Source organism: Pseudochelatococcus sp. B33 (assembly GCF_053570585.1).
Genome location: NZ_JBSEFH010000022.1, coordinates 1 through 56,283 on the forward strand (window position 1 = coordinate 1; position 56,283 = coordinate 56,283).

The following is a 56,283-nucleotide window of genomic DNA, read 5'->3' on the forward strand; positions in this document are numbered from 1 at the left end:
GATAATCGGCGATTTCCGCGACACACCTCAAGGCGCAGCGTGGAACGCGGCGGTGCCTTGATCGGATCGCCGGTCATGCCGCAACTCTCCCCCACGAAGGCGCGATATTCACCCTGTGCCAACCTATCTCGCCATCGTCGTGGTGCGAGGTGAGGGCGTCAAGGACTGTGCCATCGCCGCTGTCGTGGCGCTGCATGGCATCGATTGTGGCGGTGATCTGTTCTGGGGTGATGTCATTCGGGTTAGGCATCGCCGGCGCCTCCCTGCTTCTCGATAACGCGATCGAAGCGCTCTCCCCGCCGATCGATGGCGCGCTTGATGTCGCCGGGATTGCCGGTTATGCGCGCCTCGATGCCGGTCAGCGCGTCGTTCGTAACATGATTGCACGCGATGAATTCCTTCACCCCCGCCTGCAATGACGCCACCGACGTGCGGGAGCGGTTTAAACATGACAGGTGGCCTGTTGCTCCGGTTGACGACGCGACACTTTGCCCTGGAGCGGCAGGCCGAATCGCTATATATAGTGTCTTAAAATCATAGAAGCGCGATATATAGCATATCCGAGTGGCGCTTCCGGGCTTATGCGTGATAGCGGAGAATCTCGATGCACACTGCCCACATACCGCTCCCCCCTGATCCTCTTCCTGGAAAGGCGTTGGACCGCGATATCGTGGAGGATGCGCTGCTGCGGGCTCCGGCGGGGGCAAGCGTGACCATCGATCCTGTTTCGACCATCAACGAATATCTCGAATGCACCGACTGGCGGGTCAACGCCAACGCCAACCAGGGTTATTCGCTCGGCGGGCTGATCCTCAACGCCTCGGGCAAAATGGTGGCCAACTACTGGCTCTCGCACGTCTATCCCGAGCGTATCGGCGACGCCCACCGCAACGGCGACCTGCATATCCACGATCTCGACATGCTGGCCGGCTATTGCGCCGGCTGGTCCCTGCGCATGCTGCTGACGGAAGGGCTGAACGGCGTGCCGAATAAGGTCGAGGCCGGCCCGCCCCGGCACCTGTGGAGCGCGGTCGGGCAGATCGTCAATTTCCTCGGCACGCTCCAGAACGAATGGGCCGGCGCGCAGGCCTTCAGCTCCTTCGACACCTACATGGCGCCCTATGTCCGCATCGACCGGCTCGGCTATGAAGACGTGCGCCAGTCCATGCAGGAGCTGATCTACAACCTCAACGTCCCCTCGCGCTGGGGCACGCAGACGCCGTTCACGAACCTCACCTTCGACTGGACATGCCCCGAGGACCTGCGCGACGAGGTGCCGGTGATCGGCGGCCGGGAGGCGGATTTCACCTACGGCGAGCTGCAGACCGAAATGGACATGATCAACCGTGCCTATATGGAGGTCATGGCGGCCGGTGATTACAGGGGGCGGGTCTTCACCTTCCCCATTCCGACCTACAACATCACGCCCGACTTTCCCTGGGAGAGCGAGAATGCCGAGCGCCTCTTCGCCCTGACGGCAAAATACGGGCTGCCCTATTTCCAGAACTTCGTGAATTCGGACATGAAGCCGAACATGGTGCGCTCCATGTGCTGCCGGCTCCAGCTCGACCTCGGCGAACTGCTCAAGCGTGGCAACGGCCTGTTCGGCAGCGCGGAGCAGACCGGCTCGCTCGGTGTCGTCACCGTCAACTGCGCCCGGCTCGGCTATCTCCACAAGGGCAATGAAGCGGCGCTGTTCGACCGGCTCGACGAACTGCTCGCCATCGGCCGCGACAGCCTCGAAATCAAGCGCCGCCTCGTGCAGCGGCTCATCGACGGCGGCCTGCTGCCCTATACGCGCCGCTATCTCGGCACGTTGCGGAATCATTTCTCGACGCTCGGTGTCAACGGCATCAACGAGATGATCCGCAACTTCACCGACGACACACACGACATCACGACCGACGAGGGGCATGCCTTCGCCTTGCGTGTCCTCGACCATACGCGGGCGCGGATCGTCGGCTTCCAGGAGGAAACCGGGCATCTCTACAATCTGGAGGCAAGCCCCGCCGAGGGCGCGACCTACCGCTTCGCCCGCGAGGACCGCAAGCGCTATGCGGGCATCCTGCAGGCGGGGACGGAGCACGAGCCCTATTACACCAACTCCAGCCAACTGCCGGTCGGCTTCACCGACGATCCGTTCGAGGCGTTGATGCGGCAGGATGCGTTGCAGTGCAAATATACCGGCGGCACGGTGCTCCATCTCTACATGGGCACGCGGTTATCCTCGGCCGAGGCCTGTGGCAAACTGGTGCGGCGCGCGCTTGAAAATTTCCGCCTGCCCTACATCACCGTCACCCCGACGTTCTCGATATGCCCGAAGCACGGCTACATCGAGGGCGAGCATGAGTTCTGCCCGAAATGCGACGCGGAAATCCTCGAAAGGCGGCGGCTCGCGTCCGCCTGAAACCGAAAGGATAGGATCATGAACAAGATGATAGACGCCCATGCCCTGCGGGACGCCGTTCAGCCCGCCGCTCTTGCGCTGTGCGACGAGGAGCGCCAGCGCTGCGAGATCTGGACCCGCGTGATGGGCTACCATCGCCCGGTTTCCTCGTTCAACCGCGGCAAGAAGGGCGAATTCCATGAACGCCGCTACTTCACGGAAGAGCGCGCGCGCCTTGGCTGAGGGGGACACGAAGTCCATCCGGGTCGGCGGTCTTGAGCGCCTGTCGCTGTGTGACTGGCCCGGAAAGCTCGTCGCGACGGTCTTCTGCCAGGGCTGCCCGTGGGACTGTCCCTATTGCCACAACCCGCATCTGCTGCCTGCGCACGGCGGGCAGATGATCCCCTGGCCCGATGTGCTCGCCTTCCTCGAAACCCGGCGGGGTCTTCTGGACGGCGTCGTGTTCTCAGGCGGCGAGCCCACGATGCAGAGCGGACTTCCCGGCGCGATCCGGGACGTGCGCGCTTTTGGGTTCGGCATCGGCCTGCATTCCGCCGGCCCCTATCCGGAGCGGCTGGCGGCGGTGCTCCCGCTCGTCGACTGGGTGGGGTTCGACATCAAGGCCGCCTTCAGCGAGTACGACCGCGTCACGCGCGCACCGCGCAGCGGGGAGCGGGCGAAGAAGAGCCTGGAGCATCTGCTGAAAAGCGGGGTCGCCTGTGAGCTGCGCACCACGGTCGATCCCCACCTGCTGGATGACGCAGCGGTCGACCGCCTGCGGGCGGACCTTGCCCGGTTCGGCACATTGCCCCTCAAGCTTCAGGCATTCCGTGCGATCGGCACCCGTTATCATGCCGGCGCCAACGAGCGCCACAGTGACAGCGACAAGGATATTCGTGAGAGCGATAGCGCGCTGATTTGATGGCAGCGTAACCGTCAGCTGGGCAGACATATATGACTCCGCTTCCCGGATCACTTCGCGTAAGGTGTCGCCGGCCGCTGTCGCGAGCTTCTTGTGGAGATCTCTCATGCACCAATCCTTTCATGAGGCCCTGCCGGGCAAGCCACCGACAGTGAAAAAGGGCCTCAGGACGGCACGGGAGACGGTGACAACGGCAAAGGAAGGGAGACCGCCGAGCGGCCGCGCCCATCCCCTCCACCGAAGCCGTGGCCCGATACTACACCGAAGCCGCCCAGGCAGTGACCCGCGCCGTCAGGCTCTCCGCCCCCACCGAGGAAGAAGCCGGCTTCTACCTCACCCGGGATGATTTTATTGAGGTTATGGACCTTCTAAAGCGTCGGGCCGCCCAACGCGCCGCTCACAAAAGGGCGAGGGCTGAGCCAACAAAAGCGCCGAAGAAACTTGTGCAGGCAGTATGAAAAGGGCCGAAGGTTGCAAACGCTCAAAGCTGTTCCCCTGATTGTTGCTTCGTCCCTCATCATGCAGCAGATCGACTCGACCGCTATCACCACGGCTTTACCTTCGATGGCAGTGGATCTTGAGGTGCCGCTGATCGGGCTGCATTCGGCCGTCACGACTTATCTGTTGTCCCTTACCGTTTTCCTGCCGATCAGCGGCTGGCTCGCGGACCGCTTCGGCGCCCGACGGACTTTCTGCGCCGCCATTGGACTGTTTACTCTGGCCTCGCTGGCCTGTGCTGCCTCCGTCAATCTGCCGATGCTCTTGCTGTCGCGCTTCGTGCAGGGTTTTGGCGCCGCGATGATGCTGCCGACGGCCCGTCTCATCCTCGTTCGCTCCGTACCGCGCTCGGAACTCGTCTCGGCCATGGTTCTGATGAGCATGCCGACGGTGATAGGCCCCGCGGTCGGACCTCTGTTGGGAGGCTTCATCACTGGCATCAGCTCGTGGCGCTGGATCTTCTGGATCAATCTGCCCTTCGGCGTGCTTGCAATCGCATTGACGCTCCTGCTGATTAAGGAGATCCCACAAGAGGAAAGGTCGCCATTCGATTTCACCGGCTTTATCCTGGCCGGGTTTGGCATCGGGGCCGTTGTCTTTTGTCTTGATTCCCTTCCTCGGGGGCTGAGCTGGGAACTGCTTGTTCTGGCGCTTGCCGGTTTTGCCAGCATCGGGCTTTATATCCGGCATTCCAGCGTGCACCCCGGTCCGATCCTCGACCTTGATCTCTTCCGGTATCCAACTTTCCGCGCCAGCCTGCTCGGCGGCTCGTTCTTCCGCATCGGCTTCGGCGCCTTGCCCTTCATGCTGCCCTTGCTGATGCAGGAGGTGCTCGGCTACACGCCGCTCCAGTCGGGCGCAATGACGTTCATTTCGGCGATCGGAGCCTTGGGGATGCGCACGGTCACCCAGCGCATCCTGCGCCGGTTCGGCTTCCGCTCCGTACTGTTTTGGAACGCCCTGATCGCGAGTTCTTCGGTGGGGATGTGCGCCGCCTTCACGCCGGGCACCGCCCCGGCACTGATGATGTCGGTGATCTTCGCCGGCGGCTTCTTCCGCGCCCTGCAGTTCACCGGCGCTAATACACTGGCCTTCGCCGACGTTCCGGATGCCAAAATGAGCCATGCGACATCGCTTGCGCAAATGGGTCAGCGTATCTCGCAGGGGGTGGGGGTGGCAACCGCCGCCGGTTTGCTGCACTTCTTCTCAGGCGGATCCAGCCATCTTACCAGCGCGGCTTTTTCGATGTCTTTTCTCGTCATCGCCGCAGTTTCAGCAGCATCCTGCTTGTCGTTTTTCATGCTGCCGAAAACTGCTGGCGACGTTCTTGCCGGACGTGAAAAGGATCACATCGAGGAAGCGGGAGCCTGAATGCCGCCGCAGCCGCCCTCGACGGTTGCGGGTGGTATAGGGTTGAACCCGGCTTGTGAGCGAGGATCCCTCATGGAACGCCGAGGAGCCGGCGCAGCACCTCCCTGTCCGCCTCCAGCTTTTCGAGCCTACCCACTATCTCTCCGCGATCACACGATGATAATTGCAGGCCAACATGCTCGTCTTGACCCTGACGATAAAATCGTCCGGTAGCCTCGTCCGCGAACTCAGCTATGATCTGAAGACCCTCGATTCTCTCGTCCTGTCGGCCATCGCTCATGGTCAAAACCCTGTCGTTCGTCACTGAAATTGAATGCCCGTACTGCTCCAGGATTGTCGACTTCAAAGTCAGGGATGTGCTCCTATGGATGCCATCGCCTGAGCATAACGAATAGCGGAGTGGCATCCGCCGAGGGAGAGAGCCGGGTTTTCCGCCACAATCACGGGCGACAGTAAGTGCCGATACATTTCCGGAGAGGAGGCATTGAGCAATGATCTTACGTCATTCGCTTTCCGCCACGCTGCTGAGTGTGATCGCATTACCGTTGACGACGTCGGAGGACAGCACGGCCAATGCCGGCTTCAATGAGCGGCTCATCCGAGCATCGCGTTAAGCGCCTCGGTGAGGGTCCATATCCGGCATGCGATTGAATTATATACTCATCTATTCGGCCTTGCTCTGCGTCGGATGCGTGCATCGCTCTGCAGAACAGGCGCTGGAGGGTAAGTCGGCATTGCTCGGCATGAGCAAAACCCAGGTGCGAATGTGCGCTGGTCTGCCGAACAAGACCGTGACTGACGACGGCGACGAGATCTGGAGTTATGAGCGCGTCGTGTCTGGAGGAACGGCCATAAGCCTTCCGACGTTACCCACCAATTTCGCGATTCCCATGTCGATTCCGGGACCGCATTTTTCGCAGAGCAATATATCATACTGTCATGCTCAGGTCCGGTTCGTACAGGGGCGTGTGGTGGAGGTTGCTTATGCAGGCGCGACCGACATACTCAACGCGCGCGACGCGGCCTGCGGACAGGTTGTCAGAGGCTGTATCGGTTATCGGCCACCGAATGTTGGCGGCGCCGACTGAATGAGATCGCCTTCCATGACGTGACCAATCTGGTGCGCTCTCTCGCCCGCGTCCCGCTAGGTGGAGCACACCCCGAACATCGCATCAAACGCCGTTGGCGAGGAGGGCGAGCTATGGGCAGTGTCTTTTTCGCCACAATTTTCAGCAACAAACAGCTTCCCAACACGGGAGGCATTGAACAATGATCACTCGTCGCCTGCTGTTCGCGCCGCTTCTTGGTGCCCTGCTCGCACCGCTGGTTGTCACGCCCCAGGACGTGGCTGGCGCGCAGCCGTTTCCGCTGCCACCGGGCCCCGGCCCCCGTCCACAGAGGCGTCGTCGCAGACGTCCTCCACCTCCGCCACGTGGCCGGCGGTCACGGCGTAGACGCCCTCCGGTACAGAGAAGGCGTCGTAGAGGAGACGCGCCTGGGAGGAGGAACCGGTACAGACGCCCGCGCCCGTAGGGCGCCGCCGCTCCAACAGTAGGGCGCCGCTCGGTTCGAATTACCCGAACATCGCGTCAAACGCCTCGGGGGCGTCCGCCTCGTGCTGCTTCGCTGTTTTCTCGCTGTAACCGGCCGGGATCGCCGCCTGCGTCGCACTCAGGTCTATGAGGTACTCATCGACGAAACGGCGCTGCCTTCATCCGCAGGAAAGCGAAGGGCGGCGATCTCCTGCTTATGGACACGCATTCTGGCCTGCTTATTGCAGCGCAATAAACGCTGGACTCTCGGCTGGTTTCGCTTACGCTGCCGCTGGCAACCAACAAGGAGCCCCCGAATGAGTGAGCAAGACCAGAAGATTTCCAATCTGTTCACCGAACTCACTGCGCTTCGCATTGTACTCCAAGAACTTGTAGCGAGACGTGCGCTCGATACGAATAACCCTCAGCTCTTCATTGAGAACTTGAAGACCGCATCTATAAACGATCTCTCACACGTTGAAACTTTCGGACAATCACCACATCACGACGATGCCATCAGAAACGATATTCGCAGTGCAGTCGTCCGCCTGCTTGATGAGTTGAGAATACCGAGGAAGTCGGAAGCGGCACCGGTGCGAAACGAAGCGTAGGGACAGTGCGTGGATAGACTCCGGCCCATGCCGGATTACATGCCACAGTCCAAACGCACCAGCTGATAGAAAGCCCGGACTTAAAGAGGGGCAAAAGCCCGGGCCGCGTTATCAGCCATGTCGGAGCCACGATATTGGCCATTTCTGCCCTGGTCGGACCCTTTCGGATGGGGCTCTACAGGGACTTTACGCGCTCATTAACCGACTGCGCGTTTCAATCGCTCGCGGTATGGCGGCCTGCTGAAGCAGGACTTGAGGACGGCACCGGTAGACAGCCGGCTTCGTCCTCATCATCGCCGCGGATGACCCAGCATTAGCATTCGCACGCCAAAGCGGGCCGGGATCTCAACCGCTCTTAGCGCCGCGCCACGCAGCGATAAGCACCGTTGCCAAGCCTGCCACGATTGCTGTCCCAAGTGCATAACGCCAGCGTTCGTTTTCGGTCTCTTTGAGCCGTTGATCGACGATCTTGTGGGCGAGATCGGGGCTCTGCTCGGCAATCTTGCGAAGTTCGGCCAATTCGGTGTCGAGGTGGACGTGGCCGATGGCGACGGGGTTGAAAATACGCGTCTTCCCATGCCGTGTAGCGTCATCATTGCCGGCTGCTTGTGCCATGTCGGCCCCCGTTCTGAGGTAGATACAGTTTCTGAGGTAGATACAGTCTCAAAACGATACACCCAGACCTCCAGCGATTGCCAGCGGGGGCCTGACCATATGACCGGCCATGGGGAGATGCCGAGAACACAATTCTATGAACCGCGAGCAGCAGATACCGTTGACAGGGCGTCGATGAAAGCGACCGCCTCGCCGGCGGTTTTGGGGCGCACGCGTATCAAGGCGCCCCGCCTGAAGCCGGTAAGCTTAAGCAAGTTGCTGTTGCGACCCCGCCCGGTGTAGTAAAATTCCGGCTCGATGCCAGTAGCGGCGACCACGCCACGCGCCGCCGGAGTATCAATTATCCAGATTGACTGGACAGTTTCAGCCGACTTGTCGACGGCAAAGGCCGTCCCTGTCGCCGTGACGAACGCGGATATGAATTTCGTCCCGTCCTGGGATTTTTGGTCAGGGTGAACCCTGATATCCGCTCGTATCGCTATTGCGGAAAGGATCTCGTCTGTTGTGGGATTCTTGATGAGCTTGGACATACCGGGCGCCATTGTGGGGATGGTGAACATACTAGCCCATCCCACACGCCGTACGCGAGCAGAACACAATCATTGATTGCGGGGATGGCGGCCCGCCTATTAAACGTTCTATTCCGGCGTGTCATTGATATAGATCAATCGTGACCACGATTCGCACGCTCTCCGGTCCCGATTCAGATTGTTCTCGCTTACCTGCGTCCTGAGAGCGCGGCCCTACGAACCATGAGCGGACCGCTCTTTCCTTTCCGCCCATAGCTGCAGCCAGATCAGCAGCGGCGGCGTGATGATGGTCAGCCCGAGGAGGATGCCGGCATTCCCCGGCGCGTAATTGCCGGCATTGATGATCTCGCGGATATGGCCGATAGCCAGGCCGACGTAAAAGAGCGACACGGTGGCGACCACGGCCGCTTTGAATGGGAGAGAGCGCCAGAACGCAAGCACCGCGACAATGCCTATCGAAATGTCAGCAATCCCGATTTCGTACTGGAACGGGCTTGGCTCCCAATGGATGAATGAGGCGGCGGTTTGGGGCGCGAACACGTGGAAAAGGCCCGCCCATATGCCCTGCACGCCAACGGATAGAAGCAGGAGCCACGACAGATAGCGGCGCGGCGGGTTCGGATCGCTTTTGTCCCGCGCCGCTGCGACGATCGCCGCAATAAACAGCAGGATCGGCAAGTTGGTCAGAAACAGCCGGATGGCTTCAGCGATCATCGTGGCCCCCTACCCCCGCTTCATCCCCATTGGTCCGGGCCGGCGCATGAGAGTCAAGCACAACCAAAGGTGGGCCTACATCCTCGATATACGTGCAGCTACACGGCCGATGATGAAAGTCCCGTCATCGAGAGTGAGCGTGATCGGCCGATAGCGATCGTTTCTTGACGTGCACAATATCTGCGGAGGGTCGCTGTCTGGATCAGTTCCACCTGCCTGACGATGATCTCGCCGCCGTCGCTGACTGCGGTATCGCTTGGTCGATCTCCTCCGTTCCCGACAACCTTGTTACTCCCCGCTCCGCTGGCGAACGGTTAGAGGTTGTTCGTCATCATGGACAGGGTGGAAACATGAAACGACATCAAGCAGACATTCTCACGGAATACGGCCCCTTCCCCGGCGTCGACGCGGTCCATGGGCTCACCTTCGACGGGCGGCACGTGTGGTTTGCGTCCGGACACGGGCTGAATGCCCTTGATCCGGAAAGCGGCAAGGTGCTGCGCTCGCTCGACATCGCCGCGGATGCAGGAACGGCTTTCGACGGCCAATGCCTGTTCCAGATCGCGGGGGACCGCATCCAGAAGGTCGATCCCCAGACCGGCGATGTCCTCGCCAACATCCCGGCGCCGGGCGGCGCTGCGGGCTGCGTCTCCGGCCTTGCCTGGGCCGAGGGGTCGCTCTGGGTCGGGCAGTACCAGGACCGGAAGATCCATCAGGTCGATCCCGAAACCGGGGCAGTTCTTCGCACCATCGAATCGGAGCGCTTCGTCACCGGGGTGACCTGGGTCGACGGCGAGCTCTGGCACGGCACGTGGGAGGGCGACGACAGCGACGTGAGGCGCATCGATCCCGAAAGCGGAGCGGTTCTGGAACGGATCGAGATGCCCCCCGGCACAGGCGTGTCGGGACTCGAATCCGACGGCGGCGATCGGTTCTTCTGTGGCGGCGGAAAGAGCGGCAGGATACGCGCCATCCGCCGGCCGCGATAGAGCGCTTTCCGATCAAATGAAATCGTTTGCGCGACCCGTTCCGGTCTCGCCCGAAAAGCGAAACCCGGCAGTGCATCGGAAGATTGCACCGCCGGGTCTCATGTCGTCGGGAGGAGTTACACTTGCTCGCAGATACGCATGCGGGGAGAAGCGCATGCGATGGGATGAGCCGGCTCAGAAGGCGGGCAACTGGCCGGGAAACTTGTCCTTGATCAACTGGCGGATGGTATCGTTCTGATAGGCCGCGACCAGCTTCTTGAACACCGGCTTGTCCTTGTCCTCGGTGCGCACGGCGATGAAGTTGGCGTAGGGGTTGTTCTTGTCGGATTCGATGGCGATCGAGTCCTTGCCCGGTATCAGGCCCGCCTGCACGGCGTAGTTGGTGTTGATCGTCGAGGCGTCGGTGTCGTCGAGGCTGCGGGCGAGTTGCGCCGCGTCGATCTCGCGAATCCTGAGGTTCTTCGGATTCTCGGTGATGTCGAGAACCGTCGGCAGCAGGCCCACCCCGTCCTTGAGCTTGACGAGGCCGAGCGCCTGCAGGAGCAGCAGCGAGCGGCCGCCGTTCGACGGATCGTTCTGGATGCCGATGGTCGCGCCGTCCTTCAGCTCGTCCACCGACTTCAGCTTCTTGGAATAGAGGCCGATCGGGGCGATGATGGTGTCGCCGATGGGTGTGATCCGGTAGCCCTTGGTCTTGATCTGGTTCTCGAGGAAAGGCCGGTGCTGGAAGGCGTTGGCGTCGAGGTCGCCCGCATGGAGCGCCTCGTTGGGCAGGAGATAGTCGCTGAACACGACGACCTCCACCTCGAGCCCGTCCTTGGCCGCGATCTTCGTCACCTCTTCCCAGATGATCTCGGCATCGCCCGCGGAAATGCCGACCTTCACCTTTTCCTGCGCCTGCGCCCCGGCGTTCAGGGCCGGACTCGCCGCCAGAGCGAGGCCGGCAAGGGCCGCAAGAAACCAACGCTTCATGATGAACTCCTGAGTAGACTGTCGTCCCCGCCCAAAGCGGCCGGAATGCCTCGTTGCGCTTGAAGCTATAAAATCTATAGAATATATGTCAATCGATTTCATGCGACAGGGACTGAGGCGGATATGACGATTTCAGCGCCAACGCCGGATGCGGCGGAGGCAATCGGCCCGGAGGCGGCACCCTCATTCGCGCGGCGTGGCGGACGGGTGACGTTCGAGAACGTCGGCAAGGCCTTCGACATGCCGGGCGGGCGGGTCAACGCCCTGCAGGACATCAGCTTCACCGTCGAGCCGGGGGAGATCTTCGGCATCATCGGCCGCTCCGGCGCGGGCAAGTCGACGCTGATTCGCACCGTCAACGGGCTGGAGCGCCCCACCTCCGGCCGGGTGCTGGTGGAGACCGGGGGCACGGGCGTCGATGTCGGCAGCCTCTCGGTCAACGAACTGGCGCTGCTGCGCCGCGACATCGGCATGATCTTCCAGCACTTCAATCTGCTGTCCTCGAAGACCGTGGAGCGCAACGTTGGCCTGCCGCTGCGCCTCGCCGGCGCCTCGCGGGGAGAAACGGCGCACCGGGTGACGGAACTGCTCGCCCTCGTCGGCCTTTCCGACAAGCGCGGACGCTATCCGCGCGAACTGTCGGGCGGGCAGAAGCAGCGCGTCGGTATCGCCCGCGCGCTGGCACGCAATCCCGGCATCCTGTTGTGCGACGAGGCGACCTCCGCGCTCGATCCGGAGACGACGCTCTCGATCCTCGGCCTGCTCAGGGACATCAACCGTCGCCTCGGCCTGACCATCATCCTCATCACCCACGAGATGGAGGCGATCCGTGCCATCAGCGACCGGGTGGCGGTGATCGAGAAGGGGCGCATCGTCGAGATCGGCCCGGTGTGGAAAGTGTTCGGCGATCCGCAGCAGGAGGCGACACGCGCGCTGCTCACGCCCCATGCCAACGAGCTGCCCGACGACCTGTCGCGGCGCATCGCGCCTCTGCCCTCCGCGGGGGCGGCGCCGGTCTTCGCCCTGACCTACACCGGCGAGGAAGCGGGCGAGCCCAATCTCGGGGCGGTGTTCGACGCCCTGGGCCACGACGCGCGGCTGCTGCACGGCACACTCGATCGCATCCAGGGCCGGGCGCAGGGACGGCTGCTCATCGCCACCCCCGCCGTGCCGGCGCAGGACGCCGCGCACCTGCTCAACATCCTGAAGGCGCTTCCCCCGCGCGCGGAGATCATCGGTTATGTCGGCGGCCCTCTTTAACCTGTTCCTCAACGCCGTCTGGGAGACGCTGCTGATGGTCGGCGTGTCCGGGCTCGTCACGCTCGCCCTCGGCGGCCCGCTCGCCATCGTCCTGGTGACGACGGCACCCGGCGGCGTGTTCGAGGCGAAGGCCGTCAACCAGGTGTTGGGGGCCATCGTCAACGGCTTCCGCTCGACGCCGTTCATCATCCTGCTGGTGGCGCTGATCCCGTTCACGCGGCTCATCGTGGGGACGACCATCGGCATCTGGGCGGCGATCGTGCCGCTCAGCATCGCCGCCATCCCGTTCTTCGCCCGCATCGCCGAGGTCAGCTTCCGCGAGGTCGACCGCGGTCTGATCGAGGCGGCGCAGGCCATGGGCGCGAGCCGGCTGCAGATCATCTGGAACGTGCTCATCCCCGAGGCGCTGCCCGGCGTCGTCGCCGGTTTCACCATCACGCTGGTGTCGCTCATCTCCTCCTCCGCCATGGCCGGGGCGGTGGGCGCGGGCGGGCTCGGCGATCTCGCCATCCGCTACGGCTACCAGCGGTTCGAGACCACCGTGATGCTCGCCGTCATCGCCGTGCTGATCGCCATCGTCATGACCGTGCAGTTGACCGGCGACTACTTCGCCTATCGGCTCAACAAGCGCTAGAGCGTATTCCGATCGATAAGAATTCGCTCAAAATCAAAGAGTTGGAGCATGTCATCATTTCCATGAAATGATGACATGCTCTAGGATGAGGTAGCCGCACAGGAGCCCGCTATGCCCGATGCCATTTCGATCCCGCAGGCAATCGCTGCCTTCAACGACGAGATCGTCGCCATTCGCCGCGACATCCACCAGCACCCCGAACTCGGCTTCGAGGAGGTGCGCACCGCCGCCCTCGTCGCCGAACGGCTGGAGTCCTGGGGCATCGAGGTGCACCGGAACATCGGCCGCACCGGCGTCGTCGGCGTGCTGCGCGCGGGCGGCGGCAACCGCAGCCTCGGGCTGCGCGCCGACATGGACGCCCTGCCGCTGACCGAGGAGACGGGACTGCCCTTCGCCTCGACGAGCCCCGGCCGCTTCCACGGCTGCGGGCACGACGCGCACACCGCCATCCTGCTGGGGGCGGCGCGCTATCTGGCGCAGACGCGCAACTTCGACGGCACGGTGGTGTTCGTGTTCCAGCCCGCCGAGGAGGGGCTCGGCGGCGCGCGGGCGATGATCACTGACGGCCTGTTCGAGCGCTTCCCGGTCGATGAGATCTACGGCCTGCACAATTCCACCATCACCCCGCACGGCCATGTGCATGTCTCGCCCGGCCCGGTGCAGGCGGGGGCGGATTTCTTCGACATCGTCATCACCGGCACCGGCGGCCACGCGGCACACCCGCATGCGGCGCGCGATCCGGTGGTGGCCGCGGCAGCGCTGATCACCGCGCTGCAGAGCATCATCAGCCGCCACGCGCCGCCGCGCGACTCGGCGGTGCTGTCGGTCACCGCCGTGAACTCGAACGTGTCCTACAACATCATCCCCGAGACGGTGCATCTGCGCGGCACCGTGCGCACCCTCGACGGGCCGCTCAAGTCGCGCATCGCCGAACGCATCCGCGCGGTTGCGGCCGGCATCGCCGTCGGCCACGACGTGCGCGTGGAAGCCGATGTGCGCGAGGCCGCCTCGCCGCTCGTCAACACGCCGGAGCAGGCGCAGGCGATCGCGGGCGTCGCGCGCACGGTGGTGGGCGGCGAGAACGTGACGACCGACTGGCGGCCGAGCATGGGCAGCGAGGATTTTGCCGAATATCTCGCCCATGTGCCCGGCGCGTTCTTCTCCCTCGGCCACCACGGCGACGTCCCGCTGCACAACCCGCGCTTCTTCCTCGACGAGGGGATCCTGCCGGTCGGCGCGACGCTGTTCGCCCGTCTCGTCGAGGATCGGCTGAAGCCCGCCGGCTGAATGAGCGCGCCAAATATCGTCATTATTCTGTGAATTAATAATTTAGACATTTTATATAGATTTAATTGACGATCTCCGCTTCCTATGCGTTAAATCGTGGGATGACGGTCGGCACTCCGGCGGATCCGGCAGGTGTGAGCTGCCCGGACAACGGCCGGGCAATTCTTCACGCGATCGTCCTTTCCAGTTTCATAGTGGGGGTCCTATGGCTATTTCCCGGCGTATTCTTCTTGTAACCGCGGCTGCCTTCTCGTTCGCCGTTTCCGCGGGCGCCGCCCTTGCCGCCGACAAGCTCGTGATCGGCTACCAGACGACCGTCGACCCGGGGAAGGTGTCCCAGGCGCAGGGGCTCTACGAGCAGGCGATCGATCTGCCGATCGAATGGCGCAAGTTCGACGCCGGTTCGGATGTGATCGCGGCCATCGCCTCGGGCGACGTGCAGATCGGCCTCGTCGGATCGAGCCCGCTGACGGCGGCAGCGTCCAGCAAAGTGCCGTTCCAGACCATCTTCATCGCCGGCCTGCTCGGCGACGCCGAGGCGCTGGTGGTTTCCGACAAGTCCGGCATCAAGGAACCGAAGGATCTCATCGGCAAGAAGATCGCCGTGCCCTTCGTCTCCACCGGCCATTACAGCCTCCTGGCGGCACTGAAGCACTGGGACATCGACCCCAAGCAGGTGCAGATCCTCAACCTGCGTCCGCCGGAGATCATCGCCGCCTGGGAGCGCGGCGACATCGACGCGACCTATGTCTGGGACCCGGCGCTCGGCAGGGCGAAGGAGAGCGGCACGGTGCTCGCCTCCTCGAAACAGGTGGGCGAATGGGGCGCGCCGACCTTCGACGCCTGGATCGCCCGCACCGATTTCATCGAGAAGCACCCCGAGGCCGTCCGGCAGTTCGTCAAGATCACGGGCGAGGCCAACGCCGCCTACCGCAAGGATCCGGCGGCATGGACCGCTTCCTCCAAGGAAGTCCAGGACATCGCGCGCCTCACCGGCGGCAAGGCCGAGGACGTGCCCGGCATCCTCGCAGGCAATGAACTGCCCACGCTGGAAGAGCAGGCATCGGCCGAGCTGCTCGGCGGCGGGTTGGTCAAGGCCATCGCCGACACGGCCGCCTTCCTCAAGGAGCAGAACAACATCCCGGCCGCCCTGCCCGACTATTCGCCCTATGTCACCGATCGTTTCGTGAAGGAGGCGGCGGGCTCCTGACGGGCCCGCGGCAGAAACCGCATCGCGGGTGCAGCGGTCTGCAGGCGGGGCATGGCCGGCCTTGCCTGAAGACCGTGTACGCCTTGTCGCCGCTGTTCGATCCCGGGAAAAAGCATGTCGCGACTCTCGCTCAAAGACGTGACCATCCAATACGGCAACGCACCGCCCGTCATCGAGAACCTGTCCCTCGCCTTCGGCCCGCGGGACTTCGTGACCGTGCTCGGCCCCTCCGGCTCGGGCAAGACGACGCTGCTGAAACTCGCCGCCGGCTTCCTGCAGCCGACCGGCGGCGAGGTTCTGGTCAACGGTGAGAAGATCACCGGCCCCGGTGCGGACAGGGGCGTCGTCTTTCAGGACGATGCGCTGCTGCCATGGTTCGACGCCCTCGAGAACACCGCCCTTTCCCTCAAGCTGCGCGGGGTTCCGGCGCGGGAATACCGGCCGCGGGCCGAGGCCGTTCTGTCGCGTCTTGGCCTCGCTGGATTCGAGCGGCGCAAGATCTGGGAGCTCTCCGGCGGACAGCGCCAGCGGGTGGGCTTGGCGCGGGCGCTGATGGCCGAACCGCATTTCCTGCTGATGGACGAGCCTTTCGGCGCGCTCGATGCGCTGACCCGCGCGCAGATGCACGAGGTCGTCCTCGATCTCTGGCAGCGGCTCCGGCCGGGCATCCTGTTCATCACCCACGACGTCGAGGAAGCGCTTCTGCTTGGCACCCGGCTCGTGGTGCTTGCGGCGCGGCCGGGCCGCATTGCGCAGGAATTCCATATCGATTTCGGCGCCCGGCTCGCCGGCGGGGAACCCCCGCGCACCGTGCGCAGCGATCCCGCCTTCGTCGATCTGCGCGAGCGGATCCTGGACCTCGTTTTCGGGCGGGCAGCAGCATGACCCTGGCAACGGACGACCTCAAGCTGGCGGAAACGTCCACCCCCGCCACCGCACAACCGCGCCGCTTCAGAACCGCGCATCTCTCCATCGCGACGCTGCTTGCGCTGCTCGCCATCTGGTGGGCGGTGACGGCGGCGGGCGTGATCGCACCGCTGTTTCTGCCGCCTCCCGAGGCCGTGTATCGCCAGTTCATCACCGTCCTGACCGAGGGCTACGTCAGTTCCACCCTGCTGGAGCATCTCGGTGCGAGCCTCGCGCGGGTGTTCGCGGCGCTCATCGCCTCGGCGGCGATCGCCATTCCGGTCGGCTTCGCCATCGCACTGAGCCCCGTCGGCCGGGGGATACTCGATCCGCTGCTGGAATTGCTGCGCCCCATTCCCCCGCTCGCCTATCTGCCGCTGGTCATCATCTGGTTCGGCATCGGCGAGGTCTCCAAGGTGCTGGTCATCGGCGTCGCCATGCTCGCGCCCATCGCCCTCTCCACCGCAGCGGGGGTGCGCTCCGTCGCGCCGGACAGGCTGGACGCCGCCAGATCGCTCGGGGCAACGCGCGCGCAACTGCTGCGCTACGTCATCTTCCCCAGCGCCCTGCCCGAGATCGTCACCGGCATCCGCATCGCGCTCGGCGCGGGCTGGACGACGCTGGTCGCGGCCGAACTCGTCGCCGCGACACGCGGTCTGGGGTTCATGATCCAGTCCGCGGCGCAGTTCCTGGTGACGGACATCGTCATCATGGGCATCCTCGTCATCGCCGCCGTCGCCTTCCTGCTCGAAGCCGCCGTGAGGGTGCTGGAGAAGATATTCGTGCCCTGGCGCGGCAAGCTGTAGGCCCGCAGGCGCCGCGCCCGCTCGCGTCACCCCGCTTTCGCGGGAAACCGATAGGCATGGGCGGCGTGGCGCGCCGGCAGCCTGTCGCCCTCGCCGAAGATCCGGTTGCGCAGCGAGCCCTCGGTGTAGGCCGTCTTGTAGAGGCCGCGCGCCTGCAGCTCCGGCACCACGATGTCGATGAAATCCTCGTAGGTCTCGGGGGTTACGATGCGCGAGAGGTTGAAGCCGTCGATCTCGCCCTCGTCGATCCAGCGCGCCAGCTCGTCCGCAACGGTGACGGCATCGCCGGCGATGATCGGATAGCGCCCGCCCAGCGCCAGTTGATCGAGCAATTGCCGCCGCGTCCAGCCGCGCCGTTGCGCCAGCTGCGTCGCCGACTGGATGGCGTTCGAGGGCCCGTAGGCGACCGGCTCGTCGGGATCGTAGCGGGAAAAGTCGATGCCGGTGCTCGCCGCGAAATGCGCGAGCCCCGCCTCGGGGCTGGCGTAGCGGAGATAGTCGTCGAGCTTCTCCGCCGCCGCCGCGCGGCTGCGGTCGGGCACCACGGCGATGCCGACGAATATCTTGATATCACCGGGCTTTCTGCCGAACGTCGCCGCCAGCTCCCGCAGGCTGCGGGCCGTCTCCCGCGCCGCTCTGGTGTCGGGCGCGGAGATGAACACGCATTCGGCGTGGCGCGCGGCGAACTGCTTGCCGCGCCCGGACGTCCCGGCCTGATACAACACCGGCGTGCGCTGGACGGAGGGCTCGCTCAGGTGATAGCCGTGCGACCGGTAGAACCGGCCGTCGTGGGCGATGGGCCGCACCTTCGCGGGATAGGTGAAGACGCGGGCCGCCCGGTCGCGGCGCACGGCGTCATCCGCCCAGCTTCCCTCCCAGAGCTTGTAGAGCACCTCCAGGTATTCGTCCGCCCGGTCATAGCGCGTGTCGTGCTCGGTCAGCGCCTCCTGCCCCACGGCGCGCGCCGCCGAGTCGAGATAGCCGGTGACGATGTTCCAGCCGATGCGCCCACCCGTCAGGTGATCGAGCGTCGAGAAGCGACGGGCGAAGGTGTAGGGATGTTCGGTATTGACGTTGACGGTGACGCCGAAGCCGAGGTGCTTAGTCACCGCCGCCATGCCCGAGACGAGCACGGTGGGGTCGTTGACCGGCAACTGGACCGCTTCCCGCGCCGTCAGGTCGATGCCGCCCTGATAGACGTCGTAGACGCCGGTGATGTCGGCGATGAAGATGCCGTCGAACAGCCCGCGCTCCAGCGTGCGGGCAAGCGACGTCCAGTAGTCGAGCGTATTGTAGTCGCTCGAGGTGTCGCGCGGATGCGCCCACAGGCCGTGGTTGATATGCCCCACGCAGTTCATGTTGAAGGCATTGAGCAGGATCTGCTTTTTCGCCCCCATCATGATGCTCCGTGGCGCGGCGGGCGCGTGCCGTTCGGGTGGACGTTGCCGGCCGCGATGCCTTGCGCATCACCGGCGATACGATTTTGCAGATCGGATATGGCTGTCATCCGCAGGCTGTTCCCGTTGTCGAAGATCATCGTTCCATGGAGCCGGTCAATTGCCCTTGGCGCCGGCCGCGTCCAGCCAGGGCAGCGAATAGAACTTCTCGTTGTTGGCGTAGGAATCGTCGATGCGCTGCCTGACCGCGGGCGATTCGTAATAGATCCGGATGAACTCGCGCAGGCGGGCATCGTCGGCATTGTCCTTGCGGCTGACGAAATGAATCGCCCACCGGGCGTCGTCGACGCCGGAGAACAGCAGGCCATGCTTGTCGGCGATGTCGGCCTTGCCGGCGGTGACGTAGTGGGAGGTCACGCCATAAGCCAGGTCCACGTCCTCCAATGCGCGCACGATCTGCGCCCCGTCGATTTCCACGAAACGCAGCTTGCGCGGATTGGCGGCGATGTCATTGACGGTGGCGGAAGCGCCAAGGCCCGGCTTCAGCTCGATCAGCCCCGCGCGCTCCAGCAGCAGCAGGCCCCGCCCCTGGTTGGCGGGGTCGGCGGCCACGGCGACGCTGGCACCCTCGGGCAGGGCATCGAACGAACCATACTTCACGGAGAAAAGGCCGACATTGGGCAGCAGGCCAACCGCCAGAGGCGTGAACGCGTAGTTGCCCTCCTTGACGGCATTTTCCAGAAACGGCAGGTGCTGGAAGTAGTTGGCGTCAAGATCGCCGGCAGCCAGCGCGGTGTTGGGGCCGCGCCATTCGGTGAACTCCACCACCTCCACGTCGAGGCCCTGCTTGCGGGCTTCCTCGGCTGCGGTGTTGATCGAATCGGCGATCGCGCCGGGCGTTACACCGATTTTCAGCGGCGCGGCAATCGCCGTATGGCTGATCGCGAGCGCCGAAACGGCGAGCGCCAGCAGAAGCTTCTTCAAAATCGTCATGGGTTGGTCTCCTGAATATCCACCTGCCCGATCGCTCCCGGCGCGGGTGGCCCACGCCTCCGCGCCGGGAGCATGTCATCGTTTCACGGAAACGCTGACATGCTCCAACTCTTTGATTTTGAGCGAATTCTTATCGATCAGATGATTCCATCTGGTCGGAACGCGCTCTACCGGCTCTTGAGCCAGCGCACGTAACGGTCGCCGGTGAACTGAACCGCCGTCACCAGCGCGATCAGCACGGCGATCACGATGATCATCACCTGCGTGTCGAAACGCTGATAGCCGTAGCGGATGGCGAGATCGCCCAGTCCCCCCGCCCCGACCGCGCCGGCCATCGCCGACGAACTGATCAGCGCCACCAGCGTGATGGTGAAACCGCCGACGATGCCAGGCAGGGCCTCGGGCAGATAGACGTGGCGGACGATGTCCCACTTCTTGCAGCCCATGGCCTGCGCCGCCTCGATCAGGCCGGGGTCGACCTCCCGCAGGCTGACCTCGGCGATGCGGGCAAAGAACGGCGTGGCGCTGATCGCCAGCGGCACGATGGCCGCCCATACGCCGATCGTGGTGCCCGCCACCAGCCGGGTGAAGGGAATGAGCGCCACCAGCAGCACGATGAAGGGCGTCGCGCGGAACCCGTTCACGACACTGCCGACCGCGTGGTTGATCCGGGGCGATTCCAGAAAACCGCCGGGCGCGGTGACGATGAGCAGAACCGCCAGCGGGACGCCCGCCACAAAGGCGATGGTTCCGGATACGCCGACCATCATCAGCGTGTCGGCAAGCGCCTGCCAGTAGCGTTCGACGGGGATCGACAGCTCAAACGACATAGCCGATCTCCTCGATCCGGTGGGCGATCGCCTCATCGCCCTCAGTCAGCGCGGCGAGATCCGGCAGGGGCGCCGCTCCATCGACAGCCACCAGCAGCCGGCCGTAGGCATGGCCCTGGATGCGGTCCACCCCGCCGTGCACCAGCCGCACACGCGTCTGCAGGGCTTGGGCGATGCGGGCGAAATCCGGCTCCCTGCCTCCCTCGCCGGTGTAGGAGAGCTGCAATATCCGCTCGAAGGCCCGGCTCCCGCCCTCCGGCGGCTCTGCCCGCAGGCGGCTCTGCAAGTCCTCCGGCAGGCCGTGCTGCAGCGGCGCCAGCAGCGCCCGAGTCGCCTCATGCTGCGGCGCGCCGAACACCTTCCAGACTTCGCCGAGTTCCGCGATACGGCCCTGCTCCAGTACCAGCACGTAATCGGCGATCTCCCGGATCACACTCATCTCGTGGGTGATGAGAACGATGGTGATGCCGAGACGCCGGTTGATGTCCCGCAGCAGTTGCAGAATGGACGAGGTGGTTTCCGGATCGAGCGCCGACGTGGCTTCGTCGCACAGCAGGATCGGCGGATTGTGCACCAGTGCGCGGGCGATGCCGACACGCTGCTTCTGCCCGCCGGAAAGCCGTCCGGGAAATGTCCGGTGCTTGTCCTGCAAGCCGACGAGTTCCAGCAGCTCCGCGACGCGCCGGTCCCTCTCCTCCTTCGCAACGCCCGCCACCCGCAGCGGCAACGCCACGTTGTCCCAGACCGTCTTGGCCGACAGCAGGTTGAAATGCTGAAAGATCATCCCGATGCGGCGGCGCAGCCTGACCAGCTCGTCCTCGTTCAGGGTGCCGATGTCCACGCCGTCGACGATGACCCTGCCGGTCGTGGGCCGCTCCAGGCGATTGATGGTGCGCAGCAGGCTGGACTTGCCCGCGCCGCTGCGGCCGATGATGCCGAAGATGCTGCCGGCGGGGATTTCGAGATCGATATCCTGCAAGGCATGCACCGGCCCCGCCGAAGACCGGTAGACCTTCGATATGGCCTCGAACGCCACCGAGCCGGCGCCGCCGGATTGCGCCCGGACCGTCGCGCCGACGCCGGATGTCTCCCCGGGACGCTCCGCAAGCGGGCGCCCGACCGGCTGCCGCTCCCCGAAATCCCGCGCGGCCTTCAGGGGCCACGTTGCCTGCGTCATGACCGTGCTCCCGACAGCCGTCCATGTCCCGTTCCGGCGATCCTCATCGATGCTCCCCGCCCGCGAGCGCAGCACCGGAGGGGCGTCACTGCCCGATCCAGGACAGGGTGTAGAGCCTGTCGTCATCGGAAAAGGCCTTGTGGGTCGTCGCCTTCACGGCATCGGAGTTCTGGTAGATCTCGATGAACTTCTTCACCACGGGATCGTCCACCCGGTCTTCCTTGACGACGAACTGGATGGAGAAGCGCGCATCCTCGATGCCGGAATAGGCAAGGCCGCTCGACGGATCGAACGCCTTGGCGGCGACGATGAAGTGCGGGTAGCCCTGCGCGATGTCGACATCGCCAGTGATGCGCACGAGCTGCGGCCCCTCGACCTCGACGAAGCTGAGGTTCTTGGGGTTGTCGACGATGTCGTCCAGCGTGCCGAGGAAACCCACGTCGGGCTTGAGCTTGACCAGCCCCACCTTCTGCAGCAGCAGCAGGCCGCGCCCCTGATTGACCGGATCGTTCGCCACGCCGACCTTGCCGTTCTGCGGGATGTCGTCGATCGTCTTGTGCCTCAGGGAGTAGAGTCCGAGATTGGCGAGAATGCCGGTTCCGACACTCTTGAGCTTGTAGCCGTTCTTCTCGATGGCATTGTCGAGGAATGGCTGGTGCTGGAAGTAGTTGATGTCGATGTCGCCGGAATCCACCGCCACGTTCGGCGTCGTCCAGTCGGTGAATTCGATGACCTCGACGTCGATGCCCTGCGTCCTCGCCTCCTCCGCGGCGACGTTGATCGAATCCGCATAGGCGCCGGGCACCACGCCGATGCGCAATTTGTCGGCCGCCGCCACGGGCAGGGAGGCCGCGACCATGCCGCCGATCGCCACCGCCGCAGCCGCCAAAAGGGTAAGGACCTTGTTGCTCATCCTCGATGCTCCTGTGTCAATCATGCATTCCCGCGTTCGATCGCCTGTATCGGCCGTTGCGACTTCTCCCGCCGGTCGCGCAGAGCGCACAGGGACGCGCTGCAACGCGAGATCCCCCAAGGCCACGAACATTCAAAGCGACCACTCCCGCCGTGCAGTTCGATTTCAAGGTTAGAAAGGGCGCTCGCTATTGTCAACTAATTCAATATATTTAGTGGCTTACTATCCCTCGCCGAAGCAAGGGAACAGGAACGCGAAGCGACGAGGCGGTCGGCCGGCGCGACCGGATTGGGCGCCGACGGAAAAACCCGAGTAATCGCAGCCTATTAGTCGTCAGCAGCCGTCACCGGCTCGATGTCGGCGGGGAACAGCAGCCAGCAAGGCGACGCGTGCCCGGATGCGTGATCGGGCCATTCGGCAGTCGCTGCCCCGGTGGCCGGATCGACCCCCCTCCGTCCGCCATTGACAGGCCGGACGGGCTGCCATAACTTGACTTAAATTATGGAATTAATAGTCAACGATGATCACCAAGAGGAGGAGCCGATGCCCCGCACCGAATCCAATCCCGTCGAACTCGGAACCAGGGCCGCACCCTTCCGTCTTTCCGATGGCGAAGGCGTGTCCTACGCGCTCGAGGACTTCGCGGACAGGAAGGCGCTTCTCGTCGTCTTCCTCTCGAACACATGTCCGTTCGTATTGCTGATCCGCGAGCATCTCGCGGCCTTCGCCAGAAGCTATCAGGATCGCGGCCTGCAGGTTGTCGGCATCAACGCGAACGACGCTGCGGCGCATCCGCAGGAGGCGCAATCCCTGCTCAGCGGGCAGACGGGGGAAGGCGGCTACGGGTTTCCCTATCTCAAGGATGAGACGCAGGACGTGGCACGCGCCTACGGCGCGGCGTGCACGCCGGACTTCTTCCTGTTCGATCAGGACCGCCGGCTTGTCTACCACGGACAATACGACGATGCGCGCCCCGGCAACGGCAGGACGGTGACCGGAAAGGACCTGCAGGCAGCTGTCGACGCCGTGCTCTCCGGCGTGTCGCCCGCCGGGGATCAGGTCCCCGCCATCGGCTGCAACATCAAATGGCGCGAAGACGCCGCCGCGTCGCCGCTGCTTCCCGTGGCCTAGAACCGTCGCTTTCATGGCCGCTTATCGCTCAGGACTTACGACTTTGGATCGGATTGTCATTTCTGACGTCAGGAAGACGTTTCGTCTGAAACAGGGACAGTCCATCACCGTGGACGGTCTGGAAACCGATCAGATCAACGTGCTGGGCGGGATCGATCTCAAGATCCGCCAGGGCGAGTTCATTACGCTCGTCGGTCCGAGCGGAAGCGGCAAATCCGTGCTCCTCGATATTGTCGGCGGCCTGACGACGGCGACATCCGGAAGTGTCGAGTTCGATGGCACGCCCATCATGAAGCCCGTTCCCGACACCAGCTATGTCTTTCAGCAATATGCGCTGTTTCCGTGGCGGACGACGCTCGCCAACGTGGAATATGCCCTTGAGGTGCGCGGCGTGCCGAAGCAGGAACGGCGTGCCATCGCGCGGGAATTCCTAGCGCTTTTCGGGCTTCGCGACTTCGAGGACAGGTATCCGAACCAGCTTTCCGGCGGCATGCAGCAACGCGTGGCGATCGCCCGCGCGCTGGCGACGAGGCCGCAGGTGCTGCTGATGGACGAGCCGTTCGCGGCCCTCGACGCGCAGACGCGCGAGATCCTGCAGGGCGAACTCCTGCGCATCTGGGACGAGATCAAGACGACCGTCATCTTCGTCACGCACGCCCTTGACGAGGCGATCTATCTCGCCGACCGCGTCGTGGTGATGACCGCCCGTCCGGGCCGGGTGAAGGGCGTCTTCGACATCGACCTGCCGAGACCGCGCGACGCCGACGTGCGGGCGTCCGACGCCTTCAATGCCTATCGTCAGCGCGTGTGGGAAGCCCTGCGCGACGAGGTGAACAAGGCGCAGAAGGATTGGGCGCTGTCCTCGACCTTCGCGAACTAGCAGGCAACCGGAGCCGGGCCATGACAACGATCACGAACACGCCATCGATCCAGACCCGGGAGGTTGCAGCAAGGCCCATACGCAAGCCGAAGCGGCGCGATTACGGCACGCTGGTATGGGGCCTTCCGCTCATGGCGTTCCTTCTCCTGATATGGGAGATCGCTCCGCGTCTGAACTGGATCAGCCCGATCTTCTTTCCGCCGATCAGCATCGTCGCGCAGACGTGGCTCGATCTGGCGGCGAGCGGCGACCTGTGGCGCCACACGTCGATAAGCCTGCAACGGACTTTCGTGGGCTTTGCCCTGGCGGTCGCCGTCGCCATCCCGCTCGGCTTCGCGATGGGCTACTACACCTTCTTCGAGAAGATCACCGACTTCTTCGTGCAGACGCTGCGCAACACCTCCCAGTTCGCCCTGCTGCCGGTGTTCATCCTCATCTTCGGCATCGGGGAGGCGTCGAAGGTAGCGGTGACCTTCTACTCGGCGGTGTTCTTCCTGCTCATCAACACCATCGCCGGCGTGAAGACCGTCGATCCCCTGCTGATCCGCGCCGCCAGATCCATGGGGACGTCGAATCTCGACATGTTCCGGAAAGTCATCCTGCCCGCCAGCATTCCCTCGATCGTGGCTGGCGCGCGTCTGGCCGTCAAATCCGCCATTTTCGCCGTCATCGCTGCCGAGATGCTCGCCGCCAATTCCGGCCTCGGCTACCTCGTCCAGCACTCGCAACTGATGATGCAGACCGCCGACATGTACGCCGGGATCATCACGCTCACGGCCATCGGCCTGATCGTCAACTACCTGCTGGTCTGGGGCGAGAGGAAGGCGACGGTATGGAACTCGACGCCGGAAACCTCCTCCCACTAGCGGCAACGCATTCCCCATTGAACACGATACGGCTCCGGAGGAATTTCCATTGAGCGGTTCAGCATCCACCCGCCGCTTGCCCGATGCGATCGCGGCGGACGTGCTCGTCCTCGGCGGCGGCCCGGCTGCCGTCTGGGCCGCTCTGTCGGCGGCCCGATCGGGCGCGAGGGTCGTTCTGGCCGACAAGGGCTACTGCGGCACGTCCGGCGCCACGGCGCCCGCCAACACGCATGTGTGGCACCTTCCGGAGGGCCGCGACCGCGACGCGGAAGTCGAGGCGCGCCTCACGCGGTCGAAGGGGCTGGCGGAGCGGGACTGGCTCGTTCGCGTGATGGAACAGGCATGCCGCGGGCTCGATGACCTGGGCGCCTCCGGCTACCCGTTTCCCCTGCGGGAGGACGGCACCCAGTACCGCGGGCAGTTGCGCGGCCCCGACTATATGAGCTACATGCGCCGGCGCATTCTGTTGTCGGGCGTCAAGGTGCTCGATCATCATCCCGGCCTGGAGCTTCTCGCCTCCGACGGTGTCGTTGCGGGCGCCGTCTGCCTGGACCAGCTCACGGGCAAGCCCCGCAGGGTCAGTGCCGGCGCGTTGGTGCTTGCGACGGGCGGCTGCACGTTCCTGTCGCGCGCCCTCGGCTGCGACGGCAATACCGGCGACGGATACCTGATGGGCGTCGAAGCCGGCGCCAGCCTGTCGGCCATGGAGTTCTCGGGACAATACGGGATCTCACCCGCGCATTCGTCGGTGACCAAGGGGATGCCCTACGGCTTCGCCAGCCTCTCGCTCGAGGACGGAAGCCCGCTGCGCCCCGAGCCGGGGCAGGACCGCTTCGAGGTCATCGCGAGCGCAATGGCTGCCGGCCATACCGTGTTCGCGACCCTCGACAGGGCCGGTCCCGAGGTGCAGCAGTGGCTCCGCAAAGGCCAGCCCAACTGCTTCCTGCCATTCGACCGCATCGGGATCGATCCCTTTACCCAGCGCTTCCCGATTACCTTGCGGTACGAAGGCACCGTGCGCGGCGTCGGCGGTCTCGTGGTGGTCACGGACGATTGCGCAACCACCGTGCCCGGCCTGTTCGCCGCCGGCGATGCGGCGAGCCGCGAAAGGCTGGTCGGCGCAGCCTCGGGAGGCGGACGCCCGAACGCCGCCTGGGCAATCGCTTCCGGCACCTGGAGCGGCGCCGGCGCGGCGCGTTTTGCCCGGGCACTCGGCGATGCCATCGACACGCGACCCTCGGTTCCCCTCGGTGAGGGCGGGCTGCGGCCGCACAACGAGAGCCTCGCGGCGGATTTCAGCAAGGAGGTCATCGACGCGGTGCGCCGGGAGATTCTGCCCATCGACATGGGCTTCTTCCGCGACGGCCCGCGCATCGAGGCGTCGCTCGGCCGGCTCGACGAGATATGGCAGGAGGTGCGCAACTACCTGAGGGCGGACGGCGCGCAGCAGGTGCGTACCCGCGAGGCGGCCGCGCTGACGGCGGTGGCGCGCTGGATCTGGACGGGCACGCTGACGCGGCCGGAAAGCCGCGGCCTCAACCGCCGGATCGATCATCCCGCCATGGACGACGCGCTGACGCGCAGCATCATCGTCACCGGCGTCGACGTGCCGAAGACCACCCTTGGCGCACGGAAAAAGGAAGGGGTAGCGGCATGATCGAGCTCGTCAGCACCGATCGCTGCATCGCATGCAACATCTGCGTTCGCGTCTGTCCGCGCAACGTGTTCGACGCGGTCGAGGACGATATCCCGGTGATCGCACGGCAGGACGACTGCCAGACATGCTTCATGTGCGAGCTCTATTGCCCCACCGACGCGCTGTACGTGGCACCGGAGGCCGAGCGGTCGATCGCGGTCGCCGAGGATGTGCTGATCGAGCGCGCCCACCTCGGGAGCTACGCGCGGGAATTGGGATGGCGCCGCGGCAAGCCCGCCGGCACGGCCGACGACCCGACCCACCTCATTCCCGTGGACCGCCCGGCAACGATGAAGCGCCGGTGAACGACGGCAGCGCGCTCGCGATGCCGATCGGCCGGCAATGAAAAAGGAAGAACCTCGATGAAAAGCCTGCTCTACAGGATAAAGCAATTCCAGCAAAAGTGGAGACCGGTTTTGCGTCCGGAATTGCGTAAAAACAAAGAGATAAAGCATTTCTCCGTTTCAACGAAAAGGAGAAATACTCTAGTGCTCCTGTTATCGACTTTGGTCGTCGCGTTCGGATCGGGCGTCGCCAGCGCGCAGAATTATCCCGACACCGTCAAGATCGGCGCGACGGCGCCCGGCAGTCTGAAATTCATATGGCATCAGCACCTTGGCTGGCTCGAAGAGGCTCTCGCCCCGCACGGCGTGAAGGTTGAGTGGTATCCGTTCGTGGACGGCGGCGGTGCGCTGGTGACCGCGCTCGGCTCCGGCGGCATCGACGTCGCCTACAATGCCGGCAGCAGCCCCACGCTCCGCATCGGCGCCATCCATCCGAACGTCAGCCTGATCGCCCTCGACAGCTACGAGCCGTTCGGCGCGCCGAGCGTCGTCGTCGCGGCGGAATCGCCGATCAAGACGATCGAGGATCTGAAGGGAAAGAAAATCGGCTTCCCGCAAGGGACGGTCCGGCATACGACGCTGGCCAAGGTTCTCGATAGCGTGGGTCTTTCGCTGAAGGACGTCAACACGCTGCACATGGCCTTCGAGACATCCGGGCCGGCCCTCGTGCGCGGTGACATCGACGCGCTGGTGGAGGGCGAGACGACCGTGGCGGAGCTGATCGACCGCGGCGCCGCACGCCTGCTCGTCGACGGCAACAAGCATCCGGAATGGAGCTCCCCGAACACGATCCTGACCAGAACCGACTACACCGAGCGCTATCCGGACCTGATCAAGACGCTGCTCGCCGTCGATCTGCGTGTCTCCCGCTGGGCAGATGCAAACAAGGACGAGGCGCTGCGGGTCTTTGCGGAACGGACCAAGACGAACGAAGGAAGCCTGCAGCGGCGCTACACGCACGACGTGTTCTATCAGGACCCCCTGATCAGCGACGAGGCGATCGCCGTGCTGAAGAAGGAAGAAGTCTTCCTGCGCGACGCGGGACTGATCAACGGCACGGTGGACTACGACCGCTTCGTGAACGACGCCATCATCAAGCAGGTCTACAGCGAGGCGGACCAGTCAAACTAAAGCAATTCCAGCAAAAGTGGGAACCGGTTTTGCGTCCGGAATTGCGAAAAAACAAGGAGATAGAGTATTTCTCCGTTTCATCGAAAAGGAGAAATGCTCTAAGCGCCCGTCTCAAGGCAGGCCCGCTGCGGAGCACACCCGCAAGCTGTTCATCTCCAACCGGCATCGGATTTCATTCCGGTGCCGGTGCCGGCATGGCCATGCGCATCTTCGGACATGCGCACCGTGAGGGGCGATCCTACTGCTTCTTGTTCGTCCCGATCCATTCAGCGAATTGGGCGAGGAACTGGGCAAGAAACGCCTTCGTGCTCTCGTTCGTCAGATTTCCGTGATCGTCCAGCAGGTTGGAGACCCCGCCGATGTAGGCCTCCGGCTGCTGCAGCGTGGGGACGTTCAGAAACACGAGCGACTGGCGCAGGTGATGATTGGCGCCGAACCCGCCGATCGCGCCGGGCGACACGCTGACCACCGCGCCGGGCTTGCCATCCCAGATGCTCTGTCCGTAGGGGCGCGAGCCCACATCGAGCGCGTTCTTCAGAACGGCGGGGACGGAGCGATTGTATTCCGGCGTGACGAAAAGAACCGCATCCAAACCCCGCACTTTCTCACGGAATTCGGTCCATGCGGCGGGCGGAGTTCCCTCGTCATCCAGATCCTGATTGTACAAAGGCAGGTTGCCGATCTCGACGATCTCCAGGTGCAGGCTGTCGCCGGCGCCATCTGCGAGCGCCTTTGCGATGCTGCGATTGAACGAGGCCTTGCGAAGGCTACCAACGAATACGGCGACGGAAACAGGATTGCTCATTGACGGCGCCCCTCACTGATCGGGCCGGTACGGCACCAGGCAGACGCATCCTATAACGGATGCGCCGCCACCGCCACCGCCCGACGGGAAGCGGAAGGCCGGCCGGTGCTCACGGGGCGTCGTTGCGCGCCGTGAGCACCAGGGCGTCAATGTCGAACTTGACCATCTTCAGCTCGGACTGTCGGCGGGGAGCCTTGCCGTCCAGTCCAGCGACGAGCCGGGGATGAGCGACGTATAGAGTGTCAACGCCGCTTCCATGTCGTCACGCGCCGCTCATGCTGCCTTGCGCGGACCGACCAGCGCGAAGCGCGCGCCCTGCGGATCCTTGCCGAGAATGATGAACAGGCCGCCGGGGACCTCCTGCGGGCCGTGCAGCACTTCGCCGCCGCCGGCCTTCGTCCGCTCGCCCGCCGTATCGATGTCCGGAACACCGAAATAGAACCCCCAGGCGGTCGGCACGCCGGGCGGCGCACGCATCACGGCGCCGAAAGACCGGCCGCCGCGATCAAGCATCTGATAGTCGCCCATGTCGCCCATCGGCATGGCCTCGCCCTTCTCCCAGCCGAAATGGCGCGCATAGAAGGAGTAGGCCGCCTCCGGATCGCTCGTCGACAGCTCGTTCCATTGGCAATGGCCGGGTTTGTCGTGGGAAAAGGCGCGGCTTTCCTCGTCGCTTATGCCGCGCATGATGCAGAAGACCGCTCCCTGCGGGTCGGCGACGACCGCGAAGCGGCCGACATTCGGAATGTCGGTCGGCGGCACGATCTGCGACGCACCGTCGGCAAGCAGATCCTGCAGGTTGGAGTCGACATTCTCGACACCGATATAGCCGATCCAGCCGGGCTCCGCGCCGGCCGGGCAGCCTTCGCCCTCGGGCAGGCGCATGAAGCCGGCGACCTCGGTTTCGCCGGTCGAGAACAGCCGGTAGCCGTTCGGCTCCGACGGATCGAACGGACGGGACGTCCAGCCCACGACCGAGCCGTAGAAGGCGCCGGCCGCCTCCGGATCGCTTGTCATCAATTCAAACCAGATGAAGGCACCGTGCTGCGAACTCATGGCAAATCCCCTCACGCGTCCAGGATTGTGGTGAAACCGCCGAAGATCATGCGTTTGCCGTCGAAAGGCATCTGGTCGCCCATCGCCTTCATGCGGGGATCGGACATGATCTTTTCGTTGGCGGCGTCGCGGACTTGCTTCGATGGATACTCGATCCACGCGAAGACGACAACCTCGCCCTCCTCGGCCTTCACCGCACCGCGGAAATCCGTGACCTTGCCGTCGGGGACGTCATCGCCCCAGCATTCGACGACACGGGTCGCGCCGAACTCCTTGAAGATCGGCGCGGCTTCCGCGGCGTGCTTCACATAGATCTCCTTGTTGGCCGCCGGCACAGCCGCGACGAATCCCTCGACATAGCTCATAATGTTCTCCCTGATGGTCGGCCCGCTCCCACGGGCCGCGAAGCGTCCCGCGCAGGTCGGGACAGCGCTCTTGCGTCGTGACGGCAGTCCGGTTCGGATCCGCCGCCTTGTTGCTGCCCCTCAGCCCGATACGAAAGCAGGGAAAGGCGCCTGTCAGGAGACAGACCCCGCGCACGGGCGCACCGGTTCAGGAAAACATTTGCCGCCTCATCGAGATGGCCTATGCTTGAGCGAGGCAGTTCGGCGCCTTGCCGCTCTCGATGTGCTTCCCGTGTGGTCACAGGCCGTCGGCACGGAGAACGTCGGATGGTGCGTCGTCAAACCTGCCTGCAAGTCCTCCCGAGTTGACGTCACCCGCATTGCGTTGATATCAACCTATTATACAGCGAATGTCAAGCGCCCGTCGATGAACCCTCGCCCCGCCCCGCCCTTCGAGACCACCATCCATGTGCGCGATACATGTCTGTGCCTGCACGTCAAGCGGGCCGCCCGTGCCCTCGACCGCCACTTCGACGCCGCGCTGCAGCCCGTCGACATCACCAGCGGACAGTTTTCTCTCCTGATGTCGCTCAACCAGCCGGAGCCCCCGAGTCTCGGCAGCATCGCCGCCCTGCTCGCCTTGGATCGCACGACGCTGACGGCGAACCTGAAGCCGCTGGAGAGGCGGGGTCTCGTCGAGACGGCGATCAGTCCGAAGGACAAGCGCACCCGCCTCCTGCGCCTCACGGAAAAGGGCCGCGCGCTCCTCATCAGGGCCCTGCCGATCTGGGAGCGCACGCATGCCGAGATCGAGAAGAAGCTCACGGCGCCCGACGTGCTGCGGGCCGGACTGCTGATCCTGTCACGCATCTGAAGGCTGGCGGGCCTCTTGCCGATTGGCCGGTATTCGGGGAGATTCGTCGTGCCCGTCGTGTGGACGCATTGATTGGAGCAGGAAATGGATGACGACCTCGAAGGGATGGACCGCGAGGCGCTGATCGCCGAAGTCAGGCGGCTGCGCGCCGGCATCCGCGCGCATCGCGACAGCTCCGGTCATGACCTGTGCTGGTTCCACCCGCAGCTCTGGGCCCTCCTGCCCGAGCGCATCGACCCGCAGGTCGCCGTGCCGCCGTGGCCGAAGTTTATGCGCGGCTGCATCGCCTATCGGGCCTCCCTGGACCGCGAGCTTGCGAACGCGCCCGTCCACGATCGGGAATTCAGCGAATGACGGTTGCCGCCGCTTGCCGTCTCCGCGACGGCGGCCGCCACTTTACTGTTGAGAAAAGTATCTATGTGAGTTATATACTTTTAATAAAGAATATATTTGCTGCGGCATCCAAACAAGATACGCCGCAAGGTTGAAACTTGCCCATAACGTATACAAATCGGCACATCATTTATTGTAAAATAATATCGGCATCGCCTCCAGTTTGCATCACACTCAGGGAGAGTAGAAATGGGCAACGGCACGGAGGAAATTCAGGTTGAGTCAACCGTTCGATCATTGAGCGATCTGCCGGTCGAGGAACAGGCGTTCCGCGACGAGCCGGACGACGATCCGCACGTGGATGCGCAGGGCCTCCCGCCCGATCTGGAACTGGAATCGGCGCCCCAGCTCGAAGCCGTCCAGCAGTGGCGCGTGGCCAAGGCCCTGCTGGCGCTTCGTGAGCAGGTCAACGAACTGGCGCCTCGTCGCAAGAAGGAATCCGATGGAACGATCGGTGACCAGCATCACTGCGGATCGGGCGGCGGCACCTCCGACCATTGCCCCAGGGTGCGGGATGGCGGCGTGGGCGTGGTGACGGCGATGGACATCACGCATGACCCCGCCAACGGCTGCAGCGCCGAGACGATCGTGAACGCGATCTGGGCAAGCCGCGATCCGCGCATCAAGTATCTCATCTGGAACAGAAAAATCGCCAATTCCTCGGCAATCGGCGCACATGCGCCCTGGACCTGGCGGCCCTATAGCGGCAGCAACCCCCACAGCAGGCATTTCCACCTCTCCGTCAAGTCGGAACGGTCCCATTACGATTCGACGGCGGCATGGACGCTTCCGGGCACGCCCGTGAGCTGACGACGCGCCGCGTCGATCGTCCGCACGCCTGCACGCCCTGACCCTATCGATCGTCACTAACGGCCTCTCGCCGGGCGGAGAAAGCCATGAGCTTCATTCGTGACCTGCTATCGACGCTCGCAGGCGATGCCGCCGTTGACTATGGGCATCGATACCTCGGGCAGACTACCGATCCGATAGCGCCCGATACGGAATACGTGCGGGTCTGGCTGCGCAGTGCCCGGATCACCGCCGTGCGCCGGTGGGCGCAGAAATTCTACCCGGCGGTCCACGCCCGCTTCATCTACGCCGACCCGATGACGGGGATGCGGGAGGTGCTGTCGGTCAGCTCGCCACAAAAGACCTTTCAGGAACTCGATCCGCGCCATCTCGACCGTTTCGTCGTGGTCAACCAGCCCCTGCTCGGCCCGATCCCCTATCGCGGCGAGCTTTCCACCGAGGTCGCCCTCTTCTCCGTCGCGGCGGACAACCTGGCGCGGCCCTACCTCGACCTGTTGTCGAACCTGACCGCGACGGCCTCGGTTTCCTACCTCTCGGCCATCGAGCCGTTCATCGCCCCCATCAAGCGCGGCGCCGAGATGCTGCTGCTCGATTCCAACCGGGCGGAACTGGAGATCGGCCTGTCGCGGACCGACACCGCGCTGGTGGCGGGCAACATCATCGTCGCGCGCACGGAGAAGAACGGTCCCGGCCTGCGGGAGGTGTCGCTCGATCCCGACGACTGGCGCCTGCTCGGCGCCGATGGGCGGCCGGTGGCCGAGTTCCCCTATCTCGTGCTCGGTATCGAGCGCCTGTCGGAGCGGACGGACTTCCGCTCCATCCCCGATATCCGGGAAGGATGGAAGAAGGTATGGAACGCAGCCTCGAAAGGCGAAAGCGCCGACACCGTCCTGGCGGAGTTCGAGAGCCTGCAGCGCGTCATCCGCTTCAGCCCGGACCTCGTTCCGAGCGACCGCAAGCGCGTGGCGGACATCTATGCGGATGAGCTGCGGCAGGCGGGATTCGAGGTGCCGGGTCTGCCCGGCGCGGCGGCAGCGGAGGCGCGCCCGCCCGCCCTCCTCGAAAGCGTCACGGTGGAGGAGGCATGGCGGCCGGAGGGCAAGATTCCACTCGCCGAGGCGCGCCGGATGGTGCTCGACCCGACGGTGCCCGATTACGTGGTCCGCTCGCTCTTCACCGCCGATCCGGACCGCTCGCAGCCGTTCTCGCCGGCGATCGTGTTCGACCCCGACGTGGTGGCGGTCGAGCCGCCGGAATACGTTCTCGAAGGAGCCCGGGTCATGAACTGGGCCAACGAGCTCGCGAGCTTCCGCCGGCGCAACAAGTTCCTCGTCAGGCAGGACGGCGCCGATCCGCGGCCGGTGCTCGTTTCCGTGGGCGACAGCTGGTTCCAGTTCCCGATCTTTCTCAGCGACGTCATCGACCAGCTCGACGATTCCTACACGATCTGGAGCCTCGACGCGGCCGGCGACACGCTGGCGAACATGGTGCTGACCGAGAAGCGGCATCTCGCCGGGCTGCGGCGATGGGCGGGCAAGGCGCGGGCGCTGCTGCTGTCCGGCAGCGGCAACGACATCGTGGGCGAGGATCCGGACGGTATCCCTGCCCTGGTCAAGATCGTGCGGCCGTTCGAGGCCGGCAGGGCGGCGGCATGGTACATCGATACGAGCGAGTTCCGCCGCCGGCTCGCCGCGCTCGAAGCCTGTTTCCGGGAGACGTTCGAATCCGTGGCGCGGGAGTTCCCGGGCCTGCCGGTGATCTGCCACGGCTATGATCGTGCGATCCCCGCCGGGCCGAACGATCCGCGCCATCCGCTCTGGGCGAAGCAGGACGAATGGCTGGCCGGCCCCCTCTCCCGCAGTCTCGGGATCCGCGATCCGCAGCTCCAGCGCGCCATTGTCGCGGCGCTGATCGACAGGCTCAACGACATGCTGGCAAGCCTCTGCGGCGGCAATCGCCCCGGCGGCAGGTTTCCCAATGCCTGGTACGTGGATGTGCGAGGCAAGGTGCAGGGGCGCTGGGCCGACGAGCTCCACCCGACCGACGCGGGCTTTTCGGATGTGGCGCGCACCTTCGGCGCGGTGATCGAAGCGGCGCTGCGCCGGGAAGCGCCGGTGCCGGAGGCGGCGGTGGCCGCCGAGGCCGCGACGGCGCCGGACGAGCAGGAGGATACGGGCGGCGGGCCGGAGGACGTGGCGGCCATCTTCGCCTATCGCGAGGCGTTTGAGCCGGCGGAGGGCGAGCCCGAGGCACCGGCCGACCTTCAGCCGGAGGCGGCGGGCGCGCCGCCCGCCATCTCGCAGCGCGCCTACGACCTCATCGTCCGGCACGAGACGGGCGGGCGGGATTACTACGAGAGGGTCTACAAGGCGCGGCCGGTGTGGCCGGGCGAGGCTTCCGGCGTCACCATCGGCTTCGGCTACGACCTCGGCTATGCCGCCGCCGACGCCTTCGATCGGGACTGGACCGCGCTTCCGGCAGCAGTGCGCCAGAGGCTGAAATCCGTCGTCGGCAAGCATGGGAAAAACACCGCGCACGACGACCTGCGCGCGCTCCTGCGCGGCCTGCGCGATATCGTGATCGCCTGGGATCTGGCCGAAGGCGTGTTCCGGGAGGCCACCCTGCCGCAGTTCGCCGGGCTGACACAGCGCGCGCTGCCGCATGCGGCCGAACTCTCGCCGGACTGCTTCGGCGCCCTCGTGTCGCTCACCTTCAATCGCGGCGCCGGCGGATACACCGCGACACGGGACCCCCAGAACCGCTTCCGGGAGATGCGCGGCATCCGGGCGGCCATGAAGGAGCGGCGCTTCGGCGACATCCCGCCGCTCATGCGTCTGATGAAACGGGTCTGGCGGGGCACTGCCATCGAAACGGAAATGAACCGCCGCCGCGAAAACGAGGCGCTGCTGTTCGAGCGCGGCCTGACGGGCACCTTCCCCTCCGCCGGCACCGCGGTTCCGGAGCAGGACCTGCAGAAGGAGGAACTCGGATGAGCGACAACGAAAACCGTTTCTGCGTATGCCTGACGCTGGGCGATTTGCCCGAAACCGACCGGCAGCGGCTCGCCGGCCACAAGGCGGCTCTTCTGAACAGCGCCAGATGGGAGCCCGGCGACGTGATCAGCGTGCGTTTCCTGGAGGGCAGCGAGGCGCTCCGCGAGCGCGTCATCGCGGCGGCGTCGGAATGGACGAAACACGCCAACCTGACGCTCGATTTCCGCGATCAAGGACCGACCGCCATCCGTATCGCCTTCCAGCAGGGGCGCGGCTCGTGGTCCTATCTCGGCACCATGTGCCTGCAGATCCCGGAACCGCAGCCGACCATGAACTACGGCTGGCTGACGGACTCCTCCGATGAGGACGAACTGAGGCGGGTGGTGCTGCACGAATTCGGCCATGCCCTCGGCCTGATCCACGAGCACCAGAACCCGGAGGGCGGCATCCGCTGGAACCGGGATGCCGTCGTCCGCGACCTCTCCGGCCCACCCAACAACTGGAACGATGCGACCATCGAGAACAATATCTTCAAGAAGTATGAACCGGACGAGGTGTTGGCGAGCGACGTCGATCCGCTGTCGATCATGCTGTATCCCATCCCGAAGGCATGGACGGAAGAAGGCTATTTCTCCGCCGCCCTCAACAAGGAGCTTTCGGAAAACGACAAGCTGTTCGCCCTGAAGAATTATCCGAGATAGCGCCGGGGCCGATGCGCTTGGGGACGATCGACATATGAGCCACGCCGATTATGCCCTGGTGATCGGAATCGACCGCTATCCGGAACTCGGCGACAATCTGTCGCCGCTCGACCTCCAGGGACCGGGCAACGACGCCGACATGATGGCGGCGTGGTTCGAGAGCCAGAACGTGCATGTGCTCGCCAAGATCAAGGGGCATATCGACGGCGATTCCGTCAATCCCACCCGGAGCCAGATCGAGACCGAGCTGAAGCGGATCCACAGGATGAGCCGGCAGAACCAGGCCGAGCGGCGAGGTCCCGTGGTCGGCCGGCGTCTCTACATCTACCTGTCGGGACACGGTTTCTCGCCGGCCCGGCGGCGCGGGTGCATCTTCACCGCCGACGCCAACAGCACGTTCGCCGACAACGTCTACATTTCCGGCTGGCTGGACTGGTTCTCGGACGCCGGGTATTTCCGCGAGTTCGTGCTCTGGATGGACTGCTGCATGAACCGGTCTTCCCAGTTGCCTCCGCAGGGACCGTCCGCGGGCGGGCAGTCCGAGCGCGTGCCGCCCAACGGCGTCTTCATCGCCTTTGCCGCCCAGCGCCCGCTGCGGGCCGTGGAGGTGCCCATCCCCGAGGACGGCGGCGCGTGGCACGGCGCCTTCACCTGGACGCTGCTGGAAGGGCTGAAGGGTGCGGCCGTCGACGCCAACGGGCTGGTGACCAGCCGCAGCCTGGGCGACTGGCTGCGCAACGCCCAGTCCCGCTATATCTCCCCCGGCGACCTCAACAGTGCCCTTGTCTCGCGGGAGCCCGACATCGAGGAGGATTCGAAGCTCGTCTTCGTGCGCGGCGTATCGCCGAAGTGCTATCCCGTCACCCTGTCATTCGACGCCGCGCTCGCCGGGGCGCGGGCGAACCTCTGGTCCGGACGGCCACCGCGGCCGGAGCCGTTCGACATCGCAGGCCCCGCGCACACGCAGGAGCTGCGGCCCGGCCTCTATGTCGTCGAGGTGCCGGGTCACCAGATCCGGCAAGGCTTCGAGGTCGTCGGCCCCACGGCGGTGAAGGTGCGCGACAGCGGCCAGCCGGTATCGCCCGGCAAGGAGGGGCAGATCTTCAGCCTCGAGGTCGTGCCCGCCGACCAGCCCGCCGAGATCTACATCATCGACACCGCCTTCTCGCTGGTGGACGCCATGGCCGGGCAACTGACGACCCCGCTCTATTTCGGCCTCTACAAGATCAAGGTCCGGGTGGGCAACCAGATCAAGGAGCGCGTCATCCTGCTCGACCGGGACCGCCCGCCGCTCGAACAGGGAGACATCGCCCCAGCGCTCGCGGCCGCGGCCCCGCTGCCGGACACGGCTCTCGGCCACGAGTATCAGGCGGGCGCGGCGCTCTCCGCGTCACGCGGGGCGCTGGAGCTCGCGGCCACGAAGAACAGGCCGGTGCTGATGCTCATGGCCCGCGTCTGGAGCGAGGCAGCCGCCGCGGCGGGCAGGGAACCGTGGGCCGGCATCACCGTGGTCGACAACAGGGGCAAGGTCGTTCTCGATCTGGCCGGGGACAGCGCGCGCAGCGCGGGCGAGACGATGGACCCATACGCGGTGGCCATGGCGGCGCTGAAGCCCGGCGTCTATTTCCTGCGTCGTCCGGGAGCGGACGGGACGCAGCGGGAGCAGGCGCTGGTGCTGAGCGAGGGATGGACCCTCGAAGCCTACATCCTGCGCCATGTCGCGCCGGCGGACGGGGAAGCGAGCCGGTCGATGTTCTCGCTTCACATGCGCAAGCTGGACGGCGCGGCGCCCGACCTGCGGGAGGACCGCATGCTGGAGGCGGCCTACTCGGCGCTGGCCGACGAGCGCCGGGTCTTCTCCGGGGAGATCGAGCAGATGCTCCTCACCGACCTGCGCAACCCCATGCTGGGCATCGTCGGCGCGCATCTGTTCCTGCTTGAGGCGGAACGCAGCGGCAACCGCGACCTCTCGCCGCTGAACGGGGTCGTGCGCAATCTGCGCGACCTCGTCGGCGACAGACACCCCGACGTCGAGGCCCTGTCGCTGAAATGCACGGACCAGTCGCTGCGAACGCAGCGGCAGATCACCCGCCCGCCCATCTTCCTGCGCAGCTGGAACCTCATGGTGGACGCGACGCGGGAGCGGCAGGGCCTCATCCGGCGGTCCGTCTGGGACCGGGTCGTCGCCGTGCGGCCCCGCCCGCTCTATCTGACGTGGTTCACCAACCCGGAAATCAAGGAGGCGACGCGCGAGAAAGTGGCGGAAGCGCTGTGGATACAGCCGACGGACGCGGCGTTCGCCGAGGCGCCGGCCGCGGCGATGAGCCTGGAGGTCCCGCCCCTACCCGGCACGGCCGGTCCGGCGAGCGGGGTCAAATGGCATGTCCAATCGGAGATGGAGCACATCGTCGATCTGCAGACCGCGCAGGTGCGCGCGCTGCGCCTGATGGTGCCGCTTTCCGTCGTGGATCAGCTCCGTCCCATCGATCTTTCCGGCGAATGAAACCGGATCGCGTTTTTTCGCGGGTGTCGGCGCGGGGGGCGCTCATGAAGGCGGACGCAGGCCGCCGACGGGATAGATCGGTAGAGCAGGAGGGGACCCGTTCCAGAATGATGACGCCGGGAGAGGGCTGGATTTGCGATCACGCCCTGCGCCTCGAGGGCGGGACGGTGATCTCCTTTCAGCGCTATGTCCGCCCTCCCGGCGGGCTCGCGCCCGACTGCCCGCGCAGCCTCGGCGCGCTGCCGATCGCCTCCGGCCCGGGGGGAAGGTACCTGCTGCCGCTCGCCGCGGACGAGGCTTTCTGGCTGGGACTGAGCCTCGCGATCCCGGACAGACGCGCCGTGCTGGCGCTCGCCGTCACGCGGACCGAAGGCGAGCCGGTGGATGTCGTGACCGGCTCTCCGTGGGACCGCCGGAGACCGGGGCTCATCGTCGTTCCCGATCGCCGCTGGGTGGACGGCGTCAGCCTGGGGGACGGCCGCAAGGCGGCCTTCGTCCGGGAAGCGCCCGAGACGGACGAAGACGGCTGGACCGGCCTGCACATTTACGCGGCGCGAGGCGCAGGCGAGGAGGGAGCCGGGATATCGGCACGGCCGGCGACGATCGCGTTCGTGACGTATCGCGACTACGCGTCCCGGACCGGCTGCGCGGCCCCCGCGCCGCTCGACCCCTCGGCCGGTTACGGAGGGTGGCGACTGCCATGACATCCGTCAAGAATCCGTTGCGCCCCTGCGCTAATCTGTCATTCACCCTGGCCGCGACCGGACTGCCGGCCCTTCCCGGATTGCCCCGGACATCGGATTTCCGCCTCCTCCCGGCCTGTTGTTCGATCGCCGGTTTTCATCGCGCATTCAACGCTGACGCCGGTGCACAGACGGCGGGCAGCAAAAGGGGGACCCCATGAACAAGCCTTCGGAGAACAAGCCTTCGGACGCGCTGTCTACGCTTGCACAACACGAGCTTAGCCGCAATCGGCACAACGAGGAATTCCTCCGCCGGCTGTTCGCGCGGCGCCCGCAGGCGCGCACGCGTTACGAGCCCCGACTGATGCAGCCCGAGGCGGCCATGATGGATTTCAGCGCCGCCGCTGCCGCCGGCGACGAGACCGAAGTGCCCGCGCCCGACGCCCGCACCTTCCTGCTGGAGACGATCGTCAACGAGGAGCGGCCCGTGCTCTTCGTGAAAGACGACTGGCTCGATACCGACAATGTCACGGCCATCGGCGTGGAGGCCGAGGAACTCATCCGCGCGCTCGGCGACGAACGGCGGGTCCTGGAACCGCGCATGCCCCTGATCGGCCGCATCGACGTGACCAATTTCCCGAACGGAGACTTCGTCGGCACCGGGTGGCTGGTCGATTCCGACATTGTGGTGACGAACCGCCACGTGGCCGGCCTGATCGCGCGCTGGGACGGCCGCCGCTTCGCCTTCAGCCGGGGTATCGCCGGCGAGCTCATCGGCTCCTCCTTCGATACGCTGCACGAGTTCGACGACCTTACCGCCGATCAGTCGCGCGCCTTCGCGGTGACGGAGGTGCTCTACATCGAGCCGGACCGGGGGCCCGACATCGCCTTCCTGCGCGTCGCGAGGCGCACCGACGGCACCCGGCTCGACCGTATCGAGGTCGCGGCGGCGGACCTCGATGAAAACGCGCGCGTGGTCGTCGTCGGCTATCCGGCGCGCGCGCCCAAGCGCGTGATCCCCGACCAGAACCTGATGCAGCGGCTCTACCGCGACCGCTACGACGTCAAGCGCGCCGCGCCGGGGCTGATCATGAACCCCGAGCGCGGCTCCATCCGGCACGACTGCACGACGCTCGGCGGCAACTCAGGGTCCTGCGTGCTCGACATCAAGACCGGACAGGCGGTCGGCCTGCACTTCGCCGGGCTGTATCAGGAGGCCAATTTCGCCGTCCCGGCGCCGGTCCTCAGCGACTACGTCAGGCGCAAGCGGTGGAACGAGCCGGTCACGGTCGAGAGTTCCCCGCTGCAGACGAAGCCCCCGGCCGCACAGAAGCCGCCGGCACAGCCGCAGGCGCCGGCGGCTGCAGGGCCGCAATCGGCTGCGGCGCAGCCGGCGGTCACTGTCGGCAGCGCGGGCGCATCCGTGACCATCACCATCCCGCTGTCCATCGTCGTCAGCCTGGGCCAGCCCGTCATCGGCGGCGCGCCGGAGCCGGACCGGGGGCGGGAGAATGGCGGCACGGCAGCCCCGCCGGCGCCGGCGAGCCCGGCCGAGGTGGAAGCCGCCGTGAAGGCTTTCTGGGATGAGCGGCCCGAGGGCGTGGTCGCGGCGCGCGTCGGGTTCGCCGACCGGGACGGCGCTCTCAGTGACGAGGTTTTCATCGCCGCCTCCGCGCCGGCGGACCGGCTCGAGGCGGTCGCCGCAAGCTGGCCGGCCGCGTTCCGCGGACTGGCGGTCCACTATTTCCCGGCCAATGTCACGGAACTGCTCGAGAGCGAGCTGGTCACCGAGTCCGTCGACAGCATCAGCTACGACAACGAGGCGCGCACCGGGCCGGAATTCTCCCTCGCGCCGGTGGACGAAGCGATGATCGTGCGCGCCCATGTCGGGCCGGAATATTCCTGGGACGAACTGAAGACCTTCCTCGACGGGGTGCGCGGCCGGCTGGTCTCGGCCATGTACGAGTTCCACGGGGATCACATCAAGGAAGTCATCGAGGCGCGCCTCAACGACGGCGCATCGCTCACGCTGGTGCTCGACAATGCCACGTTCTCCCGGATCAAGGACGACAGTCAGGAGTTCGACCGGGCGACCGTGTTCGGGCAATGGGGAGAGGCGTTCGGGGAACGCTTCCGGCGCGTGGTGGCGCCGGAGCGGGAGACCGGCCTCATATCCGACTCCTACCACGCCAAGGTATCGGTGCGCGACGACGCCACGTTCTGGCTTTCGTCGGGCAACTGGAAAAAGACGTCGAGCCAGCCGGTGATCACCGAGGAGGAGCGAAACAACATCGGCGCGGCGGATCTGCCGGGCAACCGGGAATGGCACGTCGTGGTGCGCAGCCCGTCGCTGGCCACACGGTTCCGCAACCATATCCTGCAGGACTTCAACCGCTCGCGGGACCTTGGCGGCGGCAATCTTCCCCGCAACCGGGAAGCCACCGACCGCCTGGTCGACGTCGCCATCGAGGAGGCGCCCGTCGAGGAGGCGCGCCGGCCGCCGAAGCGTCTCCTCGCGCCGCGCGTCTTCGAGCGGAAGCTGCGGGTGATACCCCTGCTGACGCCCGACCGGGACGGAGCGGTGTATTCGGAGGCGGTGCTGGAGCTGATCCGCTCCGCCCGCAAGAGCCTGCTGTTCCAGATCCCCTATATCGGCATGCCGTCGAACCCGCACGCGGACCGGGGCTACATCGACGAGCTGATCGAGGCGCTGACGCAGAAGCTCAAGACGCTCGACGATGCGCGCGTGCTGCTGCGGGCGGGCGGCTCGCGGTTCTCGGCGCCCGCCCATGCCGCCTGGTACTTCAAGTCGAAGGGCGTCGACGTCGACAACCGCCTGCGCTCGCTCCTGAACCATCACACCAAGGGCATGATCGTCGACGGCGAGCGCGTGCTGATCGGCAGCCACAACTGGAGCAAGCCGGGCGTCTCGCTCAATAGGGACACCTCCCTGATCTTCGACGACGCGGAGATCGCGGCCTATTTCGCCGATGCGTTCGAGATCGACTGGGCCCGGGCCAATGCCGTCAGGCCCCGGCGTTTCGAGCGCCCAGAGGCCGCAATCCTGGAGGCCCGTGGCGCCGAGCCGCCGCCCGGCTACCGGCGCATCCCCCTGTCGGAACTCTGGAAGGAAGACGATTGAGGGCGGCGGCAAGCAGGCCGACCGGCCTCACTGCAACAGCCTGTCGAAATCGCTCTCCGACGTGCCGTTGGCGTTGTTGTAGCTGTCCAGCACCGCGGCCTTCAGGGTCTGAAGATCGACAGTGTCGCTGCGCAGTTCCCGTCCGGTCCTGTATTCGTAGGTGGGGGCGATGACGCCGATCTCGACGCATGGATCGCTGCCGCCGACGCACGGGCGCAGGCGCTTGCCCTGCAACAGCGTCAGCAGGGGATCGACCAGGAAGGGATAGGGCGTGTACGGATTGGAGAACCATTCCGTCTTGGCATGCCTGAGATCGATGCCGGCATTCTGCAGCGCCTGCAGCTTGTCCGTCAGGCTGCCAGGCACGGGCGGGGACGCCGGCGCAGCCGGGATCGGGGGGGCGCCGACCTCGGCCGGCTTGTCGACAACAGGCGTCCCCGGCGCGTCGGGAGTTGCGTTGCAGGAGAAGACCTCGCAGTAGAGGCCGTGAACCGCCTTGGTGAAGGGCGGAACCTGCGTGAGCAGCACGGTCAACGCCGCGACGAACGCACCGACCTGTATGGTCGTCTTGGTCACGCGCTCGATGGCGGACTTCTTCGTCGCTTGGTTGTCCTCCTGACTCATGGCAACCTCCCTGCCCCGCCCCGGACAGTCTCCGGCGAACGGAGCCGCGCAGCCGGCGGCGGAACCCTCAATCGAGGACGACGCGCGTCTGCTCCCTGATTATCAGGTTTGGACTTCAATATAAACGTACTCCATAAACGTACTCCTCGTCCCAATACCCGATCTCAGTAAGCTTGAATTTTTGAGATCGGGTCAGGCCCGCTTCGCCTGGAGCCGCCTTCCGAAGCGCCGCCGGCCACGAAGCCGGCAGGAGGCTCCCGTCTCAGCTTTTGGAAACAACTTGGATTTCTATGGGACAACTACCTATAGAAAAAATCGGAATTTATTCATTCCTCAAAGTCCAAATTTATTATTCAATATATTATCGGCCATACATAATGAATACTTCGCTATTTCCATGCGCAAATTAGCAGCAAACCCGCCCGATAAACAATGGAAATTCGCTATAGTTTACGAATTATTCTTGCATCTCGCCATCACGTAAGCTATATCACCATGGTGATCCACACAAGTACAAAGGAATACTTTCTATAATTAGAACAATTAAAAAATGATGCGGTAATAACGATCTGCGGCGGGGCTGACCGCGCTTTTGGGGGAGTTGAAGTCATGAAGAAGCTGATCACCATTGGTTTGACCGCGTTTGCCCTCGGCCTCTCGGGCTGGGCGTCTGCACAGGAATTGACGATCTATTCCGGCCGGGGCGAAGCGCTGGTGGGACCGATCATCAAGCAGTTCGAGCAGGACAGCGGCGTCAAGGTCGAGGTGCGCTATGGCGGCACCGCCGAGCTCGCCGCCCTGCTGCAGGAGGAAGGGGACAAGTCTCCCGCCGATGTGTTCTGGGCCCAGGACGGCGGCGCGCTCGGCGCGCTCGGCAACGTCTTCGCGGAGCTGCCCGCCGAGGTGAACGAGGGCGTTCTGCCCGTCTTCCGCAACGCCGCCAACAAGTGGGTGGCGACGAGCGGCCGTTCGCGCACGCTGGTCTATTCGACGGAGCGCGTCAAGCCGGAGGACCTGCCGGCCTCGATCAAGGATCTGACCGACGAGAAGTACAAGGGCCGCGTCGCCTTCGCACCGACCAACGGTTCGTTCCAGGCCTTCGTGACGGCATTTCGTGTGGTCGAGGGCGACGACGCAGCCCGCGAGTGGCTCAAGGGGCTCGTCGCCAACGACGCCAAGCAGTACCGCAACAACGGCACCCAGATCGAGGCGATCGCCAATGGCGAGGTCGATTTCGGCCTCGTGAACAACTATTACCTGGGCGGATACCTCGCCAACGATCCCAAGCTCCCCGTCGCCCAGACCGGCTTCGGCAAGGGCGACATCGGCAACCTGGTCAACGTCGCCGGCGTCGGTATCGTCGCTGCCAGCGACGACAAGGAAGGCGCGCGCCGCTTCATCGACTATCTGCTGTCCGTGCCGGCGCAGCAGCACGTCACCACGCAGGGCCACGAATACCCCGTCATCAGCGGCGTGATCCAGAACCCGAGCCTGCCGCCGATCGCCACCGTGCTGGAGAACGCGCCGGCCGTCGATATCGACCAGATTTCGGATCTCGAAGGCACGCTCGCCCTCCTGCGCGAGGTTGGACTGCTCTGATCATCAATGTAGTCGAACAGCGGGCGCATGACGGTCGGCGCCCGCCCCTGACGCTGCTCGCCCCCGCCCTCCTGGTCGGGGCGGGTATGCTCGTGCCCATGGTCTATCTGGTGCTGCGGGCCGCGGAGGCCGATGTCGAGACCCTGACCGGGATTGTCTTCCGGACGCGCAATCTCGCGCTGCTGATCAACACGCTGCTGCTGACTGTCTGCGTGCTGGCGCTGGTGACGCTGATCGCCCTGCCGCTTGCCTGGCTCGTCGTGCGCAGCGACCTGCGGCACAGGAAGCTGCTGTCGATCGTCAGCGTGCTGCCGCTGGCGGTGCCCGGCTACGTCATGGCCTACGCGCTGATCGGCATGTCCGGCTACTATGGTTTCGCCAACCACTTCTTCGGCATCCGCCTGCCGCGGCCGGAGGGGCTGATCGGCGCGGCGCTGGCGCTCTCGCTCTACACCTTCCCCTATCTCTTCCTGAACCTGCGTTCGGCACTGCTCGGCCTCGATCCGGCGCTGGAGGAAACCGCCCGCAGTCTCGGCTATTCGCGCTGGGCGGCGTTCCGGCGGGTGATCCTGCCGCATCTCGTTCCCGCGCTCCTGTCCGGGTGGCTCATCATCGGGCTTTACGTACTGGGCGATTTCGGGGTGGTGGCGCTCATGCGCTACGAGGTGTTCAGCTACGCCATCTTCACCCAGTATGCGGGCGCGTTCGACCGGATCTATGCCGCCTGGCTGTCGCTCATGCTGCTCGCCGTGACGCTCGCCTTCGTGCTGACGGAAGCGGCGCTGACCCGCGGCCGCCGGCACACCCGCACCGGAACCGGCGTGCGCCGGCGCAGCGTGCCCGTGCCGCTGGGACGCTGGCGGGCGGCCGCCTGGCTTTTCATGGGCCTCGTGTTCGCGGTGTCGCTCGGCCTGCCGGCGCTCGTGCTCACGCACTGGATGATGCTGGCAGCGTCGAGCTTCGACGTCATGGAGCTGCTGCGGGCCTTCTGGAGAACGACGGCGGTGGCGGTGCCATCGGCGCTGGTGGCGGCGCTGCTGGCGGTGCCGGTGGTCTATCTCGTGGTGCGGTTCCCGTCGCGCTTCTCCACGGTGATCGAACGGCTGATCTATCTCGGCTACGCCATTCCGCCGCTCACCTTCGCGCTGGCGATGGTGTTCTTCGCCCTGCGCTCCGCGCCCTTCCTCTACCAGAGCCTCGCGCTGTTGATCTTCGCCTGTTCGATGACCTTCCTGGCGCTCACCGTCGGCCCGCTGCGCACGGCGCTGCTGCAGATCGGGCCGCGCCCGGAAGAGGTCGCGCGCTCGCTTGGCGACCCGCCGCTGCGGGCCTTCGCGCGCGCGGTGCTGCCGCTGCTGCGCTCGCCCATCGTGGCGGGCGCGCTGCTGGTTTTCATCATGGTGGTCAAGGAACTGCCGATCACCTTCCTGCTCGCCCCGGCCGGCTACACCACGCTGGCGATGACCGTCTTCAGCCGCACCTCCGAGGGCATGATGGCGCAAGCCGCCCCCTATGCCGCGAGCCTCGTGCTGTTCGCGAGCCTTTTCGTTGGTCTTATCCTGCGTTACGAGAGTCAGACATGAGCCACTCCCCTGCCGCGAAGAGCGGCTGTCCCTCCGCCCTGCTGACCGTCTCCGGTCTCGGCAAACGCTTCGCGCCATCACCGAACTGGGTGGTGCGCGACGTCGGCTTCACGGTGGAGCCGGGAGAGATCTTCGCCCTCATCGGCCCTTCCGGCTGCGGCAAGACGACCACGCTGCGCATGATCGCCGGCTTCGAGACAGCGGATGCCGGTGACATCCTCCTCAACGGCCGGTCGGTGCGGGCGCTGCCGCCGGACCAGCGCGGGATCGGCATCGTCTTTCAGGACTACGCGCTGTTTCCGCACCTTACCGTTGCCGGCAACGTGGGATTCGGCGCCGGAAGCCTGCCGCGCGCGGAGCGCCAGGCGCTGGTGGAGAGCCATCTGACCATGGTCGGCCTCGCGGGCATGGGCGAGCGCTTCCCCGACGAGCTTTCGGGCGGCCAGCAGCAGCGTGTCGCCCTGGCGCGCACTTTCGCCGCGCGGCCGAGGCTGATCCTGCTCGACGAACCGTTTTCCAACCTCGACGCCACGCTGCGCCACAGCACGCGCGGCGAAATCCGCGAGATCCTCAAGGCCACCGGCATCGGCGTCGTGTTCGTGACCCACGATCAGGAGGAGGCGCTGTCGTTCGCCGACCGGATCGGTGTGATGCGCAACGGCGCCATCGAGCAGATCGGCACGCCCGAGGAAGTCTACAGGCGGCCGCGCACCCGTTTCGTCGCCGAGTTTCTCGGCCGCACCAATCTGGTGGAGGCGCAGGCGGACGGCCACGTCGCGTCAACCCCCGTGGGACCGGTCGCGCTGGGCACGCAGGCATCGGGGAACGTGCTGCTGTCGCTGCGCCCCGAGAACATCGCCATGGTCGCCGATCCCGCCGGGCCGGGCAAGGTGATCGGACGCGACTTCAAGGGCCATGACTGGACCTATCTGGTCGATGTCGACGGCAACCGGTATCAGATAGACGTCATGTCCGGCCCGTCGCTGGCGATCGGCGAAAAGGTGTGGCTGCGCCCCAACGCCCCCGGCGTGGTGCTGGAGCGATAAGGCCCCGCGCCACCCTCAGCGCCAGCAGGTCACCGCCGCCCACGGCCTGTTCTGGTAGAGGGGCTGGAGATCGAGCGTCGGCATATGCTCCCAGATCGGATCGCCGGGATCGGGGCAGAGCGACAGCATGGCCGATACCGGATTGCCGCGCCATTCCACCGGCACGTGAACGCGGACGGAAAAGGTATTGGCCGTCCGCTCTGGCTCGCCTATCCACCAGCCGGTCGCGATGCGGGAGTGCAGATGGGCGCGGATCGCCGCAAGGACATCGAAGGGGGCGGGGTCCGTTTCCGGATCGATGAGGACGCCGTCCGGCAGGCGATTGCGCGGCTCCTCCTGCGCCGACGGAAGCCCGGGCGCAACCGACAGCGCAACGACAACGAGCAGCAGGCAAGCGACGCGGGAGGCGAAGCCCGGTCCGCAAGCCATCCTCCTCGCACGCGCCATGACCGCAGATACAAGCATCGCCAACCCTTCGGGCAAGCCTTTTCCAGCAACGAATCGCCGCGCCGCCAGCCCGGAAATGCTATAGATCAGCGAATATCAGTCTAGAATCAAGTTCGCATGGATTTCTATTTTATTAAAAATCAATCTCCATAAAATTATTGATATCCATCCCGCCGTCGACGCCATAGGTGCATCTATCGCGCTTCCCTGCCCTCTCCGGGCGCTGCAGGATACGGAGTCAGGGTATCGGGGCGTCGCATCCCTCGCGCTGCATGGTCCGGCAGAGGACGCGCGCGAGGGCGCGGTCGTCCGCATCTGGGGGGCAGGCCTCCTCCGGCGGACACAGGCGCAGGGCATAGAGCATCGCGCCGCCCTGGGGATCTTCCCGCACGACCGCCATCCGGCGCGCGACGTCGCCCGGCGTAGGCGCCGGCGAGCCGGGATCCGCCGGGCGGACGGCGATCCCCTGCAGCAGCGGCCCTTTCCAGACGGCGCGATAGGCGGCGAAGGCGCGGTCGGGATCGTAGAGCGGCCCCGCGTCATAAGCCATGATGGAGACGATATCGATTTCTCGCGCGGCCGACGAGCGCAACACACCGAGCATGGACCCCGTCCACTGACTGCGCGGCCCATCGGCGGCGAAGCGCCCCTCGCCATAGGCGCCTACGCTCCATGCGGGGACGGTCAGCAGCAGCGGGCGGGGCATCACCGCCCGGACGCGCCCGATGTAGTCGATCCACGATGCACAGCTCGCGCAGACGATCCGGCCTTCTCCACCGGCGGCGCATTGCGGGTCCTCCGGCTCGAAGTCGAGATCGACGCCGTCCGCGCCGAGATCGCGCACGAGGCGCGCCAGCGCGTGCTCGTCGAAGCGGTGCCAGCCCCGGCCCCAGCCCGCGCCGCCGACCGAGACGACGACGCGCGTGCCGGGATTGCGCTCCTTGAGCAGCCGGACGGCCTCCTTCAGCACCGCTCCCGAATAGCGGTATTCCAGCCCGGTGCCGGAGAGGTCGAGGTCGCCGGCGTAGTCGAGATCGGGCCGCGCGAACGCCAGCGCCACGATGTCGACGAAGCCGGGAATATGCGCGAGCGTCGTCTCCCCGGCCGTGGCGGCGGGCCTCTCGTACCAGCTCGCATGATAGGCGAGGAAGGGAGGCCGCGCCTCGGCCCGCTCCCCCGCGACCGCCGGAAGGCCCGCGACCAGCAGCCACGCGACACCGCACACCCACCGCGTCAAGCGCCTCAGAAGACGTCGCGTCCGACCATGCCCTTGGTGATCGTCAGCAGCATGATCTTGATGTCGAGCCATAGGGACCAGTTTTCCACGTAATAGAGATCCAGTTCGATCCCGGCCATCGCCTTCTCGGGCGTGTGGATACCGCCGCGCATGCCGTTGATCTGCGCCCATCCCGTGATCCCCGGCTTCACCCGATAGCGGTGGATGTAGGCGCGCAGGTTCTCATAGCGCACGCTGTCCCCCACCAGCATGTTCGGGACATGCGGCCGCGGCCCCACGATCGACATCTCGCCGCGCAGCACGTTGATGAGTTGCGGCAGTTCATCGATCGACAGCCGGCGCAGCCAGCCGCCAAAGCGGGTGATGCGCGGATTGTCGCGCCGGGTTCCCTGCGCCCCGTCGTCGGCGGGATCGACCGCCATGGTGCGCAGCTTGTAGACGTCGAACAGGCGGTTGTTGTAGCCGACGCGGGTCTGCCGGTAGAACACGGGACCGGGGCTCTCGAGCTTGATGGCAAGGGCGCAGATCAGCAGGAGGGGCGCAGAGAGGATGAGGCCGATCGTCGCGACGGTGTAGTCCTCCAGCCATTTGATCAGCACGAGAGAGCCCCTGAAGGGCTTGTGGATGACCTGCAGCGCCCGCATTTCCCCGACATTGACGACCCGGGCATAGCGGGGGTCGAAGACATCGGCCCGGAGCGGCACGAACGAGTCGACGGCGAACCGGCTGAGCCTTTCGACCAGATCGCCGATCGCCAGCGCCTGGCTCCACGGCAGGGCGATGACGACGACATCGGGCGGGTCGCGGGTCAGGTGGGGCAAGAGGTCGTCCACCGTGCCGAGCACGGGAACATGTGACGCCGGCACCTCGGCTTCGCGCGAGGAAGCGCAGGCCGGCCCGACGAGAAAAGAGCCGAGGAGCTGAAAGAAGCGCGAGTCGGCGCCCTGCAGCCGCCGCACCGCGCCTGCCACCTCCTCCACGCTCCCCACGACCACGACCTTGCGCGACAGCAGCGCCAGCTTCTCCACCCAGTGCAGCCCGAACCGCACCAGTGTGACGCGCCCGGTCAGGATGGCGCCCCAGATGACGCCGACGCGCATTGCCACGACCGTCAATGATTCCGTGTCGAAGTCGATGATGGTCCTGTCCACCACGCTGACGGCCACGCCCGCCAGCACCACACAGACCGTCACCTGCCGGATCTGCCTCAGAACCGATACGTAATGTTCGAGGCGGTAGGCGCCGCCCAGGTTCATCAGCCAGCCGTAGATGACGACATACATGCCGGCGTACACTGCAAACGCGGAAAAATCCCCGAAGATGCCGGACGACGGGGCGATCAGTATCGCCGATACGATGAGCAAACCGTCGAGGAGCATGACCAATCTATTGATCATGCCATGGGTCCAGATCATCCTATTGTTCCTCCGGCGGCAAGTGCCACGTTGCAATGCGGCGAGCTTCCAATAGCGCGGGACAGTTTGCTATAGTATGATCTACCTCAGAAGAAAGACGTTTTTTGTGCGGTTTCGTCATTTCTCTTTGCGATTCGTGCCGGCCCTCCTGATGTCTTACCCGGCAGGAAAACGGGCGATGACATTGCCGAACGTGGCCGGCATCGCGGACAGCGGCGTCACCGCACCGTCGACGAGGCGAAAGAAGCGGTAGCCGTGCGCTTCGAGCAGCTTCCATGCCCCGTCCCGCTCCTCGCCGCTTTGCAGCAATGTCGGACAGTTCACCTCGAAGATGACGGTCGGATGCCAGCGCGCCAGCGTCTCCCCCGCGCCGCGGATCACGCGCGCCTCGAAACCCTCGACGTCGATCTTGATGCAGTCCACCCGCGCCAGCCCCGACGCGGAAACGGCACGGTCGAGCGTGGTGACGGCAACGGTTTCGCCGCTCTTTTCCGTTCCGTCGGCAAGCAGGGAAAAGGCCTGCGGGTCGTTGCCCTTGTCGACATGGTGCAAGGTGGCCTCGCCCGGTGCGTCGGAAAGCGCGCTGTCGATCACCGTCACTTGGGCAAATGTGTTGCGGGAGAAGGTGTTGCCTGCGGATGTGTTCAGGGCGAGATTGGCAGCAAGCTGCTCGCGCGCCGCGCGTCCGGGCTCGGCGGCGAGCACCCTGCCCTGCGGTCCCGAAAGCCGCGCGGCTTTCAGCGTGTAGAGGCCGATGTTCGCGCCCACATCCACGAACGTGTCGCCGGGGTGGACGAAAAGGTCGAGTTCGTGCAGCTCCGGCTCGCTCTCGTCGCGCAGGATGAAGGCGCTCAGCGACGTGTAGCCCAGCGTCGGCGGCACGGACAATCTTTCGCCCGCGGCCGTCAGCCGAAAGACCGGCCGGTGTTTCAACAGCACGCAGCCGGCCCAGAAGACCAGCCGGCCGATGACGGAGAAGGGACGATGCCGGAATGCCGGCTCCCGAATGAGCTTGTCGATCTTGCGGAACATGAAACCGTCACGAATTGGAGCGTTGATGAACGGAAGGAGCGCCGGCCGCGCCGGCCCGGCGCGCCAGATAGACCGACAGCGCCAGCACCGTCGCCATCTCGCCCGACAGGAAGGTGGGGGAATAGATGGCCGTCGTCACCATCGTGAACAGTATGTAGTCGCCGAGCGCCGACGCGAACGGATCCGCGAGGACGCGGCCGTTGCGGCCGCTGACCAGCCACGCCGCGACATAGACGCCCGCGACGAGCAGCGCGCCGATGACGCCATATTTGAAGACGACGCCGAGCCAGCCGAGATCCGCCAGAAAGAAGAAATCGTTGCCGACGATGTCTCCGAGGGTCACGGCGCCGAAGCGCGTTACCGAGCCCATGCCGAACGCCCAGCTGAGGACATTGTCGTCGATGAAGGCGACAACCGACCGCGCCGATTCGAGACGCACCAGCAGCGAATTGCCGAACCGCTCCACGGCCCAGCTTCCCGTCGGCGTGACCAGCAACGCGATGAGGCCGAAGGCCGCCGCCACAACCGCCCCCAACGCGACGGACCAGCGCCAGCGCGGCGGACAGCCGGCCAGCACCGTCACGAAGGCCGCGGCCCCGATGGCGGTCCGCTGCTTGTAGATCATGAGCAGCAGAACGAAGCACACCACGAGCGCGGCCGCCACCCACCATTCCATCCGCGCCGAGAACCGGCGCGCGAGATAGAACACGAACAACATGCCGAAGAACATCGGCATGTAGATGCGATAGCCGCGCTCGAACTCGTAGAGCAGGAACTTCTCGTTGATGCCGTCGCCGCTGTACCATGCGTTCGGCACGACGATCCACAGAAACAGCATGAGCACGAAGGTCGCGAGCCCCAGTCCCAGCACGCAGGCGCGCAGCGTGTCCCCGGAGGGACGCAGCCACAACAGCAGGCCGAGGAACGCCGGATAATAGATGAACGGCCAGACCTCGACGGTGGTCAACACCGCGTCGCCGAACGGATTGCCGAAGTGGATCATCGACATGAGAGGCGTCAGGCCGACCATATAGGACAGCAGCAGCACGAACAGCCACCGTATCGGCGCCTTCTCCACCATCAGCCCGCGCAGGAACAGCGGCAGGACGATGATCGGCCACCCCTTGGACAGATAATAGGGCGCGGGCCACTGGTTCATGTAGTAGAACGTCTGGCCGAACAGCGGCAGGACGACGAGCAGCAGGACCACGGTCAAGGTGCTGTCGGGGACGGCCGGCGCGTCGAGCACCCCGCCCGCCCTGAAGGCGGGCATCGTCGCGCGGGTGACGATCTGCGCTGCAGGCCGGCGCACGACGGCCGGACGGGGGGCGTAGACCGTGCTCATGCGGCCTCACCCCCGCGGCGGCCGCGCCATTTTTTCACGGCCTCCCGAGCGGCGATCGGCAGCAGCGGCAGGGAATCGGCGAACACCCGCTTGGCATGCCGGCGCGGATTGGCGAGCAGCCGGTACAGCCATTCCAGCCCCAGCCGCCGCCAGGCGAGCGGCGCGCGCTGCGCAAGCCCGGTGATGAACAGGAGCGATCCGCCGATGCACAACCCGCACCCGGTGATGCCCGGCGTGCGCGCGACCTCGGCGGCCAGGATCTCGGACTGGGGCGTCCCGACGGCAAAGAAGACGTAACGTGCCGGATTGTCGCGGACGAAGCGCACACATGCCGCGACCGCAACGGGATCGTGGATGAACCCCATCGGCGGCACGTGCATGGCGAGGCGGGTCAGGCCGTACTGCGCGCGCAGCCGCCGCTCCAGCTCGCCGCTGCCGCCGATGACCGTGATGGCGTCATCCGGCCGGATCGTATGCGCGAAGAGCCACGCCGTCAGGTCGCTGCCCGCCACCAGCGGCAGTTCGAGGCCGAACAGGATGCGGGCGATGCCGCGCGCCACCTGACTGTCGCAAAGCCGCATGGCGGCGCTCTCGTAGGCCGCCGAGAACCGGGCATCGCTGCCGCGGTCGAGAAGCACGAAATGCTGCGCGTTGGGCGTGACGATATAGGCGAAGGGAGCCGCCGGCGACCGCGCCTCGATCCAGCGCGCGACCTGCTCCGTGTCGAGCGTGGCCAGCCTGACGCCGAGAAACGCGGTTTCAGGCAAAGCCTCCCCATTCCCGGAGGGTGCAGGCTCGAAACATGCCGCCATCGTCCCGTCACCCTGTCATGGAATGAACCCGCCCGTCGTCGTCCGGTAGGCACCGATCGTATAGTTGAACGAACGCTGGAAGGGAACAACGCCTTCGATGAACTGCTGCACCCAGAGGTTGAGTTCGGCGATCGAGCTGCGCGGCACGTAGAGCACGTCCCCTGCCCGCAGCGGGATATCCGTCGCGCCGCCCGTCTGGATGATATCGCGCACGTCGATGGTGCGCAGCATGGGCTTGCCTTCGGGACCGCGACGGATGACCGCCACCTGTCCCAGACGCGCCTCGTTGGAGAGGCCGCCGGCCAGCAGCAGCGCCTCGAGACTGCCCACCTGAAGATCGCTGATCCTGTACGCGCCGGGCCGCGCCACCGCGCCGCCGACATAAATCTTGGACGATACCGCCTCCTCCAGCGAGACCGCGACGGGCTGGCTCGCCACCGTCTTGCGCGCGGCGGCGCGGATGGCGCCCTCGATCCCGGGCAACGTCCGGCCCTCCACCTTGACCTGCCCGCCAGCGGCGCGCAGACCGATGAAGCCGTCGGGCGTGACGGTGACTTCCTCGTCCATCTCCTGCGTCAGCAGGAACTTCACCTTGAGCTTGTCGCCCGGGCCGACCCTGTAGGCGGAGGGCGTGTCGGACCACTCGGCGAAGCCCTCGGGCTTGCGCTCGGTGAAATCGATGCCGTGGCCGGTGTCGAGCGGCGCTTCGTTCCTGGCCTGGCTGGCACAGCCGGCTAGAAGCAGGCACAGCAGGACGGCGCCGGCGGAACGCGTGGTCACGACCATCGATAGATCCTCTCCGGCAAATAGAACTTCCTGCCCGTGAAGACGATGCCGACGATGCCGCCGCCCGCGTCGAGAAGCGTATCGCGCAGCCAGAGGAGCGCCGGCTCGCGCGAGCGCTCGGCCCGCACGACGAGGAGCGTGGCATCAACCGAGGCGGCCAGATATTCCGTGAGCGGCACGTTGTCGGAAGCAGCAACCGAGAGCAGCACCACCGCGTACTGCGAGCGCAGCGCGTCGAAGAGCTGCCGCAGCGAGCCGCTGAGGGAATGCCCGACGCCCAGCAGCGCGGCGCTGTCTATCCGCGCGATGTGGAGCCCGTCGACCGCCCCCTGCGTGACGATCGCCCCATACGCGGACAGCGCCGCTCCGGGCTCGGACACGACATCGCCGCTTCCCGCTTCCGACCCGGCGGCCGACGTCTCGATCAGCAGCACCTTCTGCCCGCGCCCGGCGCTCAGTTCGCGCACGATCGCCCTGGTGAGGCGGGCCCTGTCGTCGCCGGCGCCGACATCCGCCAGCATCAGGACGGCAAGCGAGCGGTCGTCGACCGGCGCGCTGAACAGCCGGGTCACCAGCGCCGACACGGTGCCGCCCGCGCCGCCGCCGGCGAAATCGGATGCGGTGTCCGGGAAGACCGCGAGCAGCGGCAGGTGTGTCGCCCGCTCCACCTCGCCGGGGCTGATGAACGTGGAGCGCAAGGCCGTGGCGCTCGCAACCGCCGCACCGCCGAACAGCACGCTGCCGAACAGGCCGGCGACCAGGAACGGCAGCGCCATGTTGCGGCTGGTCACGGCATCCTGGGGCGACTGGACCAGCCGCACGTTAGAAAAGCGCAGGGCCGCTGCCTCCTCCTCCATTCGCGCGGTTTCGGCACGGCGCACGTATTCCTGATAGGCGGAAGTCAGAATGTCGTATTCCCGCGTCTGCCGGGTCAGCAAGGTGTCCGCCTCGCGCAGCTCCTCCACGCGCTTCTCGGCCGTCGCGCGCTGGGACGCCAGTTCCGTCAACTGCCGGTCGATGGCGTCCCTCTCGACGGTCAGGTTGATGACCATATTGGTCAGGAAGGAAATGGCCGGATTGCGCACTTCGCGATCCGTCCACGCAATCTTCTGCTCGGGATTGCGGATGATCTCGCGGACGGCCGCGATCTGCCGGTCGATCGTCTGGATGGCCGGATGGCCGGGCGCGTATTTGCCCAGCAGCTGCACGCGTTCGGCCTGCAGCCGCGTCAGCATGTTGCTGTCGTCGTCGTTCGTCGCCGCGTTGCTGCGCTGGAGGAAGTCGAAGACCTTGCTCTCGGTCTCCGTCGTCTGCGCCTGCGCGACCGCAAGCTGCCCGATGACGGCCTCGCGCCGCTCGCGGACCTGCCGGGTGCGCTGGATGACGCTGTCGACCTGATTGGCCGCCAGCAGGCGATCCTGCACGATGTCGATGACGCCGGCATCCGCCTTC

54 protein-coding genes and 1 pseudogene (1 of these 55 only partly in view) are annotated in these 56,283 nt (G+C 65.5%); 32 read left to right on the plus strand and 23 right to left on the minus strand.

All coding sequences use genetic code 11. The features are described from left to right. Positions 1-194: 194 nt before the first annotated feature. The 6 genes from ACUSIJ_RS21645 to ACUSIJ_RS21670 all read left to right on the plus strand — a co-directional run bounded on the left by ACUSIJ_RS21645 (position 195) and on the right by ACUSIJ_RS21670 (position 6,265). Complete coding sequence (locus ACUSIJ_RS21645) at positions 195-419, plus strand: hypothetical protein (RefSeq protein WP_449310505.1); 225 nt, start codon at positions 195-197, stop codon at positions 417-419. Between the two features lie 236 nt (positions 420-655). Further along, on the plus strand, positions 656-2,407 hold the full coding sequence (locus ACUSIJ_RS21650; protein ID WP_449310506.1) for a ribonucleoside triphosphate reductase: 1,752 nt from the start codon (positions 656-658) through the stop codon (positions 2,405-2,407). 18 nt (positions 2,408-2,425) lie between these two features. Beyond that, positions 2,426-2,629 carry an anaerobic ribonucleoside-triphosphate reductase gene (nrdD, locus tag ACUSIJ_RS21655; protein ID WP_449310507.1) on the plus strand — a complete coding sequence of 68 codons (204 nt, stop codon included), beginning with the start codon at positions 2,426-2,428 and terminating at the stop codon, positions 2,627-2,629. After that, on the plus strand, positions 2,622-3,308 hold the full coding sequence (locus tag ACUSIJ_RS21660; protein ID WP_449310508.1) for an anaerobic ribonucleoside-triphosphate reductase activating protein: 687 nt from the start codon (positions 2,622-2,624) through the stop codon (positions 3,306-3,308). The genes nrdD and ACUSIJ_RS21660 overlap by 8 nt, the downstream gene beginning before the upstream one ends. Before the next feature lie 471 nt (positions 3,309-3,779). After that, on the plus strand, positions 3,780-5,177 hold the full coding sequence (locus tag ACUSIJ_RS21665; protein ID WP_449310509.1) for an MFS transporter: 1,398 nt from the start codon (positions 3,780-3,782) through the stop codon (positions 5,175-5,177). A gap of 641 nt (positions 5,178-5,818) precedes the next feature. After that, positions 5,819-6,265 (plus strand): hypothetical protein, encoded by a 447-nt coding sequence (locus ACUSIJ_RS21670; RefSeq protein ID WP_449310510.1) that lies wholly within the window; start codon positions 5,819-5,821, stop codon positions 6,263-6,265. A gap of 485 nt (positions 6,266-6,750) precedes the next feature. Here the strand turns inward: ACUSIJ_RS21670 and ACUSIJ_RS21675 are convergent. Continuing rightward, positions 6,751-6,876: pseudogene (locus tag ACUSIJ_RS21675) on the minus strand (terminase small subunit); the annotation flags it as partial. Between the two features lie 150 nt (positions 6,877-7,026). On the opposite strand from ACUSIJ_RS21675, the gene ACUSIJ_RS21680 reads away from it, so the two are divergent. Further along, positions 7,027-7,320: a hypothetical protein gene (locus tag ACUSIJ_RS21680; RefSeq protein ID WP_449310511.1), complete on the plus strand. Its 294-nt coding sequence runs from the start codon at positions 7,027-7,029 to the stop codon at positions 7,318-7,320. A gap of 345 nt (positions 7,321-7,665) precedes the next feature. Here ACUSIJ_RS21680 and ACUSIJ_RS21685 read toward each other — a convergent pair whose 3' ends face one another. The 3 genes from ACUSIJ_RS21685 to ACUSIJ_RS21695 all read right to left on the minus strand — a co-directional run bounded on the left by ACUSIJ_RS21685 (position 7,666) and on the right by ACUSIJ_RS21695 (position 9,179). After that, positions 7,666-7,935 (minus strand): hypothetical protein, encoded by a 270-nt coding sequence (locus ACUSIJ_RS21685; protein WP_449310513.1) that lies wholly within the window; start codon positions 7,933-7,935, stop codon positions 7,666-7,668. Between the two features lie 134 nt (positions 7,936-8,069). Further along, on the minus strand, positions 8,070-8,495 hold the full coding sequence (locus tag ACUSIJ_RS21690; RefSeq protein ID WP_449310514.1) for a hypothetical protein: 426 nt from the start codon (positions 8,493-8,495) through the stop codon (positions 8,070-8,072). Positions 8,496-8,678: 183 nt separating this feature from the next. Then, positions 8,679-9,179 (minus strand): DUF6790 family protein, encoded by a 501-nt coding sequence (locus ACUSIJ_RS21695; protein WP_449310515.1) that lies wholly within the window; start codon positions 9,177-9,179, stop codon positions 8,679-8,681. Positions 9,180-9,529: 350 nt separating this feature from the next. On the opposite strand from ACUSIJ_RS21695, the gene ACUSIJ_RS21700 reads away from it, so the two are divergent. Beyond that, the gene (locus ACUSIJ_RS21700) at positions 9,530-10,168 is read left to right on the plus strand and encodes a Vgb family protein (protein ID WP_449310516.1); all 639 of its coding nucleotides are present in this window, start codon (positions 9,530-9,532) and stop codon (positions 10,166-10,168) included. Between the two features lie 174 nt (positions 10,169-10,342). Here ACUSIJ_RS21700 and ACUSIJ_RS21705 read toward each other — a convergent pair whose 3' ends face one another. After that, on the minus strand, positions 10,343-11,140 hold the full coding sequence (locus tag ACUSIJ_RS21705) for a MetQ/NlpA family ABC transporter substrate-binding protein (RefSeq protein WP_449310517.1): 798 nt from the start codon (positions 11,138-11,140) through the stop codon (positions 10,343-10,345). Positions 11,141-11,263: 123 nt separating this feature from the next. Between ACUSIJ_RS21705 and ACUSIJ_RS21710 the strand changes: the two genes are divergently transcribed. From ACUSIJ_RS21710 to ACUSIJ_RS21735, 6 genes are all read left to right on the plus strand, one after another. Next, on the plus strand, positions 11,264-12,400 hold the full coding sequence (locus ACUSIJ_RS21710) for a methionine ABC transporter ATP-binding protein (RefSeq protein WP_449310518.1): 1,137 nt from the start codon (positions 11,264-11,266) through the stop codon (positions 12,398-12,400). After that, on the plus strand, positions 12,381-13,034 hold the full coding sequence (locus ACUSIJ_RS21715; protein ID WP_449310519.1) for a methionine ABC transporter permease: 654 nt from the start codon (positions 12,381-12,383) through the stop codon (positions 13,032-13,034). The genes ACUSIJ_RS21710 and ACUSIJ_RS21715 overlap by 20 nt, the downstream gene beginning before the upstream one ends. A 111-nt stretch (positions 13,035-13,145) precedes the next feature. Continuing rightward, positions 13,146-14,321: a M20 aminoacylase family protein gene (locus ACUSIJ_RS21720; protein WP_449310520.1), complete on the plus strand. Its 1,176-nt coding sequence runs from the start codon at positions 13,146-13,148 to the stop codon at positions 14,319-14,321. Positions 14,322-14,526: 205 nt separating this feature from the next. Continuing rightward, positions 14,527-15,531: a taurine ABC transporter substrate-binding protein gene (tauA, locus tag ACUSIJ_RS21725; protein ID WP_449310521.1), complete on the plus strand. Its 1,005-nt coding sequence runs from the start codon at positions 14,527-14,529 to the stop codon at positions 15,529-15,531. Positions 15,532-15,645: 114 nt separating this feature from the next. Next, positions 15,646-16,416 carry a taurine ABC transporter ATP-binding protein gene (locus tag ACUSIJ_RS21730; RefSeq protein ID WP_449310522.1) on the plus strand — a complete coding sequence of 257 codons (771 nt, stop codon included), beginning with the start codon at positions 15,646-15,648 and terminating at the stop codon, positions 16,414-16,416. Continuing rightward, the gene (locus tag ACUSIJ_RS21735) at positions 16,413-17,243 is read left to right on the plus strand and encodes an ABC transporter permease subunit (protein WP_449310523.1); all 831 of its coding nucleotides are present in this window, start codon (positions 16,413-16,415) and stop codon (positions 17,241-17,243) included. Before ACUSIJ_RS21730 ends, ACUSIJ_RS21735 begins: the two co-directional genes overlap by 4 nt. 26 nt (positions 17,244-17,269) lie before the next feature. On the opposite strand, the gene ACUSIJ_RS21740 is transcribed toward ACUSIJ_RS21735, so the two are convergent. The 6 genes from ACUSIJ_RS21740 to ACUSIJ_RS21765 form a co-directional block, all read right to left on the minus strand. Next, a complete protein-coding gene (locus ACUSIJ_RS21740) occupies positions 17,270-18,643 on the minus strand; it encodes an LLM class flavin-dependent oxidoreductase (protein WP_449310524.1) in 1,374 nt (457 codons plus the stop codon). Beyond that, the gene (locus ACUSIJ_RS21745; protein ID WP_449310525.1) at positions 18,640-18,780 is read right to left on the minus strand and encodes a hypothetical protein; all 141 of its coding nucleotides are present in this window, start codon (positions 18,778-18,780) and stop codon (positions 18,640-18,642) included. The genes ACUSIJ_RS21740 and ACUSIJ_RS21745 overlap by 4 nt, the downstream gene beginning before the upstream one ends. Positions 18,781-18,796: 16 nt before the next feature. Continuing rightward, on the minus strand, positions 18,797-19,633 hold the full coding sequence (locus tag ACUSIJ_RS21750; protein ID WP_449310526.1) for a MetQ/NlpA family ABC transporter substrate-binding protein: 837 nt from the start codon (positions 19,631-19,633) through the stop codon (positions 18,797-18,799). A gap of 167 nt (positions 19,634-19,800) precedes the next feature. Next, positions 19,801-20,463 (minus strand): methionine ABC transporter permease, encoded by a 663-nt coding sequence (locus ACUSIJ_RS21755; protein ID WP_449310527.1) that lies wholly within the window; start codon positions 20,461-20,463, stop codon positions 19,801-19,803. After that, positions 20,453-21,640, minus strand: coding sequence for a methionine ABC transporter ATP-binding protein (locus ACUSIJ_RS21760; RefSeq protein WP_449310528.1), 1,188 nt, complete (start codon positions 21,638-21,640; stop codon positions 20,453-20,455). The genes ACUSIJ_RS21755 and ACUSIJ_RS21760 overlap by 11 nt, the downstream gene beginning before the upstream one ends. 85 nt (positions 21,641-21,725) lie before the next feature. Next, positions 21,726-22,553: a MetQ/NlpA family ABC transporter substrate-binding protein gene (locus ACUSIJ_RS21765; protein WP_449310529.1), complete on the minus strand. Its 828-nt coding sequence runs from the start codon at positions 22,551-22,553 to the stop codon at positions 21,726-21,728. Between the two features lie 543 nt (positions 22,554-23,096). Here ACUSIJ_RS21765 and ACUSIJ_RS21770 point away from each other — a divergent pair. From ACUSIJ_RS21770 to ACUSIJ_RS21795, 6 genes are all read left to right on the plus strand, one after another. Beyond that, entirely contained in the window at positions 23,097-23,684 is a 588-nt protein-coding gene (locus ACUSIJ_RS21770; protein ID WP_449310530.1) for a thioredoxin family protein, read from the plus strand. 13 nt (positions 23,685-23,697) lie between these two features. Beyond that, positions 23,698-24,564, plus strand: a complete 867-nt coding sequence (locus ACUSIJ_RS21775) for an ABC transporter ATP-binding protein (protein ID WP_449310531.1) — start codon at positions 23,698-23,700, stop codon at positions 24,562-24,564. Between the two features lie 20 nt (positions 24,565-24,584). Next, complete coding sequence (locus tag ACUSIJ_RS21780; RefSeq protein ID WP_449310532.1) at positions 24,585-25,430, plus strand: ABC transporter permease; 846 nt, start codon at positions 24,585-24,587, stop codon at positions 25,428-25,430. 49 nt (positions 25,431-25,479) lie between these two features. Beyond that, positions 25,480-27,087 (plus strand): FAD-binding protein, encoded by a 1,608-nt coding sequence (locus tag ACUSIJ_RS21785; protein WP_449310533.1) that lies wholly within the window; start codon positions 25,480-25,482, stop codon positions 27,085-27,087. Continuing rightward, a complete protein-coding gene (locus ACUSIJ_RS21790) occupies positions 27,084-27,431 on the plus strand; it encodes a 4Fe-4S binding protein (protein ID WP_449310534.1) in 348 nt (115 codons plus the stop codon). Before ACUSIJ_RS21785 ends, ACUSIJ_RS21790 begins: the two co-directional genes overlap by 4 nt. A 183-nt stretch (positions 27,432-27,614) precedes the next feature. Next, positions 27,615-28,601: an aliphatic sulfonate ABC transporter substrate-binding protein gene (locus ACUSIJ_RS21795; protein ID WP_449310535.1), complete on the plus strand. Its 987-nt coding sequence runs from the start codon at positions 27,615-27,617 to the stop codon at positions 28,599-28,601. A 238-nt stretch (positions 28,602-28,839) separates the two neighbouring features. Here the strand turns inward: ACUSIJ_RS21795 and ACUSIJ_RS21800 are convergent, their stop codons facing one another. From ACUSIJ_RS21800 to ACUSIJ_RS21810, 3 genes are all read right to left on the minus strand, one after another. Beyond that, positions 28,840-29,406, minus strand: a complete 567-nt coding sequence (locus ACUSIJ_RS21800) for an NADPH-dependent FMN reductase (protein WP_449310536.1) — start codon at positions 29,404-29,406, stop codon at positions 28,840-28,842. A gap of 273 nt (positions 29,407-29,679) precedes the next feature. Continuing rightward, entirely contained in the window at positions 29,680-30,462 is a 783-nt protein-coding gene (locus ACUSIJ_RS21805) for a VOC family protein (RefSeq protein ID WP_449310537.1), read from the minus strand. Between the two features lie 11 nt (positions 30,463-30,473). After that, positions 30,474-30,827 (minus strand): DUF1428 domain-containing protein, encoded by a 354-nt coding sequence (locus tag ACUSIJ_RS21810; RefSeq protein ID WP_449310538.1) that lies wholly within the window; start codon positions 30,825-30,827, stop codon positions 30,474-30,476. A gap of 406 nt (positions 30,828-31,233) precedes the next feature. Between ACUSIJ_RS21810 and ACUSIJ_RS21815 the strand changes: the two genes are divergently transcribed. The 9 genes from ACUSIJ_RS21815 (at position 31,234) to ACUSIJ_RS21855 (ending at position 42,905) form a co-directional block, all read left to right on the plus strand. Next, a complete protein-coding gene (locus tag ACUSIJ_RS21815) occupies positions 31,234-31,680 on the plus strand; it encodes a MarR family winged helix-turn-helix transcriptional regulator (protein ID WP_449310539.1) in 447 nt (148 codons plus the stop codon). An 84-nt stretch (positions 31,681-31,764) separates the two neighbouring features. Continuing rightward, on the plus strand, positions 31,765-32,034 hold the full coding sequence (locus ACUSIJ_RS21820; RefSeq protein ID WP_449310540.1) for a hypothetical protein: 270 nt from the start codon (positions 31,765-31,767) through the stop codon (positions 32,032-32,034). After that, entirely contained in the window at positions 32,031-32,168 is a 138-nt protein-coding gene (locus ACUSIJ_RS21825; protein ID WP_449310541.1) for a hypothetical protein, read from the plus strand. The genes ACUSIJ_RS21820 and ACUSIJ_RS21825 overlap by 4 nt, the downstream gene beginning before the upstream one ends. A 94-nt stretch (positions 32,169-32,262) precedes the next feature. Further along, positions 32,263-32,883, plus strand: coding sequence for a hypothetical protein (locus ACUSIJ_RS21830; protein WP_449310542.1), 621 nt, complete (start codon positions 32,263-32,265; stop codon positions 32,881-32,883). 86 nt (positions 32,884-32,969) lie between these two features. After that, positions 32,970-35,876 carry a hypothetical protein gene (locus ACUSIJ_RS21835; protein WP_449310543.1) on the plus strand — a complete coding sequence of 969 codons (2,907 nt, stop codon included), beginning with the start codon at positions 32,970-32,972 and terminating at the stop codon, positions 35,874-35,876. After that, positions 35,873-36,577, plus strand: coding sequence for a M12 family metallopeptidase (locus tag ACUSIJ_RS21840; protein WP_449310544.1), 705 nt, complete (start codon positions 35,873-35,875; stop codon positions 36,575-36,577). The genes ACUSIJ_RS21835 and ACUSIJ_RS21840 overlap by 4 nt, the downstream gene beginning before the upstream one ends. Before the next feature lie 34 nt (positions 36,578-36,611). Beyond that, positions 36,612-39,080, plus strand: coding sequence for a caspase family protein (locus tag ACUSIJ_RS21845; protein WP_449310545.1), 2,469 nt, complete (start codon positions 36,612-36,614; stop codon positions 39,078-39,080). A gap of 107 nt (positions 39,081-39,187) precedes the next feature. Then, positions 39,188-39,784, plus strand: a complete 597-nt coding sequence (locus ACUSIJ_RS21850) for a hypothetical protein (RefSeq protein ID WP_449310546.1) — start codon at positions 39,188-39,190, stop codon at positions 39,782-39,784. A gap of 196 nt (positions 39,785-39,980) precedes the next feature. Next, positions 39,981-42,905 (plus strand): phospholipase D-like domain-containing protein, encoded by a 2,925-nt coding sequence (locus tag ACUSIJ_RS21855; RefSeq protein WP_449310547.1) that lies wholly within the window; start codon positions 39,981-39,983, stop codon positions 42,903-42,905. 27 nt (positions 42,906-42,932) lie between these two features. On the opposite strand, the gene ACUSIJ_RS21860 is transcribed toward ACUSIJ_RS21855, so the two are convergent. Next, complete coding sequence (locus ACUSIJ_RS21860; protein WP_449310548.1) at positions 42,933-43,529, minus strand: hypothetical protein; 597 nt, start codon at positions 43,527-43,529, stop codon at positions 42,933-42,935. 609 nt (positions 43,530-44,138) lie between these two features. Here ACUSIJ_RS21860 and ACUSIJ_RS21865 point away from each other — a divergent pair. From ACUSIJ_RS21865 to ACUSIJ_RS21875, 3 genes are all read left to right on the plus strand, one after another. Next, the gene (locus tag ACUSIJ_RS21865; RefSeq protein ID WP_449310549.1) at positions 44,139-45,128 is read left to right on the plus strand and encodes an iron ABC transporter substrate-binding protein; all 990 of its coding nucleotides are present in this window, start codon (positions 44,139-44,141) and stop codon (positions 45,126-45,128) included. 86 nt (positions 45,129-45,214) lie between these two features. Then, positions 45,215-46,711: an ABC transporter permease gene (locus ACUSIJ_RS21870; protein WP_449310550.1), complete on the plus strand. Its 1,497-nt coding sequence runs from the start codon at positions 45,215-45,217 to the stop codon at positions 46,709-46,711. Next, a complete protein-coding gene (locus ACUSIJ_RS21875; RefSeq protein WP_449310551.1) occupies positions 46,708-47,757 on the plus strand; it encodes an ABC transporter ATP-binding protein in 1,050 nt (349 codons plus the stop codon). The genes ACUSIJ_RS21870 and ACUSIJ_RS21875 overlap by 4 nt, the downstream gene beginning before the upstream one ends. A 15-nt stretch (positions 47,758-47,772) precedes the next feature. Here ACUSIJ_RS21875 and ACUSIJ_RS21880 read toward each other — a convergent pair whose 3' ends face one another. The 8 genes from ACUSIJ_RS21880 to ACUSIJ_RS21915 form a co-directional block, all read right to left on the minus strand. Continuing rightward, entirely contained in the window at positions 47,773-48,186 is a 414-nt protein-coding gene (locus ACUSIJ_RS21880) for a hypothetical protein (RefSeq protein WP_449310552.1), read from the minus strand. A 256-nt stretch (positions 48,187-48,442) separates the two neighbouring features. Then, complete coding sequence (locus tag ACUSIJ_RS21885; RefSeq protein ID WP_449310553.1) at positions 48,443-49,441, minus strand: glycosyl hydrolase family 18 protein; 999 nt, start codon at positions 49,439-49,441, stop codon at positions 48,443-48,445. Positions 49,442-49,446: 5 nt separating this feature from the next. After that, positions 49,447-50,856, minus strand: coding sequence for an exopolysaccharide biosynthesis polyprenyl glycosylphosphotransferase (locus ACUSIJ_RS21890; RefSeq protein WP_449310555.1), 1,410 nt, complete (start codon positions 50,854-50,856; stop codon positions 49,447-49,449). Between the two features lie 156 nt (positions 50,857-51,012). Then, entirely contained in the window at positions 51,013-51,888 is an 876-nt protein-coding gene (locus tag ACUSIJ_RS21895; RefSeq protein ID WP_449310556.1) for an FkbM family methyltransferase, read from the minus strand. A gap of 7 nt (positions 51,889-51,895) precedes the next feature. Continuing rightward, positions 51,896-53,233, minus strand: coding sequence for a hypothetical protein (locus ACUSIJ_RS21900; RefSeq protein WP_449310557.1), 1,338 nt, complete (start codon positions 53,231-53,233; stop codon positions 51,896-51,898). After that, positions 53,230-54,000: a WecB/TagA/CpsF family glycosyltransferase gene (locus tag ACUSIJ_RS21905; RefSeq protein ID WP_449310558.1), complete on the minus strand. Its 771-nt coding sequence runs from the start codon at positions 53,998-54,000 to the stop codon at positions 53,230-53,232. Before ACUSIJ_RS21905 ends, ACUSIJ_RS21900 begins: the two co-directional genes overlap by 4 nt. A 60-nt stretch (positions 54,001-54,060) precedes the next feature. After that, on the minus strand, positions 54,061-54,831 hold the full coding sequence (locus ACUSIJ_RS21910) for a polysaccharide biosynthesis/export family protein (RefSeq protein ID WP_449310559.1): 771 nt from the start codon (positions 54,829-54,831) through the stop codon (positions 54,061-54,063). Continuing rightward, positions 54,822-56,283: the 3' portion of a GumC family protein gene (locus tag ACUSIJ_RS21915; protein ID WP_449310560.1), read on the minus strand. It continues 719 nt past the right edge of the window; only the last 1,462 of its 2,181 coding nucleotides appear in the window; its start codon lies off the right edge, out of view; the stop codon is at positions 54,822-54,824. Before ACUSIJ_RS21915 ends, ACUSIJ_RS21910 begins: the two co-directional genes overlap by 10 nt.

Coding starts and splice junctions, on each gene's coding strand:
- ACUSIJ_RS21645 (WP_449310505.1), top strand. CDS start 195: ATGGCATCGATTGTGGCGGTGATCTGTTCTGGGGTGATGTCATTCGGG.
- nrdD (WP_449310507.1), top strand. CDS start 2,426: ATGAACAAGATGATAGACGCCCATGCCCTGCGGGACGCCGTTCAGCCC.
- ACUSIJ_RS21670 (WP_449310510.1), top strand. CDS start 5,819: ATGCGATTGAATTATATACTCATCTATTCGGCCTTGCTCTGCGTCGGA.
- ACUSIJ_RS21680 (WP_449310511.1), top strand. CDS start 7,027: ATGAGTGAGCAAGACCAGAAGATTTCCAATCTGTTCACCGAACTCACT.
- ACUSIJ_RS21685 (WP_449310513.1), bottom strand. CDS start 7,935: ATGGCACAAGCAGCCGGCAATGATGACGCTACACGGCATGGGAAGACG.
- ACUSIJ_RS21690 (WP_449310514.1), bottom strand. CDS start 8,495: ATGTTCACCATCCCCACAATGGCGCCCGGTATGTCCAAGCTCATCAAG.
- ACUSIJ_RS21695 (WP_449310515.1), bottom strand. CDS start 9,179: ATGATCGCTGAAGCCATCCGGCTGTTTCTGACCAACTTGCCGATCCTG.
- ACUSIJ_RS21700 (WP_449310516.1), top strand. CDS start 9,530: ATGAAACGACATCAAGCAGACATTCTCACGGAATACGGCCCCTTCCCC.
- ACUSIJ_RS21705 (WP_449310517.1), bottom strand. CDS start 11,140: ATGAAGCGTTGGTTTCTTGCGGCCCTTGCCGGCCTCGCTCTGGCGGCG.
- ACUSIJ_RS21710 (WP_449310518.1), top strand. CDS start 11,264: ATGACGATTTCAGCGCCAACGCCGGATGCGGCGGAGGCAATCGGCCCG.
- ACUSIJ_RS21715 (WP_449310519.1), top strand. CDS start 12,381: ATGTCGGCGGCCCTCTTTAACCTGTTCCTCAACGCCGTCTGGGAGACG.
- ACUSIJ_RS21720 (WP_449310520.1), top strand. CDS start 13,146: ATGCCCGATGCCATTTCGATCCCGCAGGCAATCGCTGCCTTCAACGAC.
- tauA (WP_449310521.1), top strand. CDS start 14,527: ATGGCTATTTCCCGGCGTATTCTTCTTGTAACCGCGGCTGCCTTCTCG.
- ACUSIJ_RS21730 (WP_449310522.1), top strand. CDS start 15,646: ATGTCGCGACTCTCGCTCAAAGACGTGACCATCCAATACGGCAACGCA.
- ACUSIJ_RS21735 (WP_449310523.1), top strand. CDS start 16,413: ATGACCCTGGCAACGGACGACCTCAAGCTGGCGGAAACGTCCACCCCC.
- ACUSIJ_RS21740 (WP_449310524.1), bottom strand. CDS start 18,643: ATGATGGGGGCGAAAAAGCAGATCCTGCTCAATGCCTTCAACATGAAC.
- ACUSIJ_RS21745 (WP_449310525.1), bottom strand. CDS start 18,780: ATGATCTTCGACAACGGGAACAGCCTGCGGATGACAGCCATATCCGAT.
- ACUSIJ_RS21750 (WP_449310526.1), bottom strand. CDS start 19,633: ATGACGATTTTGAAGAAGCTTCTGCTGGCGCTCGCCGTTTCGGCGCTC.
- ACUSIJ_RS21755 (WP_449310527.1), bottom strand. CDS start 20,463: ATGTCGTTTGAGCTGTCGATCCCCGTCGAACGCTACTGGCAGGCGCTT.
- ACUSIJ_RS21760 (WP_449310528.1), bottom strand. CDS start 21,640: ATGACGCAGGCAACGTGGCCCCTGAAGGCCGCGCGGGATTTCGGGGAG.
- ACUSIJ_RS21765 (WP_449310529.1), bottom strand. CDS start 22,553: ATGAGCAACAAGGTCCTTACCCTTTTGGCGGCTGCGGCGGTGGCGATC.
- ACUSIJ_RS21770 (WP_449310530.1), top strand. CDS start 23,097: ATGCCCCGCACCGAATCCAATCCCGTCGAACTCGGAACCAGGGCCGCA.
- ACUSIJ_RS21775 (WP_449310531.1), top strand. CDS start 23,698: ATGGCCGCTTATCGCTCAGGACTTACGACTTTGGATCGGATTGTCATT.
- ACUSIJ_RS21780 (WP_449310532.1), top strand. CDS start 24,585: ATGACAACGATCACGAACACGCCATCGATCCAGACCCGGGAGGTTGCA.
- ACUSIJ_RS21790 (WP_449310534.1), top strand. CDS start 27,084: ATGATCGAGCTCGTCAGCACCGATCGCTGCATCGCATGCAACATCTGC.
- ACUSIJ_RS21800 (WP_449310536.1), bottom strand. CDS start 29,406: ATGAGCAATCCTGTTTCCGTCGCCGTATTCGTTGGTAGCCTTCGCAAG.
- ACUSIJ_RS21805 (WP_449310537.1), bottom strand. CDS start 30,462: ATGAGTTCGCAGCACGGTGCCTTCATCTGGTTTGAATTGATGACAAGC.
- ACUSIJ_RS21810 (WP_449310538.1), bottom strand. CDS start 30,827: ATGAGCTATGTCGAGGGATTCGTCGCGGCTGTGCCGGCGGCCAACAAG.
- ACUSIJ_RS21815 (WP_449310539.1), top strand. CDS start 31,234: ATGAACCCTCGCCCCGCCCCGCCCTTCGAGACCACCATCCATGTGCGC.
- ACUSIJ_RS21820 (WP_449310540.1), top strand. CDS start 31,765: ATGGATGACGACCTCGAAGGGATGGACCGCGAGGCGCTGATCGCCGAA.
- ACUSIJ_RS21825 (WP_449310541.1), top strand. CDS start 32,031: ATGACGGTTGCCGCCGCTTGCCGTCTCCGCGACGGCGGCCGCCACTTT.
- ACUSIJ_RS21830 (WP_449310542.1), top strand. CDS start 32,263: ATGGGCAACGGCACGGAGGAAATTCAGGTTGAGTCAACCGTTCGATCA.
- ACUSIJ_RS21835 (WP_449310543.1), top strand. CDS start 32,970: ATGAGCTTCATTCGTGACCTGCTATCGACGCTCGCAGGCGATGCCGCC.
- ACUSIJ_RS21840 (WP_449310544.1), top strand. CDS start 35,873: ATGAGCGACAACGAAAACCGTTTCTGCGTATGCCTGACGCTGGGCGAT.
- ACUSIJ_RS21845 (WP_449310545.1), top strand. CDS start 36,612: ATGAGCCACGCCGATTATGCCCTGGTGATCGGAATCGACCGCTATCCG.
- ACUSIJ_RS21850 (WP_449310546.1), top strand. CDS start 39,188: ATGATGACGCCGGGAGAGGGCTGGATTTGCGATCACGCCCTGCGCCTC.
- ACUSIJ_RS21855 (WP_449310547.1), top strand. CDS start 39,981: ATGAACAAGCCTTCGGAGAACAAGCCTTCGGACGCGCTGTCTACGCTT.
- ACUSIJ_RS21860 (WP_449310548.1), bottom strand. CDS start 43,529: ATGAGTCAGGAGGACAACCAAGCGACGAAGAAGTCCGCCATCGAGCGC.
- ACUSIJ_RS21865 (WP_449310549.1), top strand. CDS start 44,139: ATGAAGAAGCTGATCACCATTGGTTTGACCGCGTTTGCCCTCGGCCTC.
- ACUSIJ_RS21870 (WP_449310550.1), top strand. CDS start 45,215: ATGCTCGTGCCCATGGTCTATCTGGTGCTGCGGGCCGCGGAGGCCGAT.
- ACUSIJ_RS21875 (WP_449310551.1), top strand. CDS start 46,708: ATGAGCCACTCCCCTGCCGCGAAGAGCGGCTGTCCCTCCGCCCTGCTG.
- ACUSIJ_RS21880 (WP_449310552.1), bottom strand. CDS start 48,186: ATGGCTTGCGGACCGGGCTTCGCCTCCCGCGTCGCTTGCCTGCTGCTC.
- ACUSIJ_RS21890 (WP_449310555.1), bottom strand. CDS start 50,856: ATGATCTGGACCCATGGCATGATCAATAGATTGGTCATGCTCCTCGAC.
- ACUSIJ_RS21895 (WP_449310556.1), bottom strand. CDS start 51,888: ATGTTCCGCAAGATCGACAAGCTCATTCGGGAGCCGGCATTCCGGCAT.
- ACUSIJ_RS21900 (WP_449310557.1), bottom strand. CDS start 53,233: ATGAGCACGGTCTACGCCCCCCGTCCGGCCGTCGTGCGCCGGCCTGCA.
- ACUSIJ_RS21910 (WP_449310559.1), bottom strand. CDS start 54,831: ATGGTCGTGACCACGCGTTCCGCCGGCGCCGTCCTGCTGTGCCTGCTT.